Source organism: Chloroflexaceae bacterium (genome assembly GCA_025057155.1).
Lineage (GTDB): Bacteria > Chloroflexota > Chloroflexia > Chloroflexales > Chloroflexaceae > JACAEO01.
Genome location: JANWYD010000003.1, coordinates 172,246 through 229,916, shown reverse-complemented (window position 1 = coordinate 229,916; position 57,671 = coordinate 172,246). Strand labels below are relative to the sequence as shown.

Genomic DNA, 57,671 nt, shown 5'->3' with positions numbered 1-57,671 from the left:
GAGGGCATTCAGCTCTGGGCGCAGGAGTACGCGGCGTAGAGCGAGGAGGGAACAAACGGCGCGCGGCCGGTCGAGGAACTGGCTGACATGCCGCCGCACGGCGACGGCAGCTCGCCCTGGAGCATTTCTCTGAAAGGTTGACGCGAAGGCGCGAAGGCGCAGTGTGTATGCGGGTTGCTGATGCCGGTTCCGCTGGCGGCGCTAGCCAGCTACGCCCCTCGATCCTCGCGCTGCCGCTTCTGGTCGAGGCGCTGCTCGGCGGCGAGACGCTCCAGACCATAGTCGTTTTGATCGACAAAATGCATCCCGCTGGCCAGCGCCGGGTGTACGGCGCTGATCTCGCGAAACATCGCCTGAGCGATCTTGCGGTACGCCGGGTGACCCTGGCGCGCGCTGCGCAGTTCGATCAGGTGATAGGCTTCGCGCAGGTTCAGTTTGACGCGCCAGCGCACCCGAAAGGCGAAGGGCACGGCATACTGGGCCTCGTCTGGGAACTCGGCCCGCAGTACGGCGAACACCTCGGCGGCCTGCTCCAGGGCGGCGCTGTATGCGCGGGCCACGCCAATGTCCTCCAGCTCCGGCGGCACGACGTACCCGTGCTCCGTCGTAAAGCTCTGCCGTTCCTGAGTGAGCACGCGGTGGCGTTGCAGGTCGCGGTACGCGCCGATGTCGGCCAGGATGTCGAAGGTATAGTAGGGTTCCTCGAATGCGCGCCCCGGGCGGTGAAAACGGCTCTGGCGCCGGCCAGTGGCGGCCTCGATTATCGCGAGCCGTTCCGCCGCAGGCATGGCCGCAACCGCTTGCTGCACCGTTGCGAGCGGCGCATCCAGATGCGGGTACAGGATGGCCGCCACGGTCTTGATCTCGGCCTGGGGATCGTAATCAACCAGCCGCACCGCCACGTCATCCGGTGACGACGGGGGGAGGTTCAACCGCGCGGCAAGGGCGGCCACGCGCTCGCGGGTCGTGGCGAGGTACGTCGCATACTCGCGCCCGCGCTCGCTCCTGGCGCGCTTCACAAAGGCGGGGATCACCTGGTCCAGTTCGGCCTGCATCGCCTGGCCAAGCTGCCGGGCCTCGGCGAAGGGCGAAGCGGCCAGCTTGATGAGCAGGTATTCAAAGGCGCGGCCATTGCCAAACAGGCCCACGTTTGTGCGGGTGGCCATGGGCAACAGGCCGCGCAGCAGATCAAGGGATTTGGCGCGGATGGCGCTCGCATAGGCTCGCGGCGAGGTTTCAGGGTCCCGTGGAAACTGCGCCTGCAACCAGGTCTGCACCGGGTCGAGCAGGGCGCTATAGGTGCTGAACAGGTTGTCCATTGCCGCGGTGAAGCGCGTGGCATAGGGCGAAGCCATCAGCGTCGGTTCGCGCAGATAAGCGTACCCATCGGGTCCTGGCAGGTCGAAGCGAACGTAGCGGGTGGACTTCTCCAGCGGCGACAGCCCGAGGCGGCTGTCTTCCAGGAGCTTGGCGGCGATGTTGCTCACGCCCTCACAGGCAATGTGCGCGCCACCGAGTTCGGCCACTGAGTCGTCGCCATAGCCGATGAGCACCCGGTCGTAGAACGCCTCGGCCTCCCTGGCGGCGACCAGTTGCGCAGCGGCGTCTGCGCCGGCTCCGGCCACCATCGAGTCGAAGCCGGACTCCGGCGCGCTGATGAATTCGTCGAGCAGAAGGCGCCGAAGGCTTTTGGCGCTGCGACTGTAGCGCGAGAAAAGGGCCCCCTTGACCACCTCCGGCAGATTGCGCAGGCAGAAGATCGGCCGTTCGGTATTGGTCACGAACGGCTGCAACAGCGCCGTCTCCTGGGGGGTGAAGTGTTCCGTGCTATTCTCAAACATCTGGCGGCTCCCGCGACTCAGTAATACCAGGTCGGGGCATTGTACGGCATCCATGCCTCAGCCGTCCACGGGTATCCTATCAGGGCTGTTGCAAAGACGCAGGCGCCGGTTATATTATTTCGGATTTTGGATTTTGGATTTTGGATTGCCATACAGGGCATCTGAATACGACCTGGCGATGATGCGGACGCATTCTGTTCAACTGGAACCGGGATTAGTCCGCCCGGCGCGGCTCGGGGGGCCGGGCGGGCCGGCTAGCGCTCTGGCCGGCCTCGCCTGCGCTTTTCGTGCCGAGTTCGCGATCAGAGAGGACAACATTCGGCGCCGCGTAGAGCACCGGCTCGTTGAAGCACAGGGCGATGCCAGCTTCATCGAAGGCATCCTTAATCGCCCGGCGGATCTCGCGAGCCATCGCGTGATGGCGTCCGGGTTTGACTCTGGTCAGGGTGCGGATGCTCAGCGTCTGCTCACCGAACTCCTCGATCCCCTGAGTGAAGGTAGGCTCCAGAACGTCGTCAAACTGCTCGTTGATCTCGCGACCGATGGCCTCGATCAGCCTGAAGGCCCGCTTCAGATCGGCATCGTAGGTTACCGGAACGAGCACAACGGCGTAGACGTACCCCTTGGAATAATTGACGATGCTGCCGATCTGGCCGTTGCGCACCAGGTGCAACTGGCCGTCGGGGTCGCGGATGCGGGTCGTGCGCACGTCAATACTCTCGACAATGCCGCGGGCATCTCTGGTCTCGATATAATCGCCGACGAGAAAGAGGTTCTCGAAAAGGATGAAGAGGCCGGAGATCAGATCGGTGGTGACGGGCTGGGCGGCGAGGCCGACAATCAGGCTCAGGCCGCCGAGGCCGACAAGGATGGGGCCGATGTCGAAGCCCAGGATAGAGAGGATGAGTAGCGATCCGCCGAAGATGACGGCATACGTGGCCGCGTTTTTCAGCAGCGGGCCAAAGGTGAGGCGCTGTTGCCACTGCGCATCGCTCAGGTTGCCGCGCACCAGGAAGAAGAGATCAACCAGGAGTTTCAGCAACTCGATTACAACGCGGCCGAGGAAGAAGATCCCGATCACCTGCGTGGCGCGCACGCCAAAGGTGGCCAGGTTGGCAAGGGGTTCGATCTGGGTGATGGCAAGGGTTGCCGCCTGCACGTAGATGATGAACTGGAGCGCCTGGCTGGCCAGCGGCAGCAAGGTGCGCAGGAGGTCGTAAAACTGATCGAGCTGGCGCGAGCGCAGATAGGTTTCGCTCAGTGCGTCGAGGGTATTGATGATCGCGCCGAGGAGGCCGACCAGCATGCGCCCGACCTGGACGATCAGGAAGATGCGCAACGCTACGAGAAGGTTGGCGCCCACCGCTTCGGGGAACCCGACGAGGCGAGCGCCGGTGATGACGACGAGCAGCCAGGCGCCGATGTGGATCGTCTGTCTCACCAGGCGCAAGAAGAAGTCGAGGCGCTCATCGCTAATGCGAATGGACTCGTTTGTGCTGATCAGGCTGCGCGTCCGCGGCAGCAGGCGCTCGAACAGTTGGAGGCCGTAGCGCGCGAGCACGGCGAGGCCGACAGTAAGCGCCAGCCCGATCCCCAGGCGTTGCCAGAAGCCCGGAGGCAGGGCGGTGGTCAGCAACTCAACGGTGGCGATGCGGAGATCGCGGCCCTGCGCCAAAACGGTGACGCTGAAGATCACTATGGCGGCGGTGCTCAGGAGAAAGAGGGTCAACAGACCGGCGCGAACCAGACGCTGGGCCCGCCCTACATCAAGCCTCTCAAGCGCGGGGAAGCGCACCGCGAAGCGCAGCAGAACATTAACCACGAACGCCAGGCCGGCAAAAAAAAAGGCCAGTGCGAAGAAAACCCCCGCCACGATAAAGACATCGTCGAGCAGAGTGCTGAGGTCCATATCGCGTATACCCCGCTCGGGTCCAGTACTTCTCAGATAAGCTTCTCGCTCCCTCCCCCGCCGGGGGAGAGAGCGCGGCGCCTCCCCCCGGCGGGGGGAGGTTGGGAGGGGGGCTGTAATGATCCGCCTACCCCCATTGACTCCTTCAGCAGAGCGAGCGTCACCGCTGGAGCCATTAGAATACATAATCCCGCCGAGAAAGTCGGAGCCTGCCGGGGTCTTTGTCGCCCCTTGCAGGTCATTTCCACCGGTGGGGCGTCCTGCGGTGGTCCTCCTGCCTGGCGATGTGAACGCGATCAAACCTCCTGGCACTCCTATTTCCGGTACAATACCAGGGAGTGCTCCCGTCTTTCCTACACCGGCGAAACCTATGCTCGACCTCACCGTCGTTGACCATCTGTTGACCACCACCCGCGCGGTGCGCAAGCGGCTCGACCTGGAGCGACCGGTGGAACCTGAGGTTATCGAGCGCTGCCTGGAGATTGCTACCCAGGCCCCCAGCGGCTCCGACCGCCAGCGCTGGCACTTCGTGGTGATCACCGACCCGGCCCTGCGCCAGGGCCTCGCCGCGCTCTACCGCCGAGCGTTCTACGCCTACTGCAACGCGCCGCAGGGGCCGCACGGCGGGCCGTATCTCACTTCAACCTCGCTGAAAGAGTCGGCGGTGCACCTGGCCGAGCAGTTCCACCGCATCCCGGTGCAGGTGCTCTTCTGCTACGAGGGGCGCGTTGAGGATCAGGGGCCGCTGGCCCAGGCCTCCCTCTACGGCTCGATCCTGCCGGCGGTCTGGTCGTTTATGCTGGCCCTGCGCGCCCGCGGCCTCGGCTCGGTGTGGACCACGCTGCACCTGCGCTACGAGCGCGAGGCGGCGGCGCTGCTCGGGCTGCCGGAGAACCTGACCCAGGCGGCGCTGATCCCCGTCGCCTACTATACCGGCGACGATTTCCGCCCCGCAAAACGCGTCCCGGCGCGCCGGTGCACGCACTGGAACGGCTGGGGGAGACAACGGATGCGTGACGGAGGCGACACGACGGCGCAGCCAGCCGCTCCAGATGATCGCAGGGACGGAACGGGCGATACGGAGTTCCATTAAGATAAGCTTCTCGCCCCCACCCCAACCCTCCCCCGCTGCGGGAGGGAGGCCGGCGCCTCCCCCCAACGGGGGGAGGTTGGGAGGGGGGAGCGTGCCGTATTTGAAAGGCGGTATTGGGTTAGATTATGGCGCGACCCAGACGGCACACGCTCGCCGTGATCGCCGGCGAGCGCACCCAGACGCTGGATGTGCCCGATGGCGCGAATTTGCGCCAGGCGCTGCTCGCCGCCGGTCTGTCGCCGTATGCGGCGTTGACCCGCCAGCTCAATTGCGGCGGGCGCGGCCTCTGCGCGACCTGCGGCGTCTGGCTGGAGACCGGCGCGCCGCCGCCCGCGCACTGGCACGACGAACTCGCCGCCCGCTTCGGCTATCCGCGGCTTTCCTGCCAGATCACCGTGACGAGCGACCTGACCGTGCGCCTCGTGACCGACAAGCGCGTCTGGGGCCGGCGCGATCCCGCGCGGCGCTGGCGAGCGTCGGATGGGTAGCGAGGCAGGCTTCCATAGAAGATGACCAGAAGGACCGGAATTCCGCCTTTTCCGCGAGGTGCGCCATGAGCTTCTTTCGCGATTATCGCCAGCACGCCGGCGCGAACCCGGCGAAGTTCTTCAAAGCGACGCTCTTCCAGAGCGAGCGGCTGCTGCTGGGTCTGAACTGCCTCGAGCCAGGTCAGGAGCAGCACGTGCATACCCACGCCGGCCAGGACAAGTTCTACTTCGTCGTCGAGGGTACGGGCACGTTCACCGTGGGCGACGAGGTGCGCGAGGTTGGGGAGGGCTGGACCGTCTGGGCGCCGGCCGAGGCGCCGCACGGCGTGATCAACACCGGTACGCGGCGGCTGGTGCTGCTGGTCGGCATCGCTCCGGCCCCGGAGGGGTGAGCGCGATGGATGACGCTGCTACGGATCGCGCGGGCGCGCACCGTGTTCGCCCTTCCGGCGGCGAGGCGTGCAAGGGAGGCGTGGCGATCCGGATGGAGGACGCTCTCAGGTGCAGGGTTTTTTGGGCGAGCAGGGGTTTTCGGCATTCCAATGCGCTTACGGTCTTCACCCCCCCTGCTCCCCTCTCCCGCTCGGGGAGAGGGGGGAGTTGGGCGTCTCAATGCCCTGGATGGCGCATGCGATGCGAGTGTGCGCCGGAAAACCCGACACCTGAGAAGTCAGCGCCCCCTGGATCGGGCCGCGACACCCGGTGCAGCCATTCGTTATGAGCGAGCCGCGGGCGGCGTTTCCGTATCCTGGCGCACCACGCTGAATGACCGCGGGGTACGGCGGGGTTCAACTGGATCAGCGCTTCGGGCCAGAGCAGGCCGTCGTGGATGGCCTCGTCCACCTTTGCGCGAATGGCCGGATCGCGGATCTGGAAGAAGCTGCTGATGTAGGCGTTGTAGTCTTCAATCAGGCGGTCGCGGAGGTCAAAGATGTTCATGGCGCACCGACCTGCGTTCCAGGAAGCGACAACGGCGCTGGCATACGAAACGCGAGAAGCGCCAGAAAAGATGTCAGAGAATAGCTCTGAGTATACCACGCGACCGGCACAGATGCGCGACGCCTGGACGCCGACTTCAAGATTGTCATCCGGAAGGCGCGGGAGACCAAAAAAAAGGCCAGACGCCTGGTGGCGTGGCCTTTAAGCCTGGATGGGGTGCCTGATGGGTCTCGAACCCACAACCTCCTGATCCACAGTCAGGCGCTCTAACCATTGAGCTACAGGCACCACGTTGTTTGTACCACGAGTATAGCATAGCGCGAAAGCGACTGTCAAATCACTCAGTGTCCGAGGGTGCGACGAAAAGTTCTGCACGTTCCCCTTCGCCCGGCGGCTGAAGCCGCGGGCTAACGTCCTGCGAAGCCGGCCTGCGCCGGCTTCAGCAGGCTACGGAGGCAGCCTTCGCAATGCTAGCCGGAGCCTTCAGGCTCCCGGCGGGCCGGTGGGCCGCGGCACGTGCAGAACTTTACGTCACACCCGGTGTCCGAGTACGATCACCCGAGGGGGAGGGAACCGCGCTCCTCCCCCCGTTGGGGGGAGGCTGGGAGGGGGGCGGAAAGGCAGGGAAACGTCGTTCACCGACTAGTAAGTGGTCTGTAAACAAAGTCTTGTGCTACATCCCTGCCCCCTCCCTGACCCTCCCCCGCCGGAGGAGGGCGTCCGGCTCCTCCCCCCAACGGGGGGAGGCCGGGAGGGGGGCGGACACCAGGAAACTGACCCCATAGACTATTTAGCCTGAACAGGTACATGAATCACCACTATTGAACTGTGTATTACAATTACAATAACGATAGAGAGGTGCTCCCTACTCTGTGGGAGATTGCCAACTGCAGGCGCTTCAGTGCGAAGGTCTATTGGCTATGCCGGCAATGCGCTTTCCCGAAGGCTTCATCTGGGGCGTCGCTACGTCGGCCTACCAGATCGAAGGCGCGGTGAAGGAAGACGGGCGCGGTCCCAGTATCTGGGACCGGTTCAGCCACACCCCGGGCGCGACGCGCGACGGCCATACCGGCGATGTCGCCTGCGACCACTACCACCGTTACCAGGAGGACGTGGCGCTGATGGGCGAACTCGGCGTGAAGGCCTACCGCTTCAGCATTGCCTGGCCGCGCATTCTTCCTGACGGGCGCGGCGCAGTCAACCAGGCCGGGCTCGACTTCTACCGCCGCCTGGTGGACGCGCTTCTGGCGCGCGGCATTACCCCCTATGCCACGCTCTACCACTGGGATCTGCCCCTGGCGCTGGAGGAAGCAGGAGGCTGGCCGTCGCGCGACACGGCCTACGCCTTCGCCGAGTATGCCGGTATCGTCGCTACCGCCCTCGGCGATGTCGTCCGCCACTGGATCACCATCAATGAGCCGTGGTGCGTGAGCATGCTCGGCTACCAGCTCGGCGAGCACGCCCCCGGCCGTCGCGATATGCCCGCAGCCCTCGCCGCCGCCCACCACACCCTCCTCGCCCACGGTCTGGGCGTGCAGGCTATCCACGCCGCCGCCCCCGGCGCCCAGGTGAGCATCGCCCTGAACTGCGAGGCCGCCGTTCCCCTTTCGGATCACCCTGTTGATCGCGACGCGGCCCGCTTCCGCGATGGTTACTACAATCGCTGGTTCCTCGATCCGGTGTGCGGCCACGGCTACCCCGGCGATATGGTCGCCGACTACCGCGCCGCGGGCTACCTCCCCCACGGCATGCATTTTGTGCGTCCCGGCGATCTGGCCATTATCGCCACGCCCACCGATTTCTTCGCCCTGAACTACTACACCCGCGTGGTGGTGGCCGGGGGGCCTACCCCATGGGAGCACCGCCTGGTCACCCTTGAACGTCCCCGCACCGCCATGGGCTGGGAGATCTATCCCGAGGGCCTGTATAGGTTTTTGCTGCGGCTCTACAGTCATTACAATCAATCTCGCATTTTGATCAGCGAGAATGGCGTAAGCTACCTCGATCCGGTTGAAGCCGACGGGCGCGTGCGCGACGAGCGGCGCATCGCGTTCCTGCGCGAGCATCTGGAGTTCTGCTATCGCGCCATCCAGGCCGGCGTGCCGCTCATCGGCTACTTCTACTGGTCATTGCTGGATAATTTCGAGTGGTCCCTGGGCTACCACCAGCGATTTGGCCTGGTCCACGTTGATTACGCGACGCAGCGGCGCATCCCCAGGGATAGTTTTAGCTGGTACCGTGATGTCATTGCCGCCAATGGCTTTTAGCGCCACGCGCATTCCGTCGGAAGGAACAAGGTATGCCAGGCGCCCCCGCGCATCTGACCGGTGGAGGCAATAGCCTGATCAGCGCCTATAGTCGTGGAGCGATTCTTTGCTTCCGCTGCCTGTGGTCGACTCTGAGCATCGGCAGCGCTGGCTCCATCCTGAGCATCAGCGGCCGGGGCGCGCTCCGCGGTCGCCCTGTGCTTCGCGCCGGAGCAGTCCGCCGATGAGTCTGACCTGGACAGTGATCCCCGGCAACAGTGCAGCCTGGTCTACTCAGGTGGATGCGTTCTACGCCCTGCCGGCGCTGGCGTCGCAGCCCCTTGTGCCGGCCTACTTCGTCAAAACCTCGTTCGCCCGCATGGGCGGCAGCCTGGCTACGCTCCACGCCGGGTCGGACCCGGCGCCACTGGCCGTCGGGTTGCTCTTTCCGCGCGCCATCGTTGACAGGCAACCGGTCTATACGTTGCGCCTGCATGCCCTCGGCCCCCTGCCCGCCGCGGAGGAACTGCGGGCAAGCCTTGAACCCCTTCTGACGCCAGCGCGGGTAGTCATCCACCTTCCCGAAGCCGGACGGACGTTTGTCGCCACGCATACCATAAGCGGCGCGTTCGACATTGGCGCGCCGTCACAGGGGGAACTGCCCGCCATCCGCCATCTCCGCGGCGTCATCTGGGGGCTGGGCGAGGCCGAAGCCTACCCCGACGACCTGCACAGTGTGGAGTTTGCCCCGGCCACGTCGCTGGTCGCCCGCCGCAATGGGCAGGTGGTTGGCTTCCTGCTGGGGTTCTTCCGCTTCGGCCTGCCGGCCCTGGAGCGATTGGGGCTTCCCTATCGCCTCGACCTGCTGGTTGAGTCCCAGACGATGGGCGTGGCCGCGGCCTACCGGGGCGCGGGCATCGCCGCCGCGCTGAAACGCGAACAGGCCCGCCAGGCCCTCGCCCGCAACCTGGACGTGCTGCACTGGACCGCCGATCCCCTCCAGTTCCCCAACGCGGTTCTCAACTTCAGCAAGCTGCGGGCGCTTGCCGGCGAGTTTTACCGGGCCTACTATCCCTTCCAGAACGAACTGAACCGGATCAGCGCCTCGCGCCTCGGCCTGGTCTGGCTGCCTCGCTCGGCGCGCGGCCAGGCCGCCCTCAACGCAGCGCCTCGCACCGACCATCACGACCTCAGCCGCTTTCCGGGCTGCGCCATCCTCAACGAGGGTCCCCGCCCGCGCCCTTGCCCCTATGACGCCCCGCATCTGGCTCTTGAAGTCCCCGCCGACTGGACCGCCCTGCAACGCGACGATCCCCGCCTCGCCGCGGCATGGCGCGCCACCAGCGACACGCTCCTCGAAACGCACCTTGGCTTTGCCCCTGGGCGCTACCTCATCGGCGACACGGCAATCGAAAACGGGCGGCGCTATCTTATCGCGCACCGCTTCGATCCGGCGCTGCTCCTGTAAACCAGGGGGAGCCGGGCGTCCCTCTGCCTCGGATGGGGAACACGGCGCAATGATGCGCCAGCAAATACCTGCGAGGAAGGGCTGCGCCCCGGGGTCGGTGCAATGTATATGGCAATCCAAAATCCAAAATCGCATGAAGCGCCTTGCGACGGTTCGCACTGCCGTGCTATAATCCCAGAGTCTACACCGGCAAGGAGCGCACCGTGGCCGTACCTCAGCAACTGAGACGGAACGTGATCCTGGCCCTGACGCTCCTCATTCTCATTGCATGCAGCGCGCAAGGCGCCAGTCCGCCAACCACCCCGCAGCCCGCTCCCTCTCCTCCGGCGCGGGCGATCCTGATTCTGTGGCACGCCTGGTCGCCTCCCGCCGACCGCACTCTGGCCGCCGTGGTCGAACGCTTCAACCGCGGCAATCCAGGGATGCAGGTCGTGATCCAGACGCGCCAGGTTGCCAGCCTGCGCGATGACCTGGCGAGCGCCGTGGCGGAGGGCGCCGGCCCGCACATGGCGATTGTTCCCAGCCATACCCTGGGCAGCCTGGCTGAAGAAGGCGCCCTCCTGCCCCTCGATGGCCTGCTGGCGGCGCAGGACCTCGAGCGTTTGCTGCCGACGGCGGTAGGGGCCGCTCAGGTGCGCCGCCGCGAGGGCGCCGGTCTCTATGGCGTGCCGCTCACCTTCGACACCCTCGCGCTGTACTACAACAAGGCCAATTTCTTCGCCGCTCCGCCAGGCGATACGGACAGCCTGCTGCGCGTCGCCCGGGGTCTCAGCGACAATCGCAGCAATCCCCCGGTCTGGGGATTGGCCTACAACCTGAACCTCCACCGTACGATTGGCTATCTCTACGCCTTCGGCGGGCGCATCTTCGACGACCAGGGCAACCTCGTGCTCGGCCTTGATGGCCGCGCGGGAACCGAAGCCTGGCTGGAGTGGCTGCTCGTCTTGCGCGAAGACAGCGGCGTGCTGGCAAGTCTGGATGGCATTACCGTGGACAACGCGGTGCTGAGCCAGCGCGCCCTGATGACCATTGACTGGGCGCATGCGCTGGGTCGCTACAGCGCCCTCTGGCCCGGCAATCTGGGGGTCGCTCCGCTGCCGCGCCTTTCCGAAACCAGCCGCCCGCCCCGACCCTATGTGCAGAGCGACACTTTGGTACTCAATGCCCGCCTCGGGGATGGACCTGAGCGCGCCGCGGCCGTCGCCTTCACACGCCATCTCATCAGCGAGAGCGTGCAGCGTGACCTGCTGCGCGCCGGGCGCCAACCTGCGCTGATGAGCCTCGACCTCAACGCGACCGATCTCGTTCTTCCTTCCGAACTGCGGGAAGCGGCGCGCGTCTTCCGCGCCCAGGCCGAGGCCGGCTTGCCAATGCCCAACACCCGCGCCGCCACCGAAACGCTCTGGCCCGTCCTGAGCGACATGCAAAGCGGCGTGCTGCGGCGACTGCTCACACCGGCTCAGGCGGTGGAGAATGCCGACAACGCCCTCCGCGCCCGGCTCGATCAACCCTGAAACGCAGTGTTGTGTCGGCAGAGGCGCGCAGCCCCCGCAATGGCTCTCATATGCCGACCGCCCCGCCCCTCCGGCAGGGGCGGGGGCAAACCCGGCTACCCCCTACCCCGCCAGCCCCCCGGAGCCACGGGAGCAACCCGGCGGCGCCAGTACTGATCGCCGTAATAGACCAGTGATATACTCACAGTAGTGACTAGTCATTACACTTCAACGCCTGACCAGGGGCCTCCTGGCCCATTGGCACCGAGCAAACTAGTTGCCGCTGGTACGGAGTTGTAGTACAATAGGCGCTGATGGCCGTCGCGTTGCGGCCTTGAACCAGACCGGCAAGTCCCGGCGCACTCTTGCCCCTGCCCCACAACTGGCTGACGGCCCAAGGAGGATATGCATGGCAAGCAGAACCGAAGAAATGGTGCGGCATCTGAAAGCCCTGTCCATGAATACGCCTGACATCGAGGCGTCGGCCGTCGTGAGTGTTGATGGCCTCATCATGGCTTCGGCGCTGCCCGCCGATGTGGAGGAGGATCGGGTTTCGGCGATGAGCGCCGCAATGCTCTCGCTCGGAGAACGTATCGCCTCCGAGTTGCGACGTGGTCAGCTTGATCAGGTCTTTGTCCGTGGCGAGGACGGGTATGTGATCCTGATGGCTATCGGTGAGGAGGCCGTACTTACCGCGCTGGCCCAGAGCCGCGCCAAGCTTGGCCTCGTCTTTCTTGATATGCGCCGTACAGCTAACGAACTGATCAACCTGGTGTGATCAGGCGGTGGGGCGCGGCAGACACCGGGGTCCGAGGCACAGGCCTTGGGCCCATTTCTGTGCCCGGCGGCCCGCCGGCGAACCCGCCCAATACCTCGCTCTTCGCCGTCCAGGAAGTTGCGCAAAGGATTGCACGCTCACAGAAGGCATCAGTGTTGTGCGGCTGCGCCGCGCACAGACCGTTCACGTCGCCAGTGTCCTCAGCCTGGCGCTTACCGGGAGGCTGCAGTGGCAGGTCACTATAATCGAGAACAGATCCGCGCCGCCCTTGCCGAGACCGATCCGGCCTACAGCTACTATCTCGATCTGGAAACAGGGGCGGTTGTACGTGTGCCGGACACCGACGATTCACCCGAAGCAGCCGCATTGCGCGACCAGGTGATGGAGGGGTATGGCGGTCGCTACCGCTACATTCCCGGCGGCAACCCTGCCCCCAGCGACAGCGATGTGCAGAACTGGCTGGAAGCTGAGGGGCTGATATGAGTATGGGGAAGCCAGGATTCCCCGCAATTCGCCATTTGATAGGAATTACTTTTCATAGGGCTTGCCGGCGGCCGCCGGGCCGACGGCGCGACCGATCAGGCCGGCCAGTACAACCATCGTGGCTACGTAGGGCAGGATCTGTAAAAACTGCACCGGCACCGGCGCACCGCCAATCTCAACCTTGAGGATCTGCAAACGGGTCTGCAGAGCCTCAAAATAGCCAAAGAGCATCGCCCCTCCAAAGGCCCCGAATGGCATCCATTTGCCGAAGATCATCGCCGCCAGGGCAATGAAGCCCTTGCCGGCGGTCATTCCATCGTCGAAGTTGCCCACTGTCTCCAGCGAGAACCAGGCGCCTCCAAGACCGGCGATCATTCCGCTGATCAGCACATCGGTGTAGCGCACCCGGTATACATTGATGCCCACCGTGTCGGCCGCCCGCGGATTCTCGCCGACCGCGCGCGTCCGCAGACCCCAGCGAGTAAAGAAGAGCACCAGGTGGGTCAATACCACCAGCACGACCATGGCATAGAAGATCGGCTTGCCGTTGAACAGGGCCGGGCCGAGGACGGGAATATCGCTCAGCAACGGAATGGGCACCTGCGGGAGCGTCACCCGTCCGCCGCCGGAATCAACGATGAACTGCCGTCGCAGGTAGCCGGTCACGCCGATGGCCAGAATGTTGATCACCGTGCCGCTGATAATCTGGTCGGTTTTGAACTGAATGGCGAGCAGGGCATGGATCAGCCCCATCAACCCGCCGACGAGCACTGCCGCCAGCACCCCGATCCAGATGTTCCCGGTGAATGCAAACACGGCGAACCCGAATGCGGCTCCGCTGAGCATCATGCCCTCAATGGCGATGTTAATCACCCCGCTGCGTTCGGCCCAGATGCCGGCCATGGCCCCCAGGGCAATCGGCGTGCCCAGTCGCAACGTCTCGCTGATCATGGTCATCACGTTGGTCTGTTTCCCGGCGGCCGCCCAGATCAGTACAGCCGGAAAGATCAGCACAGCCGAGGTCCACAGCAACCAGACGGCCAGACGCGCTGCCGCTGGCACGAACGCCAGTGCGCCGCTGGCGAAAAAGACGCTGCCGATAAGGGTGAGCGAGAGGGCGGTCGGCGCCTCGACCACCGGGCCGGGCACGCCAAAGGCCAGTTTTGAGACGGTTGGGTCGGCTTCGCCGATCCCGGCGATGTTGGTGAGGATCAGGAGCAGGCCAAGGGCGATGAAAAAGCCGGCGATCACATGGCGTCGGGTAAGCCCGCGGCGGCGCGCTGCCATACGCTGCCTTCCTTCCCTTACGATAGCGGCCGCTGTATGATACCATATCCGGTCCTGCCGCTGAAAAACGCCCCGTAGCGCAACCCTCCGGGTTGCGCTACACTGGCAGGAATACAGAAACCACGCAGCCAGACCGGTTCTGGTATACTGGCGCGCCAGGGCGTCCGCAGTCGCCGCGCCGCCTGATCCAGAAGCGTCGTTCCAGCGGACAAAGCGAGGTATGAGCGATTTCCACCCCGACGTGCAGCCCACCCTGCCTCACCTGCCGCCCCCAACAGTTGCGCCGACCCTGGTGCAACTGGTGGAGAGTCTGCTCTTCATCGCCAGCGAACCGGTTAGCGTCTCGCAACTGGCGCGCACCCTCGAAGCGCCTGCCGACGCGGTGGAAGCAGCCCTGGAGCAACTGGCCCTCCAGTGTCGCGAGCGGGGGGTGCGGGTGCAGCGGCATGGCGAACTGGCTCAACTCGTGAGCGCCCCGGAGGCAGCGCGCGTGGTCGGGCGCTTTCTCGGCGTCCAGGCCAGCGGGCGCCTCTCCAGCGCCGCGCTGGAGGTGCTGGCCATCATCGCCTACCGCCAGCCGGTCACCCGGGCCCAGATCGAGGCTATTCGCGGCGTTGATAGCAGCGGCGCGCTGCGCGCTCTGCTCGCCCGCGACCTGATCTGCGAAGCCGGGCGTCTCGAAAGCGTCGGGCGGCCGATCCTCTACGCTACCACCCCGGCTTTCCTGCAGCAATTTGGCCTGACCAGCCTGGCGGATCTGCCGCCGCTCGATCTGCCGCCAGCCACCGATGAGAATGGCGGTCCGGCCACTTCCTCCGAGGCATAGCGGCGAGGGCGCGCTCCGCTGAGACGCCGCGGGGACTGCTCCCTCCCGCATCCCCTCGTCCCCAACCATTATTTTCCCCTGAACGCACCGGACGCTCCATGAGAAGCGCAACAACTCAGGCGCTAACAACGCCTGAATATGGCAGGTAAACTGCCCACATCCACCCACACGTTCTCCACAACCAGCGCCCGGTTATCCACAATCGCGGTGAAACCGCCGACGCCGCGCCTGGCGCCGCTCCGGACGGCCCGAATGCGGCGCGCGTCCCTGAAAACGAATGACACATCGCCGAGTTATCCACATGGTTGGCAAAAGGTTGTCTACATAAAGCGCCGAATAGCGCGCCAGAATAGAAAGAAACGCCGCTATACCAGCGCGCATAACTATAAGGAGGAATTATAGAATTGCACGTTATGTTGCTTGAAAAATTGGAGAGTTTGGAGTATGATCTCGTCCACATCCAGCGCATACCACCAGCGGTCCCCACGACCTGTCCGCTGAACGGTCCGGCCCGTATCTCAGAGTCACTATGGAACGGTGCGCGGCTCGCCGCGTGTCGTGGGTTCCTGTGGCCAGTGCCAGGGAGGCGCATGTGAACTTAAACCAGATCTGGCAAGCAGCACTGGGCACGATACAATTGCAGACCTCGCGCCAGGAGTTTGACACCTGGCTGCGCGGAACGAGCCTGCTGGCCCTCGATGGGGGCTTAGCCACAGTTGGCACAATATCGCCTTTCCACAAGGAGGGGCTGGAGACGCGCTTTCTGGCGCCAGTGCGACGTTCCCTCGGCGATGTGGTTGGCTACCCGGTGCAGGTGCGCGTAGTGATTGCCAGTAGCGGGCAGCAGACTGCTCTCGGCGAAAGCCCCGCCGTGCCTGCCGCCCTCTCCGCAAGCGATGAAGACCGCTACGACGGCGGCGAGCGGGCGGTGCAATTGGAGCTCTCCAGCGCCATGCGTTCGGGGATGCTCAACCCGAAGTACACCTTCTCGCGCTTTATCGTCGGGTCCAGCAACCGCCTGGCCCACGCCGCCTGTCTGGCCGTCGCCGATAAGCCGGGCCAGGCCTATAATCCGCTCTTCCTCTATGGCGGCGTGGGCCTGGGGAAAACGCACCTGCTCCATGCGATCGGCAATTATGTGCTCGACCGCGACCCAGAAATTAATGTGCTCTATGTTTCCTCGGAGAAGTTTACCAATGATTTGATCAATGCCATCCGCCGCCAGCAGACCGACGAGTTCCGGATGCGCTACCGGAACATAGATGTGCTGCTGATCGATGACATCCAGTTCATCGCCGGCAAAGAGTCCACCCAGGAGGAGTTCTTCCACACCTTCAACGCCCTTCACTCCGCGGCCAAGCATATCGTGATCAGCTCCGATAAGCCGCCCAAGGCGATCCTGACCCTGGAAGAACGCCTCCGCTCGCGCTTCGAATGGGGGCTGATCGCTGATATTCAGCCGCCGGACCTGGAGACGCGCACCGCCATCCTGCGCGCTAAGGGCGATCAGATGAACGTCTTTGTGCCCGATGAGGTGATTGACTTCCTGGCCCACAAGGTGCAGAGCAATATCCGTGAGCTTGAGGGCAGTTTGAACCGCGTGGCGGCCTACGCTGCCATGCACAGTCTGCCCATCAGTGTCGAGGTGGCAACCCAGGCCCTCGCCGATCTGCTCGGCAGTACGCGCCGGCGCCGCATCACCGCCGACTCGATTATCCAGGCCGTAAGCGAACACTACGGCATTGACGTGCGCGCGCTGACCGGCCGCGGCCGCTCGCGCAATGTCGTGGTGCCGCGCCACGTGGCGATGTACCTGCTTCGCGAGGAGACGGAGGCGAGCCTGGTGGATATCGGCAATATGCTCGGCGGCCGCGACCATACCACGGTAATGTATGCCTGCGAAAAGGTCGCCGAGGAGATAAACACCGATAACCGGCTCCGCAGCGAGGTGCTGAGCATCCGCGAAAAACTGCACTCCCAGGCGGGTTGACCTGCGTCTGGCCAGTCGCCGCGATTGGCCGGCGCGCCCTTCCCCCGCCAGTTCCGCCGCGTAAAGCGCATTCGCCGCGTGATGCCCTTGTGACGGCTGGCCGCGCCCGCCCCCGTCAGCGCCTCTCTCCACGCGCGTCGCTTTACGATCCATGGCCCCGCCCGCAGCCTTGCGGCTCGCGGCGGGGCCGGTGGTTTTTGCGTTGCTTGCACCTTTTCGCACAACCAGAATGGTGGTATCCTGACATGAGACCGGGGAACGGTGTTCCCCCCAGACTCGTGCCGGACAGGAGATAAACAAGCGGGGCAATCCCTGCCCCGCTTCCTCCCGAATGGCTGATCCTGAACAGGCACCCGCGCTCCAGACTGGAAAGTAGCTGGCCCTTCCCGTGCAGACGCTGTTTCCCGCGCTCCTGCTGCGCACCTCCCTCCGCTCGATGCTCCGCCATCCGTGGCAGATCGGCCTGTGCATTCTCGGCGTGGGCCTGGGCGTCGCCGTGGTAGTCGCCATTGACCTGGCTACTGCCAGCGCCCGTCGGGCCTTCGATCTCAGCACCCAGAGCGTGACCGGACGGGCCACCCACCAGATTGTGGGCGGTCCCCGCGGTCTGGAGGAGTCGCTCTACCGCCAGATCCGCGTCGAACTGGGCGTCCGCGCCGCCGCGCCGGTGGTCGAGGGGTACGCCCAGGCCCTGCCGTTGAACCAGACCCTCCAGATCCTCGGCGTAGATGTGTTCGCCGAAGGACCTTTTCGCCCTTACCTCACCGGCCCTGACAGCGGCGGCGAGGTTGATCTGGCCGCGCTGCTCGCTGAACCGGGGACGGCGCTCCTGGCCGAGTCCACCGCCCGGCGCGCCGGGCTGGCGCCTGGCGATATGCTGCCGTTGCAGGTGGGCGCCCGCGCCGACGGGGTGCGCCTGGTCGGCCTCCTGCGCCCCGCCGATGAGGCCAGCCGGCGCGCCCTGGAGGGCCTGCTCATCACCGATATCGCCACTGCCCAGGAACTCCTTGAGATGGTTGGGCGTCTGAGCCGGATCGATCTGATCCTGCCGGCGACGGGCGAAGACACGGACCCGACCGCGCAGGCCATTCGCGCCATCCTGCCTCCCGGCGCCGAACTGGCCCCCGCCGCCGCTCGTTCTGGCACCCTGGAGCAGATGACCCGCGCCTTTGAACTCAATCTGACCGCCCTCAGCCTGCTGGCGCTGATCGTGGGGATGTTCCTGATCTATAACACCATGACCTTCAGCGTCGTGCAGCGGCGCGGCCTGCTCGGCGCCCTGCGCTGCGTCGGCGTCACGCGGGGCCAGATCGCCGCCATGGTGCTGGCCGAGGCCGCGCTGATCAGCCTGGTCGGCTCGCTGCTCGGCCTGGCCCTGGGCGCGCTCCTGGGCCAGGGGCTGGTGCGGCTGGTGACCCGCACGATTAACGATCTGTACTTCGTGGTGACGGTGCGCGACCTGAGTCTGGCGCCGTCGGTGCTGCTCAAGGGCCTGCTGCTGGGCATTGGCGCCACCCTGGTCTCGGCGGCCGTGCCGGCCCTCGAAGCCACCCTGACCCCGCCGCGCACCGTGCTGCGCCGCTCCAGCGTCGAGGATCGCGCCCGCCGCCTGACGCCGCGCCTGGCCCTCGCCGGGGCCGGGGTGATCGCCGCAGGTCTCCTGCTCCTGCTGGTCCCCGCCGCGTCCCGCGGCAACGGCGCCACCCTGTCGCTGACTCTGGCCTTCGGCGCGCTCTTCGCCGTGGTGCTCGGCGCGGCGCTCGTCAGCCCGGCCCTTACCATCGCCTTGATGAGCCTGGCGCGGCCCCTGCTCGGCGCCGCCTTCGGCCTCCTCGGGCGCATGGCCGCCCGCGACGTCGTCGCCGCCCTCTCGCGCACCGCCGTGGCCGTGGCCGCCCTGATGGTCGCCGTCAGCGTCTCGATCGGCGTCGGGATCATGGTCGGCAGCTTTCGCCAGACGGTCGTGGACTGGCTCGATCAGAGCCTGATCGCCGATGTGTACATCTCGGCGCCCACCACTGCCGCCAACCGGGTGGACAGCACCTTGCCCCCCGACCTGGTCGAGGCCCTGAGCGCCGTCGAGGGCGTGCAGGCGCTAACCCGCTTCCGCAGCGTGCAGGTAGAAACCCCGATTGGCCCGACCATCCTGGTAGCCGTTGACGCGCCGGCGGCGCGCGGGCGCGCCGCGCTGCGCTTTCGCGAGGGCGGCGGCGAGGCCACCTGGTCTGCCTGGGAGGCCGGCGCCGTGCTGATCTCCGAGCCGCTCGCCTACCGTACCGGCCTCGGCGTGGGTGACACCCTGACCCTGCGCACCGACCGCGGCCCACGGACCTTCTCCATCGCCGGAGTGTACTACGACTACTCTTCCGATCGCGGCATCATTCGTATGCCTTATGCCGCCTACCGCGCCGCCTGGGACGATCCGGCCATTTCCTCGCTGGCCATCTACGCCGCTCCCGGCGTCGAGGTTGATGACCTGGTGCAGCGACTGCGCGCCGTCGCCGCCGAACACGGCGAACTGATCGTCAATGCCAACCGGGCGCTGCGCGAAGGCACCCTGGCCGTCTTCGACCGCACCTTTGCCATCACCGCCGTGCTCCAGATGCTCGCCACCATCGTGGCCTTTATCGGCATCCTCAGCGCCTTGATGGCCCTGCAACTGGAGCGGGCGCGCGAACTGGCCATGCTCCGCGCCACCGGCCTGACCCCTGGCCAGCTCTGGAGCGTGGTGCTGACCCAGACCAGCCTGATGGGACTGACGGCCGGCCTGCTGGCGATTCCGCTCGGGCTGGCCCTGGCCCTGGTGCTGGTGTACGTCATCAACCGCCGCTCTTTCGGCTGGACCCTCAATCTCAGTCTCGACCCGATGCTTTTCGCCCAGGCCCTGCTCGTGGCCTGCATCGCCGCCCTGCTTGCCGGCGTCTATCCGGCATTCAAGATGAGCCGTACCAGCCCGGCTCTGGCGCTGCGTGAAGAGTAACCCTGGCCATACGCGATAAGCGGCAGGCCGCCCCTCTCCCGACGAACCAACCCGGTGTAATTCCGTTTATAATGAGAAGACGCCTCTGCAAACCGGGCGATGCGCAGGAGGGTTCGACCAGGCTATGCTCTCCGACAAACCCTCGCGCACACCCGTGCGGATACGGAGCAGACACCTATGCCTGACAAACTCTCCTGGAAAGCGCTGTCAGGAGCGGCGCTCATCATCGTTCTCGCGCTGAGCGCCTGCGGCCAGGGGGCAACTTCAGCCACCCCGACCGCGCCACCAGCCGCCGAGCGCATTCCGGTGCTGGCCGCCTCGGAACTGGCCGTCGGTCCAAACCGGCTTCCCTTCGGCGTGCTCCAGAGCGGCACGCCGGTCAATGACCCTGCCCTGAGCCTGGGGCTACGTTTCTTCTTTCTCGATGGCCCTGAACCGACACGGGTGCAGCGCGAAACGACCGCCACCTACCATGGCGAGGGGTTGCCGTTCGGCCTCTACGTCGGCTACGCCACCTTCGACCGGCCCGGCGCCTGGGGCGTAGAAATCAGCGTGCCGCAGGCCGGCGGCGAACCCGGCGTGACCCGTCTGCGCCTCGATGTGCTCGAACGTCCCGCCGCACCCGCGGTTGGCGCCCGCGCCATCCCCAGCCGCAACCTCACCGCGCGTGACGTGCCTGATCTGAGCCGCCTCACATCGGACGCCGCCCCCGACCCGGACTTTTACCAGTTGACGGTGGCCGAAGCCATGACCGCCGGCAAGCCCTTTGTGGTCACCTTCTCCACCCCCGGCTATTGCCAGACCGCCGTGTGCGCGCCGAATATGCAGGTCCTCAAGCGTCTCAAGCCGGCGTTCCAGGATCGCGTCACCTTCATTCACATCGAGGTGTATCCCTACCCCTTTGGCGAGTCGTTCCAGGCCCAGCGCTACGTCCCCCAGATGGCCGAATGGGGCCTGCGCACCGAGCCATGGACCTTCCTGGTGGACGCGAAGGGGTTCATCCAGGCGCGCTACGAGGGCGGCATCACCTTCGCCGAACTGGAACCGGCGCTGGAGCAACTGGCTGCCGGACAGCCGGTAACCCTCCCCGGACTGTAGGAACAGGCGCCGGCGCCCGGAGCTGCTATGCGCGGTAATACCGCTCACGTACAGTATGGGCGATACACGCTTGCAGGAGGCCCGGCAACGGTCTGCACAACGACCATCAGGCACGACAGAATGCCGGATAAGCTGGTTAGCGTTTGGGGGGCGGCGCCGGGCGCCCTCTCCCGGCGAGGAAGGATCAGGGAGAGGGCGGGCGTAACGAAGTTTTTTCGGTAAACGCCCACCCCCTCCCTGACCCTCCCCTGCTGGGGGAGGGCGCCTGCCTCCCTCCCCCCGTAGGGGGGGCTGGGAGGGGGGCGGAAATGCCGGGAAACTTCCTTTACAAACTCCTGAGCCCCCAGACTTTCCTGTGCAGAGCTTTCTGCCTGAGAGGAAGAAGGACCCGATGGACGCAATCGAAAGCGCCGCAGCTACGTCACAAAGGCTGATCGATCTGCGCAGCGACACGGTCACCCTGCCGACCCCGGCCATGCGCGAGGCCATGGCGCGGGCCGAGGTCGGCGACGATGTCTACGGCGAGGATCCCACTGTGAACCGCCTGGAGACCCTCGCGGCGGAGCTGGCGGGCAAGGAGGCGGCGATCTTTGTGCCCAGCGGCACCATGGGCAATCTGATCGCCCTGCTGGCCCACGGGCGTCGCGGGACGCGGGTGATCTGCGGTGACGAGTGCCATATCTACCACTACGAGGCCGGCGGCGCCTCGGCCCTGGGCGGCCTGGTCTACCATACGCTGCCAACCGCTGCCGACGGCACGCTGCCGCTGGAGCGCATCCGCGCGGCGCTGGCCCCGCCCCGCGACGAGCACGAGGCCCCGCCTGGCGTCCTCTGCCTGGAGACGACCCATAACCGCTGCGGCGGTACGGTGCTGCCCCTGGCCTACCTGGAAGCCGCCCACGCCATCGCGCGCGAGGCCGGCGTGCCGCTGCACCTCGACGGCGCGCGGATCTTCAACGCCGCCGTGGCCCTCGGCGTCGAGGCGCGCGCCATTGCCCGGCACGCCGATACCGTACTCTTCTGCCTCTCCAAGGGACTGGCCGCCCCCGTCGGTTCGCTGGTCGCCGGCCCGCGCCCGCTCATTGCGCAGATGCGCCGGCTGCGCAAACTTGTCGGCGGCGGCATGCGCCAGGCCGGCGTCGTCGCCGCGGCGGGCATCGTCGCCCTCACCGAGATGACCGCGCGGCTGGCCGATGACCACGCTACCGCCCGCGCCCTGGCCGAGGGTCTCGCCGCCCTTCCCGGTCTGCGGGTGGATCTGGAACGGGTGCAGAGCAATATTGTGCGCTTCGAGTTGACCACCAGCCATCCGGGGCCTGCTGACTTCCTGGCCGGTCTGCGGCAGCGAGGAGTGCTGATGGGCCGGCTTGAAGGAAACGTGCTGCGCGCGGTGACGCACTATGGCATATCGCCCGGAGATGTGCGCCAGGCTATCGCTGCCGCCAGCGAGGCCCTCCAAAGTTGAACGCCGATCATGATGAACTCCGAGCATCCGCCAGCCCCGACCACGCTGCTCCAGGCCTGGAACGCCCTGCTGGAACAGACCAGCGAGGCGATCGTGTTGCTCGACGCCCAGGGTGTGATTATCGGCGCCAGTGTGCTGGCGCGCCTGCTGCTCAACCGCGGCGCAGAGGTGCTCGGCGTTCCGTTTCACGTCTTCGTGGAATGCGCGAGGGACAACCCGCTGGCCGACTCCTACTGCCTCGAAGGACGCTCCGTGCGGGTGCGTCGCACTCCCCTCAGCGATGCCGACCAGCGCCCCCTTGGCCAGTTGCTGGTGCTCACGCCCTTGCCGCTGGCAACGCTCCCCGCCGACGAGCATTTTGACGCGCGCGAACGGCAACTTCGCGACGTGACGCTCACCATCAGCAGCGCGCTGGATATTAACACCATACTTGACCGGGTGGTGCAACTATCAATCGAACTGCTCGGCGCCGATGCTGGCGCGCTGTCCTTGTATGACGCCGAGCGTGATTGCATCTGGACCGGACACGCCATCGGGATCTCCGGTTTGACCGACTCAGGACCCCTGTTGCGCGGCACCGGGGCGGTATGGGAGCTTCTGGACAGCGGCAAGCCGCTGCTGATCAACGACTACAAGAACCATCCACGGGCCATTCCGTTACTTGTTGAGCGCAACGTGCATGCCGTTGTAGCTGTGCCGATCTGCACCGTCCACAAGATGCTGGGCGCTCTGGGGGTCTACTATCTCCAACCGGGACGCCAGTTCACCCGGCGCGACCAGCAACTGCTCGAGACCGTGGCCCGTCAGACCGCGGTGGCGCTGGAGAACGCCCGTCTCTACCAGACCGCCCTTGAGGAGGCCGAGCGGCGATCACTGCTCTACCGGGCCAGCCTGGAGTTCGGCCAGGAGCTTGAACTCGATGCCCTCTGCCAGGCGATCCACCGCGCCGCGGGGCGCCTGATGCCATGCGACACCTGCGTGATTGGACTGCTCGACGCGGAGCGCCAGGAGATCGAGTATGTTTACAAGGTGGACGCCGTCGGGATCTGGCCGCGCGAGCGCCTGCCGCTCCAGCGAGGATTGATCGGCTTTATTGTCCGCACCGGGATTTCGTTGCGCATCACCGGCTGTGATCCCGAAATCGAGAAGTGGTTCGACGCCGAACCGTTCGGCGAGGGCGAACAACCAACCGGGTCGCTCCTGGCGGTGGCGCTCAACGTCGGCGGCCAGCCCATTGGCGCGCTCTCGGTTCAGGCTGAAGCCAGCGACGCCTACCGCAGCGCCGATCTCGATGTGCTGGAAACGCTGGCGGCTACGGCGGCGATTGCCATCCAGAATGCGCGTCTCTTCCACCAGGTGCAACAACTGGCCACGCTGGACTCGCTCACCGGCGTGTCTAATCGCCGCCACTTCTTCGAACTGGCCCGGCGTGAAGTGGAGCGGGCGGAACGCTATCACCGCCCGCTTAGCTTATTGATGATTGACGTTGATTATTTCAAGCAGTTCAACGACACCTACGGGCATGTCGCAGGCGATCAGGCGCTACAGATCATCGCCGCGCGCATGCGCGACAACCTGCGCCAGAACGATATTATCGGGCGCTTCGGGGGAGAGGAGTTCATCGTCCTGCTGCCTGAAACGGGGAACGATTCGGCGCTCCAGGTGGCCGAGCGTCTGCGTGGCGCCATTGACGCACGGCCTATCGCAACCGATGTGGCCGAAGTATCAATGAGCGTGAGCATTGGCGTCGCAAGCTGCGGATGCGGCGTGCCACCGATGTCTCTTGAGCAGTTGCTCAAATGCGCCGACGATGCCCTCTACGTCGCCAAGCACCGCGGCCGCAACCAGATCCAGGTCGCCCCGCTCCATGCCTGAGGCAAAGGCGCACACACCGGCTTGAGCATCAGGCTTTCACACCCCTACAGCTCCACACCTCCACACCTCCGCACCTCCAAAGAGCGATTGAGCAACTGCCAGGCTGGAACGCTCGAGCTGAACCTTGACTTATAACCGGTAGATCACCTCGCCCGCAGCATTAACCAGCATATACCCCCTGCGGGTGAGCAACAGCCGGTGCTCGCCGGGCTGCCCCAGGTCCACTTCGCGGGCGACGAGCACCTCGCCATCGGCGAGGGTGAGCCGCAGCAGGGGCGCGGCGTTGCCACCGGCAGGTTGCGGTTGGGCACGGGCTGCGCGGGGCGACGCGCGGGCGGTCATAAACCCTTGCAGGGCGACGATTGCCAGAACGAGCAACACGCTAAGGATGCCAGCGACCGCCGGGGGCGTCACAGCGAACAGCAGGATCATGGTGGCGGCGATAACCGCCAGGGCCAGCCCTCCCATCACCAGGGGCTGGCGGCTCGACAAGGCATGGAGGGTACTCATAGGTCTTCTCCCGGCGGCCGCTGGAGGCGGTTACGCCACTCAGGCCAACGGAACCGTCCCCGTTAGCGCTTCCAGTGTACCAGCCGGGTGTTGTGGGGACGCTAGCGGAGCATTAGTGAAGTGTAAGAGGGGCGTGGCGACTCCCAACCCTCTGGTATACGCCCTGTCTTCACCTCTACTGCTCGAGCACGTAGGCGATACCCTGTTGCAGCGTTGGTTTGGTGATCATCTCGCGCATATCGGCGCCAATGTGCACGAGGGTCTGGGCAATCTCCGGGCTGATGCCCGTCAGCACCACCCGCGCGCCGAGCAGGCGAGCGGACTGCGCCGAGCGGATCAGCGCCCCGGCCACCTGCGTGTCCACCACCTTCACTCCGGTAATGTCGAGGATGGCGAAACGGGCACGGTGATCAGCGATGCCTTCGAGCAGCGCTTCCATAATCTGTTGCGCGCGCAACGTATCAATCGTGCCGATCAGCGGCATCGCCACCACGCCGTCGGCGATAGGCATCAGCGGCGTGCTCAGCTCGCGCAGCGTCGCCTGCTGAGCCTCGATGATCTGCTCCTGCATCGCCTGCCGTTCGCGTTCGGCGCGCCGCTGCTTCGTTACGTCACGCGATAGCACCAGCACATCGTCGTCACTCTGCACCATGCGCGCTTCAAAATCACGCAACTCATCGTTGATGACAACCTGATACTCGTAGGTCTGCATCGTATGGGTGCGTTTGAGCGCTTCGATGTGGGTCATGACCTGTTCAGCCAGATGCGGCGGCAGGACATCGGCGACCTTCCGGTTGAGAAACGCTTCGGGCGGCAGCAGCAGGTCGCCGCTGTTATCTGCTTTGAAATCGAGAAAAACGCCATCGGCAGTGAGTACGAACAACAGATCGGGAATGGCGTTGAGCAGCGCGCGGTTGCGCTGCTCACTGGCGCGCAGACTCTCCTCTGCTTCAAGTTGTCTGGTAATGTCGCGATTGATTGATGCATAGCCGATCAGGTTGCCCTCACCGTCGCGCAGCGCCAGCGCTGAGGCCTGCACCGTGACCGTCGCACCGTCGCTGCGCAGATAGCGTATTGTTTCGCACGGGGTCTCGCCCCGAATCACCTGTTCGGCGATGGCGCTCAATATCGGTAGATCATCGGGATGGGTAATCGCCGGCACTGTCATGCCGGCCAGGCCGGGGTAGCCCAGCATCGCAGCGAAGGCGGGATTGGCGTAGGTCAATACCAGATCGTTGTCGGCGATGCCGATGCCGTCAGGGGCGTTCTCCACCAGCAACTTGAAGATGCGCAGTTCATTTTCCTGCCGCTTTGCCCGGGTAACGTCCTCCAGTTGCGCAACTCGCTCCCGCAAACGCTCGTAGTCGGCCATCAGTGCTGTCGGGTCGGAGGGAAAATGTGTGCTCATACCGGCGCCTATGTTGTTATGGTTATGCTGTCGTTGAGTTGAGAGCATTATGCACGAGAGGACGAGTCGGCACGAGTATAGCAGAGGGCCGTAACAGCAAATAACCGAACGGATAAAAGGAGGAGGCTACGGCTGGCGCAAAGACCCGAGGCCAGCTCCGCGCACTACCGCAGGAGACAGCTTTGCATAGGCCCCGGAAGCGGGTCCAGAAAAGGGCAATCCTCCCGATCCGCAGAGCAAGTGGGGGGATGGGGAACGTCAGGTTCCCCATCCCCCGCCTGCGGGACTTATTAGTCTGTAAAGTAAGTTTCCTGGCCTTTCCACCCCCCTCCCGGCCTCCCCCCGTTGGGGGCGGAGGCGGACGCCCTCCCCCGGCGGGGGAGGATTGGGGAGGGGATGGGCATTTAGCGAAAGACTTTGTTTACAGACTACTTATATCATTTTGAATTGTAGATTTTGGATTGCCATCTATAAGGCTTGCCGTCCATTATCCTCTTCTGCGGCGCAGCGCGCTCCAAACCCGCGTGCGGCGCCCGGGCTCACCCCAGCAGGTCGCGGTACTCGGGGTTGCGGCGAATAAAGGCGTCCACGTACCAGCAGAGGGGGACCACGATGAGACCGGACTCGCGGGCGTAGTCGAGGGCCGCACGCACGACCTTCGCGGCGACGCCCTGACCGCGCAGGGCTGGCGGCACCTCGGTATGGGTGAACAGGATGCGCCGGCCATCGAGCCGGTACTCGGCGACGGAGAGTTGACCCTCGACCAGCGCCTCGAAGCGTTGCGCCGCAGGGTTGTGGCGTACTTTGACTTGATCAAGATCAATTGGCATACCGACCTTCGGTTAATTGCTGCTCAGATACAACCTTCCCGGCCCCCGTCGGGCCAGAGCGCGCGCCTGGAGACGTTCCGCGCGGCGTCTCCGCCTGCCGGCCCGGGTTCAGACGGCGCCGACCTGCCGGGCGAGGGCGATATACTCGTCCATCTCCTGGTGGAAGGCGACAACGATCCGCTCCGGGTCGGGCACGAGGCCCGCATCGGCGAGAACGCCGATTTGCACCTCTCCATTGTAACTCAGGATGCTGATCCCCAGACCCAGCCGGGCTGTCGGCACCCAGAACATGACGCGGCGGATCAACTGCCCGGCCAGGGAGTACGGCTCGCGCGGCCCCGGCACGTTCGTAATCACCACAGTCGCCTTGGCGGCGAAGATGTCCACGCCGAAACGCTCGACCTCCACGGGGGCCGCGCCCATCGCCTCCATCAACCCAAAAGCTATGACGGCTTCGGGTGAACGCTTGATGGCGCTGGTCTCGGCATGGATGCGCCTGACACGTTCCACCGTGTCGGTCACGCCGAGCGGCAAGGAGACGAAGACCAGCCCGAAGTGGTTGCCGCCATCGGGGTGCGCGCCGGGCGGCAACAGGTTCACCGGCACGACCGCGCGGATGGTCAGATCGGTCACGTCCACTCCGCGCCCGCGCAGATACCGGCTCAGGGCGCCGCTGACGGCGGCAAGCAACACATCGTTGATGGTCGCGCCAGTGACCCGCCCGGCTGCTTTCACGTCGGCCAGAGGCACCGGCCCGGTCCAGGCGGCGCGTTTGGCGACGCTGAGCGGCCCCTTCAACGGGGTCTGCGGGTCAGGCCCCATCAGCATCAATTTGCCGGCCGCGCCCGCGCTGCTCAGGCCCATCTGCAGCAACTGGTCGGGATGGGTGATCAACTCCCAGCCCTCGTGGAGGGCGTGATCGGCTGCGCGGGCCATATCGCTGATCAGCGCCAGGGGCGAGCGCGAGGCGTGATGGTTGTGTCGCGGCTCCGCGGCGGCCTTCGCCGCCCCCTCATCAGTCAGGCCAAGGAGCATGTGGCTCAAGGTGATGCCATCGGCCAGGCAATGGTGCAGGCGCATAATCAGGGCGCATCCCGGGCCGCAGCGATCAACCAGGTACATCTGCCAGAGCGGGCGAGAGCGGTCGAGGGTGGCGCTGAGCAAGTCGCTGACGAGATCGCGCAGGTCGGCCTGAGTGCCGTCGCCGGGGAGGGCGATATGGTGCAGATGGGCGCTCAGTTCAAAATCAGGGGCCAGTTCCCAGTAGGGGCGACCGTCGCCTCGCGGCTCGACCATGCGCTGGCGGAAGCGCTCGAAGACCAGCAGCCGGTCGCGGACGATTGCGCGCAGGTCGTCGAAGGCGATCGGCTGATCGAAGCCCCAGAGGGTCGTGATCACCATCGGGTTGACTGGCTCGTCAATATGGAGCCAGTACGCATCAATGTTGGAGAATGGCGTTCGCGCAGAACGGTCGCTCATCGGGTCACCTCCTCATAGGCGGCGGCTGTGGGGGTGGCGCGCGCAGCGCGGCGACGCAGCCCGATCCCCGCCAGGGCGACGCCAACCGCGGCCCAGACCCAGCGCATCCGCCCGGAGCGCCGCGCGCGCACGCCCTTGGATGCGGCGGGGATGCGGGCCAGCCGCTCGGCGGCCTCGGCGCGGGTGCGGGCGAACAGGGCGGGATCGGCCCGCAACCTGTCGGCAAGGGCGCGTTTGGCCAGCACATCCTCATCGGTCACATAGGCCCCGAGGGAGCGCAGGCCGGCCAGTTGCAACCCGTGCTTCTTGAAGAGACGGTAGATCTCTTTGACCCGCTCCATGGTGATGTTGCGGCCGATCGTGTAATCCTCGAAGCGCCCGTCCATCGCCAGCAGGGCGGTCTCCGCCAGACAGGCGTAGACCGTGCCCGGCGGCAGGCCGATGTTGTAACTGATGGAAACCTCGCCTGGCAACAGCACCTCGCCGCTTTCGATGACCAGCACATCCGGGCGCAGGGCGGCCTCAGCCTCGCTAATGTCGGGCGGACGGGCGACGTCGCAGATCACCGCCCCGGGCTTGCAGCGGGTGATATCGAGCACGCGCTGGCCAAAGGCCGAGGTGGCGGTGACGATCAGGTCGCATTCGCCGGCGAGTTCATCAGAGCGAGTGGCGATCACCACCCGCGCCCCTGGCGTCTCCGCCTCGATGGTGCGCTTCAGGGCGATCAGTTTTTCCGGCTCGATTGACACCAGCACCACATCGCGGATGGCCTGGGCCAGGAGACGCGAGCACACCGAGCCAATGGACCCGGTTGCGCCAATAACCATGGCCCGGCCCTGAGTCAGGTCGGTAGCCCCCATTTTGCGGACGGCCTGTTTGGCCGCCTCGAGCGTGGCGGCCACTGTCAGGCTGTTGCCGCTGGTAATGGCGATATCGGCCTCGTGGGCCACGGTGGCGCCGGCGTCGCCCACCACGCTGGTGAAGGCGCCCAGCCCCATGATCCGCGCGCCCATACGCTCGGCCATGCGCGCGGCCTGGTTCAGGCGCGCGTAGGTGAAACGTTCTCCGTGGCGCATCATCTGGCGCGGCGTGGCGCCCAGCGAGATCAGGTAGCCTTCGACCCGCTGGCCGGTGGCCGCCGAGCGCACCCCGCTCACCTTGCCGACGTAGATCGGCGGGAAGTAGGCCGCCACGGCCTCGACCAGATCATCGGGCAGATAGCGCGTCCAGCCGAACCAGGGATGCGCATGGATAAACCCGACGTTCAGCGGGTGGATCACAAAGGCGAACTTGTTGATCCCGGCGTCTTCAGGCTGCAAGTAGGTGATCGCCGGCGACCAGTCAATCTCGGCCAGCAGATCGAGGTAGGTGTCCTCGGTGAGCGGCGCCTCGGGGTTGGCGCGCAGCGCCGCCAGCAAGGCTTCGACCGTCGCCGCCGACCAGTGTCGCAGGCCATCCACAGGGATCAGCCCGTCAAGCAAGGAGACTACAATCGAAGCGCCCCGCGCCTGCAGATCGGCGCGATCCTCCGCGCTGGCCCACTCGACGACGATCGTCTTGCGACGGAGCGAGGCGGGCGCGTAGCGCCGGATAGCCCCGATCTCCCCGGCCAGCAGATCGGCCCAGGCAAAGGGCGCAGCCGGGCGCGGGTTGCGCGGCGTGCCGGGACGCGGGACGACCCGGTGGAAGGGGGCCGTCTTGAGCCACTCCAGCGTCGGCGCGGCCACCCGCGGCAGGGTGGCGGGGCTGCCAACTCCCGGCAGGTCGGGCATGCCGAAAAAGACCACCGGATCGGCGTAGCGGACCGTGCAGCCCCGGCGCGACAGGGCGTGGGCCAGGCCATCATGGTTCAGACCGGGCACCATCAGCACCCGCTTCCGGCTGAAGATGCCCGGCTGGGCGCGATCGGCGAGGATGACGCCCCATCGCTCCAGCATCGGGCGCACGCCGCTGCCATCCACCACCGGCGTCTGTCGAGCCGTGGCGGCCAGGGCGCTCCCCAGGGCATGGGGCTGCCGGGCCGGGCCGAGTTGCAGGTTGGCCGGCATGTTCTCCAACGCAATCGCGCTCACCTGTCCATCATGTTCAGCAATCAGCCGCCGGGCAAGCTCCAGATCGCCGCCGCAGCCGATCCGGCGCACCTGCACGGGCGTGCCGAGCATCTCGATGGTCGCGGTCTCATCGCCGCTATCGTCATGAATAACGAGCACGTGCTTCACAAGAGAATCCTTCCCGCTGGCTTGTCCTGGGATCGGCCTTTACTCTAGCACTGCCGGGAGATAGTTTCTGGTAATAAACGTCACACGCCAGTAGTAAGCTATTAACCATTCATCTCCTCACCCTCGGAGGAGGGCGGGGAAACCCGATTTCCCCGGGCCTCCGCCTGCCAGAAAGGGCTGGAGGCGCTGCCCTCTCAGGACGGAGCGGAGGCCCTGGATATGCGGATAGACGTTTAGCGCACCACCTGGCTGGCCACCGCCAGAAAGTGGCAGATGCTTCCCGCCAGCACAAACAGGTGCCAGATCGCGTGCCCGTAGACAATCCGCTCGTGGTAAAAAAAGTATGTGCCTCCCGTGTAGGCGATGCCGCCAGCAGCGAGCAGAATAACTGCAGGAAGCGGCAGAGCCTGGAGCATCGGTCCGGCAGCGAGGATGATCAACCAGCCCATCGCGATGTAGATCAGGGTGGAGATCAACCGGAAGCGCGTGGCGAAGATCAGCTTGAAGACGACCCCGGCGACGGCCAGGCTCCAGATCACCGTGAAGAGCGGCCAGCCTACGGTGGCGCGCAGAGTTACCAGCGTAAACGGCGTATAGGTGCCGGCGATCAGCACGAAGATCGCGCAGTGGTCAATAATCTCGTAGCGTCGCTTCCACCGATGATCCTGCTCCCAGTGGAAGAGCGTGGAGGCGGTGTATAACAGCGCCAGGGCAATGCTGAAAACCGTCGCGCCGACAATGCGCCAGGGATCGCCGCTCCCCGCCGCCATGCCCACCAGGGTGGCTCCCGCAATCACGCTTGCCACCGCCCCGACCCCATGGGTGATCGTGTTGGCGTTCTCTTCCGGGTTCATCGGGTCGAAGCTCAGCATCGGTTCCTCCTTCCTTATCCTGCGCTCCATGCTTGCAAGCCGCGCTCGCAGCCCTGTAAGTTGTTCCGGAGAAGGTCAGGCCCTCCCTGTGAACCTTCCTGTCGCGGCTGAAGCTGGCTGGCGCGGCAGCCTTCCCACGGGGGCCTCGAAACCTGGCGCAACATATAACGGCGCATGCCTGCCCGCCGCATGGGCAAGCGTGGCCATGCGCCGCCCTTTCAACGGTGCATGCCTGCGTTTATGTGTTCCAACAACTGGGATTGATCGCAGATGTGGCGGGAATTATAACGAATTACCGGCCCCAGGGAAGCCCCCCGATCAGGCAGTTTTGCCTACCCGGTATTGCTGGACCCGTAGCGCTTCACTGCGCCCGAGGCGTCGGGCCGACAGACTGGCGCTTTCAGGTTCATCCGAGGATCAAGCGGATCACCAGTCGATCGCGGAGAAAGAGCGCCCGGCGCGCCGCGTAATAGATCCGCCGGTAGAGCCGGCTGCGCCGCACGGGGTCATAGTCCACCAGCACAACGAGCCGTTCCGGGTCGCCGGTCCAGAGCAGGTTGTGCGAGCGGAGCAGCGTGCGCTGAACTAGAAAGCTCCACAGCCGCTGAGGCAGACGCCAGAGCGAGCGATTGCGCCGGCGCTCCTCCGGGCCGCGGCTGGCGCGCCCGTACAGGTCCGGCATCGCGCCGGTGCGCCAGTAGGCTCGTTGCGCCCGGGCGATGATGTCGCGCAGGGCCCGCGCCAGCGCCTGCCGCTCCGGGCGCGACAGCGCTCCGTAGTTGAGGTGGGCCAGGGGACGCGCATGGGCTAGATAGGGCTGCACGACCAGCGTCTGCACGCGCCCCTGGCTGTCGCGGGCGAGCAGAAAGTAGCTGGGGATGCTGTAGCGCGGACCAAGACAGGCGGCGAAGGCTTCGGCCGCAGCGCGCAACTCGCGGGCATGGGCCAGGGCTTTGAGGAAACTGCCGCCCGAGTCGGCTTTCAGTTTCACTGCCAGGCGCCCCGAGTCGCTTCGGTAGACTTCGGTTTCATTTCCGCCCGCCACCCGTTCCAGCACATGGTCGGCATCGAGCGGCGCAAAGACGGCATCGGTGTAGGTTGGCATCACGCAGTCCTTTAGAAGAGGTTGCGGGGAGGCGACTCCCTCCCCGCACAGGGCATAGTATACCAGTTTATCCCTCTCCCGGCCTTGCTCGATTACGGGTAGGCGCCCGACGTCCTGAACTCCCGCCGGAGGAAGATGCGGACGAGAGCAGGTGAATATCTGACTAATACCCGCGCGAATGACATCTCACTGCCGGCTGGAAAACCAGGGAAGAAACGTTCGGTACGGCGCTTCGCTGGAGCTGAGACGCACGGTGAAACGTACCCGCGGCCGCGCCGGATCGTTCGTCCGCACCTCGACGACGCCACTGGCCGGCCATGCGCCTGATGGCGAGATCCAGCGCACCTGCACCGGCACGGCTCCCACCATCCCCGGAGTAAGGCTGCCACCTGTCGCTTCAGCCTGCAACCAGGTCGAAGGCGACGTCTGTGGACGCAGTTCTATGGTTAGCCCGTCGTCGAGGTCCAGCTCGCCGCCACAGCCGAGCGTCTGCGCCTGGCGGTAGTTATATTGCACACCGTAGCTCGCCGACTCAGCCGCCGGCAGTCGGCCTACCTGCCGGTACCGCAGGCTGATGCGCCCGTCAGGCATTAGCAAGACCTGGAAGCTCAGGCGCCTCGTCGGTTCGCTATAGAGCGGCACGTTCACCCAACTGACCAGGAAGCCCTCGGCCAGGCGCGCATAGCTCACTGCCGCGCCATCGCGCGACGGGTCGAGGTCCACCCGCAGGGGCGCAATCGCCGCGGCGGCGGTTTCCGGCAAAGGCAGGCAGGCGCGCGTAAACGGCGTTTCCCCAGTAAGGGGTTGCAGGCTGAGGAATCCGTTCGCGCCGATGGTGACCGCTTCGTAGATGCCATCGCGGTACGGGAAGGCGAAGCCGATCGGCACCGCCGCGCTCACCCCGTCATCGGCGAGGCGGAGTTGCACCGCGTCCGGCGGCGGCGCCGTCCACGCTGGCGGCGGTCCATCGGGTTCATCGCTGCGCCAGACCCCGTAGGCTTCGTCGGGGATTCTGACGGTGTACGTCAGGGTGCGGGTGCCTTCGTTGCGCAAGGTGAATGTCTCCAGCGCGGTTTCGGCAAACCCCAGGGCGACGCCGCGCGGGGTCGTCTCAGCCGCCAGACGCGGCACATCGCGGTCGAGGCGGAAGTCGAGGGTTATCTGCGCGCCGGGTCTGGGCGTTACCTGCTGACTGAGGCGCGTGTAATCGCGCGCTGTGGCCTGCAAGGTATAGGGCGCGGTCGCAGGCGGCAGTACGAGGCGATAGCGCCCCTCGGCATCGGTGCTCGCGCTGGCGCCGCCGACAACCGTCACTGTTGCCTGCAAGGGGTATCCATCATCACTGCGTGTGACCTGCCCTGTGATGGTGGCATGGCTGGCGTCGGGAGGCACCTCGAGGGTCACGGGAATCATTAGCGGGGCGCGGTTCAGGTCGGGCCCGTGAACAAGCACCCGCGCCTGATAGCGGCCGGGGCCCGGCACGCGCCTGGCGTCAATGCGCAGTTCCACAGCGACCGCCTCGCCCGCGCCGAGGGGGGCCAGCGGTCCGGCGGGCAACTCCAGCCAGGGAACATCAACCCGTGCCTGGACCATGGCGGCATAGACATCGAGACGGCCGTAACCGTAGATGTTATTGGGGACGTTCACTGGCTGGCAGGCGGCGTAGCCCGTCCCCATGTAACGCGCGTCGTCGGTGCGCGGCGACGCCGAGGCGGTGAGAATGGCGTAGGTCGTGTCGTAATCGCCAATCAGATCCGGGCGCGCCGACCAGAGCAGCGCCACCGCTCCGGCGACGTGGGGCGTGGCCATCGAGGTGCCACTGCTGGAGCCGTAGAGCCGGCCTGGATCGGCGATGGTCGAGTAGATCCCGCTGCCCGGCGCGGTCAGATCGGGCTTGACGCGCCCGTCAGCCGTCGGTCCGATACTGCTGAAACCGGTAAGGCCGCCGGTGGCGTCAACTGCACCGACGGCCGTGACATTGGCATAATCGCCGGGCGACTGCACCGTGCCACAGGTCTGGTTGCCGCTATTGCCTGCGGCGAAGACCGGATAGATGCCTGCCGCCCGCCACGCCGCCACGTAGCCGGCATACCAGTTAGCGTTCTGCCCGGCGGTCCATGAGTTATTTACCACGTGCGGCCGCAACTCCGGGCGCGGGTTGGCGCCGGCCAGGTCGGTCGGGGCGAGCAGCCACTCGGCGGCGCGGATCAGGTCCACTTCGCTGCACTCGCGGGCCGCACAGGCGCGCACCGCCATCCAGCGCGCGCGCGGGGCCATGCCCACAGCGGGCTGGGCGGGCGAGAGGCTCCGGGCCACCATCAGGCCCATCGTGTGCGTGCCGTGGTCGCCCGAGTCCACCGGTACGGATGAGTTGCCGAACAGGTCGTACCAGTTGTAATTGTGATCCACGCCAGCGCCGGTTGAACCCCGGTACTGTTCAATCAGGGCAGGATGGTCGTAGCGCACGCCGCTGTCAATATTTGCCACGGTGATCCCCTCGCCGCGCACGCCAAACTCGCTCCATACCCGATTGGCGCGCACCTGGTTAAGGTGCCAGCAGGCGCCATCACTGCCGGCATTACACGGGACGCCACCGGTCTGGGCGGAAGCGCGGGCAGGCTGGCTCTCCAGGGTCACCAGGCGGTTGGCGCGCACCGCGGCCACATCGGCGCGGGCGGCGATGGCGGCCACGTCGTCGGCGCTGCCGCGGACGGCGAGGGCGTTCACGATCCACAGGGGGCGGTAGGCGAGGCCACGAGCGTCGAGCAGGGCGCGCAGGGCGCGTTGCGAGCGCTCGGCGTGATCGCGCAGGGTCTGGTAGACATATGCGCCGCGGGCAGCCCAGTCAGTGATAGCATAGGCGGCGGAGAGATCGGCCTGGTCGGCCAGGACAACCAGGAACTCGGTCCGGCCATCGGGGGCGGCAGCCTGCTCGCGGGCGATCTGCGGATCAACCCGCGCGTCCTGCGCGGGCAGGGCCGCGCGGGTCTCGGAAACCAGACCGGCGGGCCGGGCGGGTGCGGGGAGGGCCTCGTACAGCCGGGGCGCCACAGGCGCGGCGCTTTCATTGCGCAGGAAGAGTTGCAGACTGGCCGTTGACCCCAGCGCAACTGTCGCCGCCAGGGTCTCAGGAGCGCCGCTGAGGACCGGCCCGCCGGATTGGGCGATGGCAGGCGGGGCAATCGCGGGGAGCGCCGGCAGCAAGGCCACGAGGAGGAGCGCAAGGAATGGCAGGCGGAGCGATCTGACCATTAGCGGGTATGAGGTACGCTAGAGGAAGCAAGGCTCAAAAAAGCGAGGCTTCTCACTTACGCTGCCCGCCGCGATGCAGAGGCGCGAAGACGCGCAGGCGCGACATCACAAAACTACCGGCGCTTGCGTCTTCGCGCCTTTGCATCAATCCAGAACCACGCTACGCTGCGCGCCCGATGCAGCGTTCTTCGAGGCGTGTCAGCAAACGGTCGAGTTCGGCGAGCGTCAGCGCGAGACCGGCGGGGGCGGTATGCAGAGAGCCATTCGAGACCAGCGCAGCCTTCACAGCGTGGAAATCATCACCGGCGGCGCGCAGATTCTGCAGATCGTGGTTGAGCCGCTCATTACTAATCTTGATCCCGTGGCGCTTCATCATATCGCGGTAGTAGTAGTAGTGCTGATTGAGATGTGAAGCAACCGTCTCAAACCCGTGGCGAGCGAGGGTCATGCGCGTCTTATAGCGCATCGTATTATCATTGAACATCACGTGATCGCGGCGATTCGGCTCGATCAGAATGATATCTACATCAGGATGGCGGCGGCGCACCTGTTTCAGATGGTAGTGCAAACCGGCATGGATAAAGGTGCGGAAGACCTGATTGCCAATCCGGGTCATACCCTCATCGCTAAACGATCGACCCTCGAAATGGTCGCGATTATCAAAGGGAACAAGGGGATTAACGCAAACGATCAACTCGGCGCCGCACTCAATAGCCACGTCGAGGCTGGCGGTGCCGCGGATGCCGCCGTCAATGTAATCCCGGTCGCCAATGCGCACAGGGCGATAGAAGAGCGGCAGAGCCGCCGAGGCGCAGACGGCCATCGAGATCGGCACCTCGTGGAGCGGCGGATGGCCGAAGACGGCCCGTTCACCGGTGTCAAGATCAGTGGCGATAATCGCCAGTTCCCGGCGCAGGTCGGCGAAGCGGTTCGAGCGTCCGGGCAACGAGAGGGCGGCGCGGATGTAGCCTTCGAGGGCCAGCGAGTCGTAGATCCCGGTCGGCAAGCCGGCCGCCAGGGCCTCAACCAGATCCAGCAGGGAAATCGCCCCACCCTCGGCGATCACCCGCCGGGCCATCTCCACGAATGCCGCAGGCAGGCGGCGGATCCGGGCTAGCAGATCAGGCACATTGAGCGAGTAGAGATGATGCGGCTCCAGTTGCTCAATGCCCAGCATGGGGCTCTCAAGAACTGAGAGCAGGGTGCGGGGAGAGATATTGTTCGCGAGGCAGGCGCTGATCAAGCTGCCGGCGCTCGTGCCGACATAGATGTCAAACTCATTGACCGAGAGTTGTTCAAGCAACTGGTCTATCGCGCAGAGGGCGCCGATCTCATAGGCTGCACCGGCAATCCCCCCTCCAGCGAGTACAAGCGCCGTCTTGCTACGTTGCATAACGCCTCATCGCCCAGGTATAGCAACCCGATCTTCCATCAAGCTCATCATCGCGATCGAAACTCTGCCAGCGGCGGGCCACCCGTATTCGAACCGGCGCTTACTGCTGACGCTTTTCACGGAGCAACTCGTCGATGGCCCGGGTCAGGGCGTCAACCTGAGCGTGGAGTTGAGCGACGTCATTGCGCGAGGGCACTTCAGCGACCGGCTCGGCGCCCTTCTGGTCAGCGCCCTGGCTGAACTCTTTGCGCAACAGGAGCTGGCAGAGCCGCTCTCCCTCATCGGCGGTCAGTTCGCCCGCCTCTACCAGGCAGGTAATGCGGCGTTCAATCTCTGACGCCACCAGATCGTCGCCGCCGAAGGAGGCGAACAGGGCCCGCCGCACGCCGGCGAGCGTGTCGCCGCCAATCTGGATCAGACCCGTCAGCATATGGGTCGGCAACTGGAGACCGGACCGTCCGCGCGTATGCAGGACCACCTGGGCGAGGATGCTGGCGGTTATATCCTCGCCCGTCTCATTATCGAGCACCTGGACCGCCTCACCCTGCTGCACCAGTTTCGCAATCCCATCGAGGGTGATGTACTGCTTCTTATTGGTATGGTACAGCTTGCGGTTGGCGTACTTCTTTATGATGTGCATAGGCCTTGGTGTCTCGGCAGTGCGGTATAAGTATTATAACACGCTCCGCTGGCGTCGTGCCTGCCTGAAGACCGACGCGCCGGTCACAGAGGCAAACCCCCGCGCCCGGCGCGTCTTCATCGCCCGCAACCTGCGCTACGGGCTAGCCTTCAGCCTTCACCTCGGCGTTTTTTCGAGAAGACCCCTTGGCCGATTGCTCCTGCACCAGGCGCAGTTCCTCAACCCTCGCGGCCAGTTCGGCGATCTTGGCGCTCAGTTCGTCAATATCGCGCTTTGAGGGGATGTTGAGCCGATTCAGGAACTGCTCCAGATTATTTTCCACCTGCACCGACAGGCTGCTCACCTGGCTCTCAGCCTGCGCGACCCGCGACTGGCCCACGTTGCGGAACTTCGCCATCGTCTCATCAAGCAGGCGCTGCGCGTCCTTCTGGGCGATTTCGCCACGCTCGACCAGCCGGTTCAGGAACGCCTCGATCTCGTCGCGGGTGAGCGCGACCGCGCCGACGCCAGCCAGCAGCAGCTTGCGCATGATGTCGAGCACCATGATGGGCTGCTCAGCAGGCGGCGCTGGTTCTTCGATCTGCCGGACGTTGACCTCGATTTCCTCGGCAGATGACATAGTGGTCCTCCTCACGTCTATGTGCTGTACCCTACCGCGGTGCTCGAATGATACCACAGCATTCACTACCACGGCAGTGTATAACGCGCTGCGTTATCCCTGCTGAGTATAACACGCTGCGTCACCTGTGTCAATCACACTACCCAAACTGGGTGCGACGAAAAGTTCTGCACGTTCCCCTTCGCCCGGCGGCTGAAGCCGCGGGCTAACGTCCTGCGAAGCCGGCCTGCGCCGGCTTCAGCAGGCTACGGAGGCAGCCTTCGCAATGCTAGCCGGAGCCTTCAGGCTCCCGGCGGGTCGGTGGGCCGCGGCACGTGTAGAACTTTACGTCACACCCACCCAAACTCGCGCGCGCCTACATCCTCGCGATAGATGCGTCCGGGGAAGCGAATACGCTCAGCGTTGAGCAGAGCGCGCCCCCGCGCTCCCGCGAGGGTGGCTCCGAGGGCCACCACCGTGACCACGTGCCCGCCGGTGAGCGTAATGCCGCTGGCAGGAGCGGGGCCGCGCAACAGCGCGGCCAGTCCGCTCCGGCTCTCCGGCGCGTACCGCAGACCGCCGGGATTGTGAGTCTGGCCATGAAAGACCAGCACGCCCTCCTCGACCTCGTTCAGCCCCTCGATGGCGGCCCCCAGCGGATAATGATGCGGGTACCCCTGGGGGACCAGCGCCAGCGCCACACTGGCCTCATCGCGCCAGACCAGCGGCGGTTCGCGGTCGAGCCGGCGCGCAATCGCCGCTTCGATTAACGGCAGCAGGTCGCTCTCCAGGCGCGGCAGCACCGCCTGCGCCTCCATGTCGCGGAGGCTGCAGCGCAGGCCCGTCACCCGGGGGCCGTGCCCGGTAATTACGCAGTCTATGCCGAGAAACCCCCAGTAGGGCAACCTCTCCTGGCGCAACCCGGCAATGATCGGCAGCGCGATGTGCTGGTGCAGATAGGTCCCCAGTTTCTGGGCGTAGACCGAGTTCCCCGCGACGGCGCCCATCCCCGGCGCCGCCGGGCTGTCCGGTTCAGGGCCAAGCTGCTCGTAGAGGCGCACCGGCAACAATGGCAGGGCCGTGGTTCCATCGGTAATGACCGAGAAGCCCACCAGCGGCCCGGCGGCATACTCTTCAATCACCACGCCGCGCGCATCGCCAGCCATTGTAGTGAAGGCGGCCCGCAGGGCTTCCAGGGCCGCGTACCGGTCGCTGTGAACCGTCTCGCCGCCGTCCGGATCATCGGTTTTGATCACCACTGGCAGCGGCTGGCTGGCCAGGTACTTCTCGGCCGTGGCAAGATCCTCGCAGACCCGGCCGCGCGGCAGGGGCAAGCTGTGGCGCTCCAGAAAGGCCCGCGCGAAGCAGCGGCTGCTCTCGATCAGCGTCGTGCGCTGCGCCGGGCCGCACACGCCGATGTGCATCGCGACGACCTCATCCACCAGCCCGGCGCGCAGGGGGCCGCTGTCCGCGGGCACGATCAGATCCACCTGTTCGGCGAAGGCCCAGCGGGCCACTTCGACCACATTGGCCGGGTCGAGATCGACCCGGGCCGCCAACTGCACTGCCCCGCCATTGCCCGGGGCCACCAGCACCTCGGCGGTCGCGTGGTTGAAGAGTTTCCAGACCAGAGCGTGGGTCCGGCCATCTGCGCCCAGCACCAGGATTTTCATAGACCTCATAAGCGGCTGCGCCGCGCGGCGCCGGGCTCGCCAGCGATCGCGCGAGCAGGCGAAACACTTCCAGGCCCCGCGCGCAACCCCGCGGGTTGCGCTCCTGCGTAGGGTGTGGGAGACAAGGGACGGGCGGAACCCCGAGTTCACTTCGAGCGGACAGCGCGGCCACGGGCGGCGGCGACCAGGTTCCCCAGCAGCGCCGCGTTGGTCACCGGCCCGGCGCCCCCCGGCACCGGGGTGAGCATCCCGGCCACCTCGACTACGCCAGCGAAGTCCACATCCCCGACCAGGCTCCCGTCCTCACGCACGTTGGTGCCAAAATCAACCACCACGGCGCCGGGACGGATCATCTCCGCAGTGATTAACCCCGGACGCCCCACGGCCACGCAGACAATTTCGCACTCCCGCAGCACGGCGCCAAGATCGACCGTGCGCGAGTGGCACAGGGTCACCGTGGCGTCAGCCATGGTGAGCAGGTGGGCCATCGGGCGCCCGACGATGGCGCTCCGGCCCACCACAGCGGCCCGCCGGCCGCGCAACTCCACGCCATAGTGTTGCAGCAGCGCCATGCCGCCGGCGGGGGTGTTGGGCACCATCGCCGGACGCCCCTGAGCCAGCAACCCGGCGTTGATGGGATGCACGCCGTCAATGTCTTTGCGATAGTCGAGGGCCATGACAGCGGCATAGGTGTCGAGGTGGGGCGGCAGAGGCAATTGCAGCAGAATCCCATCCACTGACGGATCGGCATTCAGCATGTCAATCGTTGCCAGGAGGGCCTCCAGGGACGCGTCAGCGGGCAGGAGTTCAAGACGAAAGGCGGCCCCCGCGCCTTCGCACAGGCGCCCGATGCTCCGCACATAGCGACTGGAGGCCAGATCGCCCTCCACCTGGATCACTGCCAGGCACGGAGCGCGACCAAGCTGTTCGGTGAGGGTGACGATCTCGGCGCGGGCGGCGGCGCGCAGTTGTTGGGCCAGGCCCTTGCCTTCGAGCAGCGTTGCAGTCATGCCACAGTTCCAGGCAAACCGGCGCGGGCGCCGGCGCATCTTTGAGCTGCCCAGCCGCGCCACGCTCGATCCAAAATCTCGAATGAGTTACTGAGTAATGCGACTCCGCACAATCGCAATGATCCCCTCGGTCTCCTCGCTGAGGCCAATGGTCAGATCTTCCACCTGCGCGCGGGTTTCGCGCACGAAGAGCTGATCCTCCAGCCCGCTCAGGTTGATCTCGATGTTGAGAATGGCGCTCTGCACCGCCGCGCGGGCCAGCACCGCCGCCACGCCGACATCGCTCACCACCAGCCGGCTCACCTTGGGCGCCAGAGTGGTGCAGAGGGGGAGAATACTGGCCGCGGCCTGGGCGATGCGCAGCGGCACCTCGGTGGCCTGGCGGGTGACCTGCTGAATGGCGGCCTGACGGGTGGCCGCGTCAGCCTCGGTGGTGCGAGGCAACTTATAGGCAGCCGACAGTCGTCCGAACACTTCGATATCCTTTGCCGCCAGTTGCTGAAACTCCTGCCGCAGCGCCTCGGAACGGGCGTGCACGCCGCGCACCTCATCTTCGATCGCTGCAAACTGCTTTTTGCCGACGGTGAGCGCGCAGACCATGCTCACCAGTCCCGCCGCCATCGCCCCTGCGAGCGCCGCTGCGCTGCCGCCGCCTGGCGCTGGCGCGTTCGAGGCCAGCGCGTCGAGAAACGCGCCGATTGGCTGGGCATCAAGTGATTCCGCCATGGCTTGTGGCTCCTTCCGTCGCGTCGAATGGGAGACGCAATGCCCTATAGCCTATGGCTCGCGTCTCCCGCGCCAGCTATCGTTTCTACACGCCGGGCGACCGCGGCAGCGCCACGGCCCCCTTCCGGCTGTTATTATACCAGCGTGATCGATCCCGCAGAGCAAAGGCGCCTCATGAGCGTCACAAAACGTTCTACCGTCTCCGTTTACCTCCACGCTTGACATATCCCGAAAGCTCGTGCTACACTTCACAAAACGTACAGCCTGACCCCCGGAGGCGCCTGTGGATCGCCTGGACGTGCCACCCGATGTTGTCATCCGGCGGTTGCCGCTCTATGCCCGTAGCCTGCGCTACCTGCTTGAAGAAGGAGTGCATTCGGTTTCATCGCAGGAACTGGGCGAGCGTATCAATGTCACCGCCGCCCAGATTCGCAAGGATCTCTCGTACTTCGGCGAGTTCGGGAAACAAGGCATCGGCTATGATGTCGAGAAACTGCTGAACCACATCGAGCGCATCCTCGGGTTGAACCAGCGCTGGCCGCTGGTCCTGGTCGGCGTTGGCTACCTCGGGCAGGCCATCGCCCGCTACGAGGGCTTTCACAAGCAGGGGTTGCAGATCGTCGGCCTGTTCGACACCGACCCCGCCAAGATCGGCCAGCGGGTCAACGACCTGACCATCCTGCCTTTGGACCAGCTTGCCCGCGTCATCCGCGAACATCATGTGCGCCTGGCGATCATTGCCGTCCCGGCGGCCCAGGCCCAGCACGTCGCCGACCTGCTCATCGAGGCCGGCGTTCGCGCTATTTTGAATTACGCCCCCATTGTGCTGCAGACCCCCGATGATGTCTGGGTGCGCTACATCGATCCGGTCGCCGTGCTGCACAGTCTGACCTACTATCTCGCTCGCGAGTCGAGCGATTGATGCGGGCGTCGGTCAGGGCTGATGCCAGGTCGTTCGGGGCTTGCTCCGAACGACCTTGTTGTCTCGAAGCCGCCCCCGCTGCAACGCTGGCGGCAATCGTCGCTGCGGCCCTGGCGACCCCGGCCTGGCTTGACAATCTGGTCGTAACAGGTTATGTTTTGCGAGGACGACACCTTCCTTCTCATGCTTCTTCTCGTCTCCAGTGACGGCATAAATTAAAGCGACACGCCGCTCACGTCACGGCTACGAGTTCGCTGCCTCAGGACAGAGACTGCATGAAGCGACCAATTCTCGCCGGGCGTCGCCAGATCCCGCTCGCGCTGCTCGTTCTCGCTTATGCGTTGACCATGCTGCCGCCGACCTGGTCTCGCCCGCCGCACGCTATCCGTTTCGCCGACACGCAGCTCACATCGGCGCCCCTCCCCCTATCTGACAGTATCACACCCCGGCAAGCCTTTGCCACCCTCCAGGCCCGCACCGAGGCCCCGCTCCTGGCGACCTTCGACCCGCTGACCGGGGTGGCCCGCTTCGTACAGCCGGCACGCGCCGACGACCGGCTGCCATATGTTCCCACCGCCGCCGAGGCTGGCAAACCCGAGGCCATCGCGCGCGGCTTTCTCGACCAGAATCGCGCCCTCTTCGGCCTGCGCAGCGCCAGCGAGGAACTGCGCCTGTTGCGTTACGAACCCGATGCGCAGCTTGGCTTCACCCATCTGCGCTTCGATCAGGTGTACCAGGGGTTGCCCGTCTTCGGCCGCCAACTGGTCGTGCATCTTGATCCCGACCAGCGTATCGTCGCCGTGAACGGGCAGTTCCATCCGCAGATCGCGATCGCTGCCAGCCCCGCCGTCACCCCGGAGGCGGCCCTGTCCGTCGCGCTGCTCGACCTGCGCGGCAAACAGCTCGACCCTGACGAACAGGCGGAGATTGAGATCCATCCCGTTCCCGCCAGAACCCGCCTGGTGGTCTACGTGGACGAACGAGGCAGGGCCGCGCTGGCCTGGCAACTCACCATCCTCACCACGACCCCCCTGGGCCAGTGGACCTACTTCGTCAACGCCCGGCGGCCGCTGGTCATCCACGCCTTCGACACGATCATGCACACCAGGCGCCGGCGCACCTTCACCGCCCAGAATACCACCCGCGTGCCGGGTCGGCTGATCATTGACGAAGGCGAGCGCTCGCGCGACCCGGTGGCCCAGGCGGCCCACGACGGCGCCGGCATCGTCTACGACTACTACTTCAAGACCTTTCAGCGCAACTCGATTGACGGGCGGGGCATGCCCCTCGTCTCTACCGTCAACTTCGGCAGCGATCCTCAGGATGCCGAGAACGCCGCCTGGGTGGGCGAGTACAACCAGATGATCTATGGCGATGGCGGTCGCATCTTCAAACCGCTGCCATTCGGGCTGGACGTCATCGCCCACGAGTTCACCCACGGCGTCACCCAGTATACCGCCGACCTGATCTACGAAGGGCAGTCGGGCGCGTTGAATGAGTCCTACTCTGACGTCTTCGCAGTAATGATTGACCGCGACGACTGGCTGATCGGCGAAGACGTCATCAAATCGCCGCCCTATCCGCGGCGCTATCTGCGCAGCATGCAGGACCCCAACGCCGAGGGCGCCTACGACCCGCGCGATCCGTTGCAGGGTATCGGCCAGCCGGCTACAATGGCCGAGTACGCCAATCTCCCCAACACGCGCCGCGCCGACAATGGCGGCGTGCACATTAACAGCGGCATACCCAACCATGCCCATTACCTGCTGGCGCAGGCCATCGGTCGCGAGAAGACCGAACAGATCGCCTATCGCGCGTTAACGCAGTACCTTACTCCAGTCGCTAATTTCGTGGACGCGGTTAACGCCAGCGCCCGCGCCGCCGCCGATCTGTACGGCCAGGGCGCCGAGGTGCAGGCTGTGCGCGAGGCTTTTGCGCGGGTGGGCATCACCGACCAGGCGACGCCAGGCGGCCCGGTGATCTCCGACACGACCGATGTGCCCTCGGGCGGCCCCGCCCCGGAACGGCCCGCCCCGGCCCTGCCTGCCGGCTGTAGCGATATCGTGGTCGCCGGCGGTTTCGAACAACGCGATCCGTGGGTCGAGGTCGTGCGCGGCGACGCGCCGATCATCGACACCCAACTGCCGCGCAGCGGGCGCTACAGCGCCTGGCTCGGCGGGCAGGATCAGGAGACCCTCCAGTACCTCTACCAGGATATACGCATGCCCGCCAACGCCACCCGCGTGGAACTGCGCTATGCCCGCCTGGTCCACGAAGAAACCACCGGCCTCTTCGGCGCCTTCGCCCCTGACGCCCGTTTCACCGCCCTGTTCGCCACCCTCCAGGGCGATCCGATCCTGGTGGTCGAGGAGATCTCCTCGCGTGGCGGAGACGACGTCTGGCGCGAACGGAGCTTCGACGTTTCGCGTCTGGCCGGTCGCAGTGTCCGCCTGGTCTTCGCCTCGGAGAACCCTCGTGGCAACGTCTCGAGCATTTTCGTTGACGACGTGGCGCTGATCGCCTGCACCACCGGCGAGGGACCGGCCGCGCCGCCGACCAGCAACGCCGATCTGGTCTACATCCAGGGGCAAATCACCGATGCCAGCACCCGCCGGGGAGTCGAAGGCGTGCAGTTTATCGTCATGCGTCCGGGGATCACTGCCAGCCAGGCCGCCGCCGATGACACGATCTCGCCCAATGAAGTGCTGACCCTCGGCGTTACCGACCGGCAAGGGGTTTACCGGACCCAGCAGGCCGTGCCCCGCGGCCAGACCTACAGCGTCATCGTCTTTGGCGCCGGCTACCGGCCCATCATCGCCGACCAGGAGGTGTCCATCCCTGCCGATGCCGCCAACCCTTACCGGGTGGATGCGGAACTGCGCCGGGGAAGATAGAGGGGCGGGAGGGCGACGCCCTCCCAGAAATATACTGATCTGACCATGATGTAGTCTGTGAACAAGGTTTCCCGGCATTTCCGCCCCCCGGCCTCCCCCTGTTGGGGGGAGGAGTTGGGCGCCCTCCCCCGGCGGAGGAGGATCGGGGAGTTCTCAGGCGCAGGGTTTTCCGGCGCATCCTCGTGTCGCTTGCGCCATCCGGGGCGTTGGGACGCCCAACTCCCCCCTCTCCCGCACGCGGGAGAGGGGGGCTGGGGGGGTGAGGATCGTAAGCGCATTGGAATGCCGAAAACCCCTGCTCGCTCGACCAACCCTATACCTGAGAGGGGTCGGGGAGAGGGTGAAGTTAGCGAAGAACTTCGTGCACAGCCCCATAGGAGGGTGTGCGAGGGCGCAGCCCTCCAGGAAAAGCAATGCCAGAGAAAAAGAACAACCCGATTGAATGCTGCATCTGCCACGCGCCGCTGACCCCGCCGTACCAGACCCTCGGCGGGCGCGCCTACTGCGCGCGTTGCTTCGAGAAGGTCAATCGGCCCCGCCTCGGCTTCTGGCGAGCGACCGCCTTGCAGATCGGCGGGATGGCCGCGCTGGCGGCCGTGGTGGCTTATCTCGCCGACCGGATCGGCCCCTTGAGCGGCCCGGCCCTGCTGGTGGCCGGCGTGCTGCTGGCGATCATCCCGTCGCTCCTCTGGCTGGTCTTTTTCTACCAGCAGGACCGCCTGGAGCCGGAGCCGAAACAGCGCGTTGCGGCGGTCTTTCTCCTCGCGGCGCTGCTTGCCGACGTATTCGCCCGGCGCATCATCTATGACTGGTTCCGGGTAAGCGAGTGGGCGCCGCGCACCACGCTGACCTCGCTGCTAGCCTCGATCCTGATCATCGGCGCCACCTACCAGGCCATTGTCTACGTCGCCGTGCGCCTGCTGGTTTACGACACCCCCGAATTCGACGAACGGGTGGACGGGATCATCTACGGCACTATGGCCGGCCTGGGCATCGCTATGGTCAGCAACCTGTCCTTCGTGCTGGCCAACGACGGCGTGGCCCTCGGCCCCGGGGTGATCGCCACAGTGACGACAGCGCTGGCCGCAGCGTCGTTTGGCGGTCTCCAGGGCTGGTTCATGGCCGAGGCCAGGTTCGAGCACAAGCCGGTCTGGTGGGTGCCCCTGGGCTACGTTCTGGCGACGGCGCTCAACGGCGTGTTTAGCTGGTTGATCAGCGAGGTCAGCGCGGCGGGCCTCCAGGTGGCTCCCTGGCGCTCGCTGCTCATGGGTCTGATCGTCGCTCTGGGGGCCTTTCTGACCCTGGCGGCGCTCATGCGCCGCAGCACCGCAGCAACCCTGCGCCGGGCCAGGCGGTAGATTGGAGAAGCGAATGAGCGACCTGGCGCGCAACGAGCCGATCTACACCCTGCGCATGCGGCCCAAGGACATCGGCGTGGCCCTGGCGGCGCTGCTCTTCCTCCTTGGCGGCTGGCTGCTGATGACCAGCGTCATTACTCGCACCCGCGCCTTCCAGGACGAGGCGACGCCGCTGCGCTTCGAGTATCCGGCCGACTGGATCGCCGTCGAGTCGCTCCAGGACGTCGTGCTGCGCGTGGTTGACCCGGCCACACCCTCGGCGGTCAAAACATCCATGACGGTCGAGAGCCGCCCCCTCGACCCGGCCAATCCGCCCACCTTGCAGACCCTGCTCGACCGGCGGGTGGAGCAACGGCAGGCGCTCACCGGTTACCATTTCCTCAACGAGGCTGAGACCGAGGTCGGCGGGGCGCGGGCGATTGTGACCGAGTTTGCCTACGTCGTGCAGCCGATTGACGAGCCGCGGCGCGCCTCGTTGCCGGTGGTGGTGCGCGCCCGCGAGTACATCATCGTTACTGCTGATCAGTCATATTATGTCACCTTCAGCGCGCCGGATCAGGTCTTCGACCGACAGAGCTGGCGCTTTGAGCGGGTGATCGCAAGCATGGTGGTGCAATGAGCGACGAGACTGAGGAACCAGCCGTCCCTGCCGAGAGCATCAAACTGGGCGGCGCGCTGGCAGGGGGCCATGACACGCGCCTGAGCGAGTCGCAGACGTCCGAAGGCGCCGGGGCGGGGGCCGACGACCGGCTGCGGCTACCTCGCAACGGCCTGATCGCCTATCGCAAGAGCGGCGGTCTGCGCTTCACCTCGCGGGGCATTATCGTCTACCGCAACGGCCGGGTGCTGCCGCTGGAGGGCGCGCAGGGAAACCCGCGACGCCTGTCAGCAGCGGAAGTGGCCCGGCTGGAGCGCCTGATCCTGCGCAGCGAACTGACCCGCGCGCCGCGGGACCAGCGCAGCGCCACGCGCGACGGCTACGGCTATGAGATAGTGACCCGCATCGGCAACCGGGAATGGGCCGTCGAATTGAGCGATCCCGTCCCCACGGCCCAGGCGCGCCTGGTGCGGGCGCTAAACGCATTATTGCCGGCGCCGGCGTGAGGGAGGAGAAACCACCTTTCTCCACCCCTTCCAGATGAGTCACCCCCAATCCACAATCCAAAATCCAAAACCTAGTGCCTGGTGATCTCCCGGCTGATCACCAGGCGCTGGATCTCGCTGGTGCCCTCGTAGATCTCCGTAATCTTGGCATCACGGAAGTAGCGCTCCACGGGGTACTCCTTGGAGTAGCCATTGGAGCCGTGAAGCTGGATGGCCTTGGTAGCCGTCCACATCGCCGTTTCCGAGGCGAAGAGCTTGGCCATCGAAGCGTCCTTCACGAAGTCAAGGCCCTGATCCTTGCGCCAGGCGGCCTCGTAGGTGAGCAGGCGGGCGGCCTTGATGCGAGTGGCCATATCGGCGAGGGTGAAGCCGACGGCCTGGAACTCGTGGATGGGGCGGCCAAACTGCTCGCGGATGCGGGTGTAGTTGAGCGCGGCCTCGTAGGCCCCCTGAGCGATGCCCACGGCCTGGGCGGCGATCCCGATGCGCCCGGCGTTGAGAATGGTCATGGCGATCTTGAAACCCTGGCCCTCCTCCCCCAGACGGCGCCAGGCCGGCAGCCGGTAGTTGTCGTAGGCCATCTGGCAGCTATGGGCGCTGCGGATGCCTAGCTTGTTCTCCACTTTGACGATGCTGCAACCAGGAGCGTGGGTGTCAACCAGGAAGGCGGTGATCCCCCGGTGGCCCTTGCTCGGGTCGGTCATCGCCATCAGAATGATCGTATCGGCGTGATCACCGTTGGTGACCCAGTTTTTCACCCCGTTGATCACATACGAATCGCCATCGCGCACGGCAGTGGTTTTCTGCGCAGCGGCATCGGAGCCGGCGCCAGGCTCGGAGAGCGAAAAGGCGCCCAGCATGCGCCCCGAGGCCAGGGGAACCAGCAACTCGCGCTTCTGCTCCTCGGTGCCGAACTTCTCCAGACCGTAGCACACCAGCGAGTTATTGACCGAGGCGATCACGCCCAGGGAGGCGTCAACCCGGCTCAGTTCCTCGATCACGATCGCGTAGGAGACGTAGTCAAGACCGGCGCCGCCGTACTCCTCCGAGACGGCCACGCCAAGCAGCCCCAACTCGCCCATCTTCTTGACCAGGTCGGTTGGCCAGATCGCCTCCTCATCGCGCTGCGCGACCGTCGGCGCGGCCTCTTTTTCAACGAACTGCCGCACCGTGTCGCGCAGCATCTGCTGGTTGTCAGTGAGCTGGAAGTGCATGGTTCCCTCCTCTACGCCATCGTAGGCCGCACGTATCATACAGGCCCTAACCATTCTACGTTGAAGGCTCACACTGAGCAAATCCGGCTACGGGCGGTGGGGTTCGCTTCGACCGAACACGTTCGCACTGCAGCGCGCGCGAAGGGACGCAAACGGCTTCAAAAGGCCCATCCGCTGTGAGCTCTGCCAGTATGCTGAACCCTGTCTACGGCCCACGGGCGGGCGCCTGTTCAGGCTGCCACCGAGCGCGTAGCGGATGGGCGTCCGGAAACCCGGCGCGTCTCCGCCCTGCCCCGCCGATTTTTGTACGAAATATACAAATTAAAAGCCTTCAATCTTGTTGATTTCATACAAAACATCCGCTATACTAGGGATGCACAGCGGCGGTACCACCGCCCCCCGGCATCGGCGACGGGGCCGACAACGGGAGTCATAGAAGAAGCGCCATACCCTGAGGAGGAACTACAATGCGCAACGGCAATCTCGAAAACATCACGGTTGAGCAGGTCATTCAGCAGATCCCCGAGGCTCGCAGCTTCCTGCGCGAGGCGCGTATTGATAGGACCAGCATGCTCACGCTGCGCGAGGCAGCCGCCGCCGTTTCGGTGGAGAGCGACGAACTGCTGGCTCAGATCGAGGATCGCCTGCGCCGCGCCGCCCGCCGCGCCCCGGCCCGCGTCGCGGAGGCCGAGGGCGAACTGGCGCTCGCCTGACGGCGCATAATGCCGGGCTACGTCTGCCGCGCCTTCCCGAAGCTCGTCTGAACTCCGGTCCGATTTCCGCTTCTGACCCCTGCCGATATGGCAGGGGTCAGCGCATTTCCTCTCCACCGGGCAGGAGCGGGAGACATCGGGTTGTACCTGTTCCTGACCGAATCCCTGTTGAACACTGCGCATGCGCATCATCGCCGGGTCTCATCGGTGGGCCATATCTCGCCATCTAACATCCACAATCCGCAATCTGCAATCGCAGTTCCCCCGCCCTCTTGACAAGGGACCGGCGGCATGCTATTTTAGGCAAGGCTAAATCTAAAGTCGCTCGTCCAAAGAACTTTTTTGAGTGGGGACAGCATGGGCGCCTGTCTGCGAGGACTGGTGTGGCTGAGCATCCTGGCGCTGGTGGCGCCGATCCTCAGCGCCTGCACCGGCGCCCGGGTCGTTGCCGAGGAGGGAGGGCGGAAACTGCGCGTCGTCGCCACCACCGGGCAGATCGGTGATGCCGTGCGCGCCATCGCCGCCGATGCGGTCGAACTCCGCGTGCTCCTCGGTCCGGGCATTGACCCGCACACCTACGTGGCCACCGAGAGCGACATCCGCGCCTTCCAGCGCGCCGAGGCGATTTTCTACAACGGCCTGCATCTGGAGGCGCAACTGGAGCGGTTCTTGCGCCAGCTCGGCCAGCGGGGCGCCGCCACGGTGGTGGCGGTTGCCGAAACGCTCCCCGCCGACAGGCTCCTGGCCTGGGAAGGTGAAACGGGCAAGACTTATGATCCCCATGTCTGGCACGACGTCCAGCTCTGGCGGGATGCCGTCCAGGCCATCCGCGACGCATTGATCGCCGCCGACCCCGCGAATGCCGAACGCTACAATGCAAATGCGGCTGCATATGTGGCGCAACTCGACGAACTCGACGCCTATATCCGCAGCCAGGTTGCGCGCATCCCGCCCGAGCGGCGCATCCTCGTCACCGCGCACGATGCCTTCGGCTATTTTGGGCGGGCCTATGGCTTCGAGGTTGAGGCGATCCAGGGCATCAGCACCGCCACCGAAGCCAGCACTGCCGATATTCAGGCCCTGACCAGCCTGGTTCTGGAGCGTAACGTGCCGGCGATCTTCGTGGAAACCACGATTGCCCCGCGCACTATCGAGGCCGTGCGCGCAGCCGTGCGCGCCGCGGGCCGCGAAGTGCTCCTGGGAGGCGAACTCTACTCCGACGCCCTTGGCGCCCCGGATACGCCCGCCGGGACGTACCTCGGCATGATGCGCCACAACATTGATACCATCGTCGCCGCGCTGGGCGGGCAGGGCGCGCAGCGCCCTGCCCCAACCGGTCTTTCCGGGAGATCTGTACGCTTCTCAGCTCTTCTCGGCGCTGAAATACAATCAGAACAAGGAGTTCCAGATGCCGCCTGCCCTCGAAATCACCGATCTGACCGTCGCGTATCGTGATCGGCCTGTGCTCTGGGATGTCGATCTGCTCGTGCCCGCTGGCGTGCTGATGGCCATCGTCGGCCCGAACGGCGCCGGCAAAACCACGCTGATCAAGGCGGCCCTGGGGCTGGTGCGCCCCGCCGCCGGGCAGACGTTGATCTTCGGGCGGCCCTACGCCGAGCAGCGGCGCCTGGTGGCCTATGTGCCCCAGCGCGGCAGTGTGGACTGGGATTTTCCCACCACTGTGCTCGATGTGGTGATGATGGGCCGCTACGGCAGCCTGGGCTGGTTCCGCCGCCCCGGCGCCCGCGAGCGCGAGCAGGCCCTCGCCGCCCTCGACAAGGTGCGCATGGCCGAGTTCGCCCACCGCCAGATCAGCCAGCTCTCCGGCGGCCAGCAGCAGCGCGTCTTCCTGGCCCGCGCCCTGGTGCAGGACGCGCAGATCTACATGATGGACGAGCCGTTCCAGGGCGTTGACGCCGTGACCGAACGGGCCATCATCGCCCTGCTGCGCGACCTGCGCTCCCGCGGGCGCACGGTTATCGTCGTGCATCACGATCTGCAAACCGTGCCGGAGTATTTCGACTGGGTCACGCTGATCAATGTGCGACGCATCGCCAGCGGCCCGGTGCAGGAGGTTTTCACCGAGGCCAACCTGCGAGCCACCTATGGCGGGCGAATCGCCTTCCCCGGGCCGGTGGGCGCAAACCGGCTCTCCGAGGTCACGGGACAATCCCTCTCTACGGCAACGGATTAAGATCATTTTGGATTTTGGATTTTGGATTTTGGATTGCGGTCTCTTTGGGGAGACTGAAAGGTCCGCCCTGTTCGGCAAGGGTATGGAACTCCTGACGGCTCTCTTCACCGACTACACCCTGCGCACCGTCGCCCTGGGCGCGGCGTTGCTGGGCGTGGTAAGCGGCGTGCTTGGCTGCTTCGCCGTGCTGCGCCGCCAGGCCCTCCTGGGTGACGCAATGTCGCACGCGGCCCTGCCCGGCATCGCCCTGGCGTTCTGGCTCACCGGCCAGCGCGACTCGCTGGTGCTGCTTATTGGCGCGACGGTTGCCGCCTGGGTGGCCGCGCTGCTGATCCTGGGCATCACGCGGGCCAGCCGGATCAAGGAAGATAGCGCCCTGGCGATGACCCTGGCGGTCTTCTTCGGGTTAGGGCTGGTGCTGTTGTCGGCGCTGCAGAAACACCCCAACGCGGCCCAGGCCGGGCTGAAGACCTTTCTGTTCGGGCAGGCGGCTGCTCTGGTGGAAGAGGATCTGCGGGTGATGGCCCTGCTGGGCGTCCCGGCGCTGCTGTGCGTGGCCCTGCTCTGGAAGCAGTTCAAGCTGCTCAGCTTTGACCCGGAGTACGCCGCCAGCCTGGGGATGCCGACCGGCTTCCTGAGCGTCTTGCTGACCACCCTGATGGTGCTGGCCATCGCCATTGGCCTGCAGGCGGTGGGAGTGGTGCTGATGAGCGCCATGCTGGTGGCGCCGGCGGCGGCGGCCCGCCAGTGGACCAATCGCCTCAGCGCGATGGTGCTGCTCGCGGCGGCTTTCGGCGCCGGGGCGGGAGTGGTCGGAGCGGTGATCAGCGCCACTGCGCGCGGCATCTCAACCGGCCCCGCAGTGGTTCTCTGCCTGACGGCGATCACCCTGGTCTCGCTGCTCATGGCCCCGGAACGGGGCCTGCTATGGTCAGCCTGGCGGCGCCGGCAACTGATCGCGCCGGTGGAATAGGAGCAGCGCACCGAGAGGGTCAGGGGCGCGGAGAAACCCGGTTTCACCGCCTTCCAACCACTCCGGGGCGTGACGCCCGGAGAGGCCGGGCGCAATCCGAAGGTTGGGCCATCAATAGCCTGGTTCATCAGTATGTCTCCGGAACTTGAAGTGCAGCTCATCGCCGTTATCGTGGCCACGGCCTGCGCCCTGCCGGGGGCGTTTCTGGTGCTGCGGCGCATGGCGATGTTGAGCGACGCGATCAGCCACACGGTGCTGCTGGGCATCGTGCTGGCCTACTTCATCAGCGGCACGCTCGGCTCCCCGCTGCTGTTTGTTGGCGCGGCAGCGATGGGGGTGATCACCGTCGCCCTGGTTGAACTGGTGGGCGGCAGCGGCCTGGTGCGCGAAGACGCGGCGATCGGCATCGTCTTTCCGGCCCTGTTCAGCATCGCGGTGATCCTTATCTCGCGCTACGCCGGGAACGTCCACCTCGATGTGGACAGCGTTCTGCTGGGCGAACTGATCTTCGCGCCGTTCGACCGGGTGATGTTGTGGGGACTGGATGTACCGCGCGCGCTGCTGATCGGGACAAGCACCCTGGCGATCAACCTGGCGCTGATCGGTCTGTTCTACAAGGAATTGAAGCTAACCAGCTTTGACCCCGGCCTGGCGGCGGCGCTGGGCTTCGCGCCCACGCTGGTCCACTACGGGCTGATGACTATGGTCTCGGTGACGGCAGTGGGAGCGTTCGACGCCGTGGGGTCAATCCTGGTCATCGCTTTGATGGTCGCCCCCCCCGCGGCCGCCTACCTGCTCACCGACCGGCTGCCGGTGATGCTGCTGCTGAGCGTGTTGATCGGCGCAGCGAGCGCCATCGCAGGCTACCGGGTCGCCCACTGGCTGGATGTCTCGGTAGGGGGAGCGATGGCGACGATGACCGGGGTGGCCTTCGGGCTGGCCCTGCTGTTCGCCCCCGGACGCGGGCTGGTAGCGGGCGCAGCGCGGCGCCAACGACAGCGGTGGGAATTCGCGCAGCAGATGCTCACGTTGCACCTGTTGAACCATGAGGGCGCCGCCGAGGCCAGCGAGGAGTGCAGCCTGCGCCATCTGAGCAGCGACCTGCGCTGGCGCGCTGATTTCGCCGAGGAGGTGGTGCGCCGCGCCGAGCGCGGCGGCCTGGTGCGCCGCGCGGGACCGGCGCTTACCCTCACCGAGCGCGGTCGCCAGATGGCGCGCGAGGCGAGTCTGCGATGAGCCTCAGGGCCGATGCCGATATCTCCGGGGCAAGCCCCCGACCCGCTGCCAGACAGACGTCGTATCAATCCCGCGATAAGCCCGCCAGCGCCTGGCCTTCGTGCTATACTGCTCTACCTGGCCTGCGGAGTACGCGACGTGCTGGTCGTAGACCCGCGCACCGGTCTGGTCTACCACGACGCGCCAGACCGGCCCCGTCGCACCCTCGCCGCTCCGATCACGATTGACCTGGCCTGCGGATGTCGCCTGACTATCTGACATAAACCTGACAGGGAACCGCAACTGGCATCGCTGTCCTTCCCCCTCTTCCAGGCCAGCCCCGCCGGGTTCGCGCAGCGGGTGGAACTGGTCCAGAACATCCGGACGGGCATCGGGTCACCAGTTAGCATTCCTGGTCGTCGCCCTCACCATCTGTCCGGCGCGAACGACGTCATTCCGGCAGCGCGCCGGTGACAGGCGCCGCGCTTCCCGGCGACAGCCATGGCCGGACGAGCTGATCGCCCGCCTGCGCTGCGAGCGCAACGCCCGGCCCGTCCTGACGATTTTCTCACCCATCATCAATTGACGCCGTAATACGGCTGGGGTATACTCGCCGGTGGCGTCCTGGCGTGGGGCGCATGTTTATTTGCCTACACACGGAGCATAGCGCATGGCAGCACCGGAGACCGAATCGCGATCCTTTTCGCCGCTGCGCCTATTTTTTACTGGTTTCGCGATGGGCATCGCCGACCTGATCCCCGGCGTGTCGGGCGGCACAATGGCGTTTATCCTGGGCATTTATGAGCGCCTGCTGGCGGCAATCAAGGCGTTCAACCTGAAGCTGCTGCGGCTGATCGGGCAGTTCCGCTGGCGCGAGGCGCTGGCCCAGATTCCCTGGGGCTTTCTTATCCCCCTGGGGCTGGGGATCGGCGTAGCGGTGCTCTCGATGGCGCGTCTTATGCGCTACCTGCTCGAGAACCAGCCGGTGTACCTTTTTTCATTCTTCTTCGGCCTGATTCTGGCCTCGATCATCGCCGTGGGCGCAACGGTGCGCTGGCGCCCCTCGTCGGCAGCGGCGCTGCTGATCGGCTCGGTGGGGGCCTATTTCCTCGTGGGCCTGGTGCCACTGACTATGCCCCACGACCCGATCACGCTCTTCTTCAGCGGCGCTGTGGCGATTATGGCGATGATTCTGCCCGGGATCTCCGGTTCGTTTATCCTGCTGATCCTGGGCCAGTACGCCTACGTGCTCGACGCGGTCTCCGATCTGAACCTGCTGGCGATCATCCCGGTGGCCCTGGGCGCCGTGGTGGGGCTGCTGGGCTTCGTGCGGCTGCTGAGCTGGCTGCTTCGGGATTACCATAATGTCACCGTGGCGGTGCTGATGGGCTTCATGGTCGGCTCGCTGCGCAAGATCTGGCCCTGGAAAGAAGTGCTGGAAACCACCCTCGACCGCCATGGCGAGGTAATCCCGCTGCGTGAGCGCAACGTGCTCCCCGATGTCGCAACGCCGGAGTTCTGGCTGGCCCTGGCGATTGCCCTGGCGGGCTTTGTGCTGCTGAGCGTGATTGACCATCTACAGACTGGCAGCAATCCCATCTTGAGCTGGACGGGCCGGGGCCGGCGCGTGACGAGCCCGGTGGTGCGCGACGAGGGCGCGGCGGGGGAGCCGGGTTCGGCCGCGTCCTCGTGACCGGTCCGTGGAGGCGTGGAGGTGTGGAGGTGTAAAGCTGTAAAATGATCCGAGAACATCTCCACACCTCCACATCTCCACAAGAGGTGAGCCGTATGCCCCCGGCGCACGCGACCACCTGCCCTCAATGCGGCGAGGACCTTCCGCCGGGCGCGCCGCGCTTCTGTATTCACTGTGGCGCGCAACTGCTCCCCCACGCCCCCGATCCTGATCCGCTGGCGCCTCTCCTGCCGGCCACCACCGGCGCCACGGTAAAGCTGGCCAATGCCGGTGTGCCGCAGGAAGTGATCGGCGGCACGGTGCGGCTGCCGGTCTCAGGAGCGACGCCGCCCGGGCTGTGGGAGCGCGACGAGCCGCCTGGCCCCGCCGATGTGGTGGCCATCTACCCGCCGCTGCGGGCCGTGCGCGGCGGCTGGAGCGGGCTGGTCGGGCGAGGCTGGGAGGCCGTCGGTCGCACTGGCACGGGCAACGACGTAACCTATCACTTCCGCGCGCCGGTGCGCTGGTTTCCCGCGCCGGGGCGCGGCGGCGGTTACACCCTGCTGGTGGAGGTGGTCGCCGACTCAAGCGCGATGTACGGGCGCCAGCGGCGCGGCTTTCGCTTCGGGCTGCGCCGTGATGGGCCGATGCGCGTAGCCTATGCCGCCTGGTTCGACGCCCACGGCGTCCCCCTGCCCGAGCAGCCGTTGCCGCAGATCCAGATCATGGCCCCGCCGCGGATTCCCCGCGTGTCCGACCTTGACGACACGCCCCTGGAGCTCGATGCGCGCTCGGCGGCCGAATGGGCCGCCGGGTCGCAGGCGCGTGGCGCCTATCGTCTCTACCGCGACACGCTGATGCAGGAGCATACCCCCGTCGGACGGGGGATCACCCTGGCGCCGTTGCGCGAGGGGCGCGAAGGCGGACGACCGTGGTGGCATCGCTTGCTGCCTGGTGTCGCGCCCCAACGCTTCCGCGTGCGCCTGGAACGCCCCTTCATCTGTGACCTGGAAGAGTGGCCCCTGCGCCTGGAAGCCATTCGCGCCGAGGCGCGCGGTCTGGGCCTTGACCTCGACCCGGCGCAGGCTGCCGAATGGTGGCTGGACCGTCACGGATATGATGGGGTCGTGTTTACCGGAGCCCATAAACGGTACCACGTGTCGCAGGTGGTGATCGTCTTCCGCCGCGGCCAGTTGGCGCGGATTGTGGATTGAGCCGTCCCGGCGGGCGGCCGTCGTCAGGTAGAGCCGTCCCGGCGGGACGGCTCTACGCCGGGTTATAATAAAGGCATGAACCGTTTAATCGTCATCGTGCTTATCGCCGCGACCCTGGCGGCCTGTGGCCGGCAACCCGCCGCCACCGCGCCGGCCGTGCCACCGCCGGGCGGCGTGGTGATCGCCACCGAGAGCCGGTTGCTTGACCGGGGCCACGGCGCTCC

Annotated in this window: 48 protein-coding genes, 1 tRNA gene and 1 pseudogene (2 of these 50 only partly in view); 29 read left to right on the top strand and 21 right to left on the bottom strand. The window is 65.8% G+C overall.

Annotation, left to right across the window (positions count from 1 at the left end):
• A protein-coding gene (locus NZU74_03630; GenBank protein ID MCS6880400.1) for a hypothetical protein crosses the window boundary here: on the top strand, positions 1–39 show its final stretch. It extends 249 nt beyond the left edge of the window; only the last 39 of its 288 coding nucleotides appear in the window; its start codon lies off the left edge, out of view; the stop codon is at positions 37–39.
• Positions 40–209: 170 nt separating this feature from the next.
• Here the strand turns inward: NZU74_03630 and NZU74_03625 are convergent, their stop codons facing one another.
• Both NZU74_03625 and NZU74_03620 read right to left on the bottom strand, forming a co-directional pair.
• Positions 210–1,841 (bottom strand): FAD-dependent thymidylate synthase, encoded by a 1,632-nt coding sequence (locus NZU74_03625; GenBank protein MCS6880399.1) that lies wholly within the window; start codon positions 1,839–1,841, stop codon positions 210–212.
• A gap of 214 nt (positions 1,842–2,055) precedes the next feature.
• A complete protein-coding gene (locus tag NZU74_03620) occupies positions 2,056–3,750 on the bottom strand; it encodes a mechanosensitive ion channel family protein (GenBank protein ID MCS6880398.1) in 1,695 nt (564 codons plus the stop codon).
• Between the two features lie 370 nt (positions 3,751–4,120).
• On the opposite strand from NZU74_03620, the gene NZU74_03615 reads away from it, so the two are divergent.
• The 3 genes from NZU74_03615 (at position 4,121) to NZU74_03605 (ending at position 5,723) form a co-directional block, all read left to right on the top strand.
• Positions 4,121–4,843 (top strand): nitroreductase family protein, encoded by a 723-nt coding sequence (locus NZU74_03615; GenBank protein ID MCS6880397.1) that lies wholly within the window; start codon positions 4,121–4,123, stop codon positions 4,841–4,843.
• Between the two features lie 125 nt (positions 4,844–4,968).
• Entirely contained in the window at positions 4,969–5,331 is a 363-nt protein-coding gene (locus NZU74_03610) for a (2Fe-2S)-binding protein (GenBank protein MCS6880396.1), read from the top strand.
• 65 nt (positions 5,332–5,396) lie between these two features.
• On the top strand, positions 5,397–5,723 hold the full coding sequence (locus tag NZU74_03605) for a cupin domain-containing protein (protein MCS6880395.1): 327 nt from the start codon (positions 5,397–5,399) through the stop codon (positions 5,721–5,723).
• A gap of 217 nt (positions 5,724–5,940) precedes the next feature.
• Here the strand turns inward: NZU74_03605 and NZU74_03600 are convergent, their stop codons facing one another.
• The gene (locus NZU74_03600) at positions 5,941–6,270 is read right to left on the bottom strand and encodes a hypothetical protein (protein ID MCS6880394.1); all 330 of its coding nucleotides are present in this window, start codon (positions 6,268–6,270) and stop codon (positions 5,941–5,943) included.
• 212 nt (positions 6,271–6,482) lie between these two features.
• Positions 6,483–6,558: transfer RNA gene (locus NZU74_03595), tRNA-His, on the bottom strand.
• Positions 6,559–7,190: 632 nt separating this feature from the next.
• On the opposite strand from NZU74_03595, the gene NZU74_03590 reads away from it, so the two are divergent.
• The 5 genes from NZU74_03590 (at position 7,191) to NZU74_03570 (ending at position 12,738) form a co-directional block, all read left to right on the top strand.
• Positions 7,191–8,537: a GH1 family beta-glucosidase gene (locus tag NZU74_03590; GenBank protein ID MCS6880393.1), complete on the top strand. Its 1,347-nt coding sequence runs from the start codon at positions 7,191–7,193 to the stop codon at positions 8,535–8,537.
• Between the two features lie 223 nt (positions 8,538–8,760).
• On the top strand, positions 8,761–9,984 hold the full coding sequence (locus NZU74_03585; protein MCS6880392.1) for a GNAT family N-acetyltransferase: 1,224 nt from the start codon (positions 8,761–8,763) through the stop codon (positions 9,982–9,984).
• Positions 9,985–10,127: 143 nt separating this feature from the next.
• The gene (locus tag NZU74_03580) at positions 10,128–11,498 is read left to right on the top strand and encodes an extracellular solute-binding protein (GenBank protein MCS6880391.1); all 1,371 of its coding nucleotides are present in this window, start codon (positions 10,128–10,130) and stop codon (positions 11,496–11,498) included.
• Positions 11,499–11,886: 388 nt separating this feature from the next.
• Complete coding sequence (locus NZU74_03575; GenBank protein ID MCS6880390.1) at positions 11,887–12,255, top strand: roadblock/LC7 domain-containing protein; 369 nt, start codon at positions 11,887–11,889, stop codon at positions 12,253–12,255.
• A 228-nt stretch (positions 12,256–12,483) separates the two neighbouring features.
• Positions 12,484–12,738: a hypothetical protein gene (locus NZU74_03570; protein MCS6880389.1), complete on the top strand. Its 255-nt coding sequence runs from the start codon at positions 12,484–12,486 to the stop codon at positions 12,736–12,738.
• Positions 12,739–12,783: 45 nt separating this feature from the next.
• Here NZU74_03570 and NZU74_03565 read toward each other — a convergent pair whose 3' ends face one another.
• Complete coding sequence (locus NZU74_03565; protein ID MCS6880388.1) at positions 12,784–14,025, bottom strand: ABC transporter permease; 1,242 nt, start codon at positions 14,023–14,025, stop codon at positions 12,784–12,786.
• A gap of 220 nt (positions 14,026–14,245) precedes the next feature.
• Here NZU74_03565 and scpB point away from each other — a divergent pair, with 220 nt between their 5' ends.
• From scpB to NZU74_03535, 6 genes are all read left to right on the top strand, one after another.
• Complete coding sequence (scpB, locus tag NZU74_03560; GenBank protein ID MCS6880387.1) at positions 14,246–14,851, top strand: SMC-Scp complex subunit ScpB; 606 nt, start codon at positions 14,246–14,248, stop codon at positions 14,849–14,851.
• A 592-nt stretch (positions 14,852–15,443) separates the two neighbouring features.
• On the top strand, positions 15,444–16,841 hold the full coding sequence (gene dnaA / locus NZU74_03555; protein ID MCS6880386.1) for a chromosomal replication initiator protein DnaA: 1,398 nt from the start codon (positions 15,444–15,446) through the stop codon (positions 16,839–16,841).
• A gap of 388 nt (positions 16,842–17,229) precedes the next feature.
• Complete coding sequence (locus tag NZU74_03550; protein MCS6880385.1) at positions 17,230–19,821, top strand: ABC transporter permease; 2,592 nt, start codon at positions 17,230–17,232, stop codon at positions 19,819–19,821.
• Positions 19,822–19,998: 177 nt separating this feature from the next.
• On the top strand, positions 19,999–20,919 hold the full coding sequence (locus NZU74_03545) for a thioredoxin fold domain-containing protein (protein MCS6880384.1): 921 nt from the start codon (positions 19,999–20,001) through the stop codon (positions 20,917–20,919).
• A gap of 391 nt (positions 20,920–21,310) precedes the next feature.
• The gene (gene ltaE / locus NZU74_03540; GenBank protein MCS6880383.1) at positions 21,311–22,384 is read left to right on the top strand and encodes a low-specificity L-threonine aldolase; all 1,074 of its coding nucleotides are present in this window, start codon (positions 21,311–21,313) and stop codon (positions 22,382–22,384) included.
• A 9-nt stretch (positions 22,385–22,393) separates the two neighbouring features.
• Complete coding sequence (locus tag NZU74_03535) at positions 22,394–24,259, top strand: diguanylate cyclase (protein MCS6880382.1); 1,866 nt, start codon at positions 22,394–22,396, stop codon at positions 24,257–24,259.
• Between the two features lie 129 nt (positions 24,260–24,388).
• Here NZU74_03535 and NZU74_03530 read toward each other — a convergent pair whose 3' ends face one another.
• The 15 genes and pseudogenes from NZU74_03530 to NZU74_03460 all read right to left on the bottom strand — a co-directional run bounded on the left by NZU74_03530 (position 24,389) and on the right by NZU74_03460 (position 41,974).
• Positions 24,389–24,769: a hypothetical protein gene (locus NZU74_03530; protein ID MCS6880381.1), complete on the bottom strand. Its 381-nt coding sequence runs from the start codon at positions 24,767–24,769 to the stop codon at positions 24,389–24,391.
• Between the two features lie 175 nt (positions 24,770–24,944).
• A complete protein-coding gene (locus tag NZU74_03525; GenBank protein MCS6880380.1) occupies positions 24,945–26,177 on the bottom strand; it encodes a PAS domain-containing protein in 1,233 nt (410 codons plus the stop codon).
• Between the two features lie 539 nt (positions 26,178–26,716).
• Positions 26,717–27,007, bottom strand: a complete 291-nt coding sequence (locus tag NZU74_03520) for an N-acetyltransferase (GenBank protein ID MCS6880379.1) — start codon at positions 27,005–27,007, stop codon at positions 26,717–26,719.
• 108 nt (positions 27,008–27,115) lie between these two features.
• Positions 27,116–28,486, bottom strand: coding sequence for a wax ester/triacylglycerol synthase family O-acyltransferase (locus NZU74_03515; protein MCS6880378.1), 1,371 nt, complete (start codon positions 28,484–28,486; stop codon positions 27,116–27,118).
• Positions 28,483–30,705, bottom strand: a complete 2,223-nt coding sequence (locus NZU74_03510; protein ID MCS6880377.1) for a serine carboxypeptidase — start codon at positions 30,703–30,705, stop codon at positions 28,483–28,485. Before NZU74_03510 ends, NZU74_03515 begins: the two co-directional genes overlap by 4 nt.
• Positions 30,706–30,938: 233 nt before the next feature.
• Positions 30,939–31,577: a hemolysin III family protein gene (locus tag NZU74_03505; protein ID MCS6880376.1), complete on the bottom strand. Its 639-nt coding sequence runs from the start codon at positions 31,575–31,577 to the stop codon at positions 30,939–30,941.
• Positions 31,578–31,983: 406 nt separating this feature from the next.
• Positions 31,984–32,682: a hypothetical protein gene (locus NZU74_03500; protein ID MCS6880375.1), complete on the bottom strand. Its 699-nt coding sequence runs from the start codon at positions 32,680–32,682 to the stop codon at positions 31,984–31,986.
• 186 nt (positions 32,683–32,868) lie between these two features.
• Entirely contained in the window at positions 32,869–34,095 is a 1,227-nt protein-coding gene (locus NZU74_03495) for a carboxypeptidase-like regulatory domain-containing protein (protein MCS6880374.1), read from the bottom strand.
• Positions 34,096–34,308: 213 nt separating this feature from the next.
• Positions 34,309–35,934: pseudogene (locus tag NZU74_03490) on the bottom strand (S8 family serine peptidase).
• Between the two features lie 160 nt (positions 35,935–36,094).
• Complete coding sequence (locus tag NZU74_03485) at positions 36,095–37,327, bottom strand: patatin-like phospholipase family protein (GenBank protein MCS6880373.1); 1,233 nt, start codon at positions 37,325–37,327, stop codon at positions 36,095–36,097.
• Positions 37,328–37,427: 100 nt separating this feature from the next.
• Complete coding sequence (locus NZU74_03480; GenBank protein ID MCS6880372.1) at positions 37,428–37,967, bottom strand: pesticidal protein Cry15Aa; 540 nt, start codon at positions 37,965–37,967, stop codon at positions 37,428–37,430.
• A 142-nt stretch (positions 37,968–38,109) separates the two neighbouring features.
• Positions 38,110–38,586 carry a phasin family protein gene (locus NZU74_03475; protein ID MCS6880371.1) on the bottom strand — a complete coding sequence of 159 codons (477 nt, stop codon included), beginning with the start codon at positions 38,584–38,586 and terminating at the stop codon, positions 38,110–38,112.
• Positions 38,587–38,915: 329 nt separating this feature from the next.
• Positions 38,916–40,238, bottom strand: a complete 1,323-nt coding sequence (locus NZU74_03470; protein ID MCS6880370.1) for a phosphoribosylamine--glycine ligase — start codon at positions 40,236–40,238, stop codon at positions 38,916–38,918.
• 146 nt (positions 40,239–40,384) lie between these two features.
• A complete protein-coding gene (locus NZU74_03465) occupies positions 40,385–41,248 on the bottom strand; it encodes a bifunctional 5,10-methylenetetrahydrofolate dehydrogenase/5,10-methenyltetrahydrofolate cyclohydrolase (GenBank protein MCS6880369.1) in 864 nt (287 codons plus the stop codon).
• A gap of 87 nt (positions 41,249–41,335) precedes the next feature.
• Positions 41,336–41,974, bottom strand: a complete 639-nt coding sequence (locus NZU74_03460) for a cyclodeaminase/cyclohydrolase family protein (GenBank protein MCS6880368.1) — start codon at positions 41,972–41,974, stop codon at positions 41,336–41,338.
• 283 nt (positions 41,975–42,257) lie between these two features.
• Here NZU74_03460 and NZU74_03455 point away from each other — a divergent pair, with 283 nt between their 5' ends.
• From NZU74_03455 to NZU74_03435, 5 genes are all read left to right on the top strand, one after another.
• The gene (locus NZU74_03455) at positions 42,258–42,896 is read left to right on the top strand and encodes a redox-sensing transcriptional repressor Rex (protein MCS6880367.1); all 639 of its coding nucleotides are present in this window, start codon (positions 42,258–42,260) and stop codon (positions 42,894–42,896) included.
• Between the two features lie 275 nt (positions 42,897–43,171).
• The gene (locus NZU74_03450) at positions 43,172–45,790 is read left to right on the top strand and encodes a M4 family metallopeptidase (protein MCS6880366.1); all 2,619 of its coding nucleotides are present in this window, start codon (positions 43,172–43,174) and stop codon (positions 45,788–45,790) included.
• A 413-nt stretch (positions 45,791–46,203) separates the two neighbouring features.
• Positions 46,204–47,148, top strand: a complete 945-nt coding sequence (locus tag NZU74_03445; GenBank protein ID MCS6880365.1) for a PrsW family glutamic-type intramembrane protease — start codon at positions 46,204–46,206, stop codon at positions 47,146–47,148.
• 13 nt (positions 47,149–47,161) lie between these two features.
• Positions 47,162–47,767 carry a hypothetical protein gene (locus NZU74_03440; GenBank protein ID MCS6880364.1) on the top strand — a complete coding sequence of 202 codons (606 nt, stop codon included), beginning with the start codon at positions 47,162–47,164 and terminating at the stop codon, positions 47,765–47,767.
• Positions 47,764–48,252, top strand: coding sequence for a hypothetical protein (locus NZU74_03435; protein ID MCS6880363.1), 489 nt, complete (start codon positions 47,764–47,766; stop codon positions 48,250–48,252). Before NZU74_03440 ends, NZU74_03435 begins: the two co-directional genes overlap by 4 nt.
• Positions 48,253–48,323: 71 nt before the next feature.
• Here the strand turns inward: NZU74_03435 and NZU74_03430 are convergent, their stop codons facing one another.
• Complete coding sequence (locus NZU74_03430; GenBank protein ID MCS6880362.1) at positions 48,324–49,466, bottom strand: acyl-CoA dehydrogenase; 1,143 nt, start codon at positions 49,464–49,466, stop codon at positions 48,324–48,326.
• Between the two features lie 467 nt (positions 49,467–49,933).
• Between NZU74_03430 and NZU74_03425 the strand changes: the two genes are divergently transcribed.
• The 9 genes from NZU74_03425 to NZU74_03385 all read left to right on the top strand — a co-directional run.
• The gene (locus NZU74_03425; protein MCS6880361.1) at positions 49,934–50,179 is read left to right on the top strand and encodes a hypothetical protein; all 246 of its coding nucleotides are present in this window, start codon (positions 49,934–49,936) and stop codon (positions 50,177–50,179) included.
• Positions 50,180–50,521: 342 nt separating this feature from the next.
• Positions 50,522–51,634 carry a zinc ABC transporter substrate-binding protein gene (locus NZU74_03420; protein MCS6880360.1) on the top strand — a complete coding sequence of 371 codons (1,113 nt, stop codon included), beginning with the start codon at positions 50,522–50,524 and terminating at the stop codon, positions 51,632–51,634.
• On the top strand, positions 51,588–52,373 hold the full coding sequence (locus NZU74_03415; protein MCS6880359.1) for a metal ABC transporter ATP-binding protein: 786 nt from the start codon (positions 51,588–51,590) through the stop codon (positions 52,371–52,373). Before NZU74_03420 ends, NZU74_03415 begins: the two co-directional genes overlap by 47 nt.
• 82 nt (positions 52,374–52,455) lie before the next feature.
• Entirely contained in the window at positions 52,456–53,346 is an 891-nt protein-coding gene (locus NZU74_03410; GenBank protein MCS6880358.1) for a metal ABC transporter permease, read from the top strand.
• Between the two features lie 132 nt (positions 53,347–53,478).
• A complete protein-coding gene (locus tag NZU74_03405; protein ID MCS6880357.1) occupies positions 53,479–54,582 on the top strand; it encodes a metal ABC transporter permease in 1,104 nt (367 codons plus the stop codon).
• Positions 54,583–54,594: 12 nt separating this feature from the next.
• Positions 54,595–54,840 carry a hypothetical protein gene (locus tag NZU74_03400; protein MCS6880356.1) on the top strand — a complete coding sequence of 82 codons (246 nt, stop codon included), beginning with the start codon at positions 54,595–54,597 and terminating at the stop codon, positions 54,838–54,840.
• Positions 54,841–55,231: 391 nt separating this feature from the next.
• Positions 55,232–56,254, top strand: a complete 1,023-nt coding sequence (locus NZU74_03395) for a DUF368 domain-containing protein (GenBank protein ID MCS6880355.1) — start codon at positions 55,232–55,234, stop codon at positions 56,252–56,254.
• Between the two features lie 95 nt (positions 56,255–56,349).
• Positions 56,350–57,447 carry a zinc ribbon domain-containing protein gene (locus NZU74_03390; GenBank protein ID MCS6880354.1) on the top strand — a complete coding sequence of 366 codons (1,098 nt, stop codon included), beginning with the start codon at positions 56,350–56,352 and terminating at the stop codon, positions 57,445–57,447.
• A 75-nt stretch (positions 57,448–57,522) separates the two neighbouring features.
• Positions 57,523–57,671, top strand: partial view of a TlpA family protein disulfide reductase gene (locus NZU74_03385; protein MCS6880353.1) — the 5' portion only. 412 nt of this gene lie beyond the right edge of the window; the window shows 149 of its 561 coding nt (coding positions 1–149); the start codon lies at positions 57,523–57,525; the stop codon falls past the right edge of the window.

Bases quoted from the DNA above. Each gene is read 5' to 3' on its own strand.
- NZU74_03515 (MCS6880378.1), bottom strand. From the start codon at position 28,486: ATGAGCGACCGTTCTGCGCGAACGCCATTCTCCAACATTGATGCGTAC.
- NZU74_03620 (MCS6880398.1), bottom strand. From the start codon at position 3,750: ATGGACCTCAGCACTCTGCTCGACGATGTCTTTATCGTGGCGGGGGTT.
- NZU74_03390 (MCS6880354.1), top strand. From the start codon at position 56,350: ATGCCCCCGGCGCACGCGACCACCTGCCCTCAATGCGGCGAGGACCTT.
- NZU74_03605 (MCS6880395.1), top strand. From the start codon at position 5,397: ATGAGCTTCTTTCGCGATTATCGCCAGCACGCCGGCGCGAACCCGGCG.
- NZU74_03450 (MCS6880366.1), top strand. From the start codon at position 43,172: ATGAAGCGACCAATTCTCGCCGGGCGTCGCCAGATCCCGCTCGCGCTG.
- NZU74_03535 (MCS6880382.1), top strand. From the start codon at position 22,394: ATGATGAACTCCGAGCATCCGCCAGCCCCGACCACGCTGCTCCAGGCC.
- NZU74_03485 (MCS6880373.1), bottom strand. From the start codon at position 37,327: ATGCAACGTAGCAAGACGGCGCTTGTACTCGCTGGAGGGGGGATTGCC.
- NZU74_03425 (MCS6880361.1), top strand. From the start codon at position 49,934: ATGCGCAACGGCAATCTCGAAAACATCACGGTTGAGCAGGTCATTCAG.
- NZU74_03625 (MCS6880399.1), bottom strand. From the start codon at position 1,841: ATGTTTGAGAATAGCACGGAACACTTCACCCCCCAGGAGACGGCGCTG.
- NZU74_03405 (MCS6880357.1), top strand. From the start codon at position 53,479: ATGTCTCCGGAACTTGAAGTGCAGCTCATCGCCGTTATCGTGGCCACG.
- NZU74_03445 (MCS6880365.1), top strand. From the start codon at position 46,204: ATGCCAGAGAAAAAGAACAACCCGATTGAATGCTGCATCTGCCACGCG.
- NZU74_03600 (MCS6880394.1), bottom strand. From the start codon at position 6,270: ATGAACATCTTTGACCTCCGCGACCGCCTGATTGAAGACTACAACGCC.
- NZU74_03415 (MCS6880359.1), top strand. From the start codon at position 51,588: ATGCCGCCTGCCCTCGAAATCACCGATCTGACCGTCGCGTATCGTGAT.
- NZU74_03470 (MCS6880370.1), bottom strand. From the start codon at position 40,238: ATGAAAATCCTGGTGCTGGGCGCAGATGGCCGGACCCACGCTCTGGTC.
- NZU74_03545 (MCS6880384.1), top strand. From the start codon at position 19,999: ATGCCTGACAAACTCTCCTGGAAAGCGCTGTCAGGAGCGGCGCTCATC.
- scpB (MCS6880387.1), top strand. From the start codon at position 14,246: ATGAGCGATTTCCACCCCGACGTGCAGCCCACCCTGCCTCACCTGCCG.
- NZU74_03430 (MCS6880362.1), bottom strand. From the start codon at position 49,466: ATGCACTTCCAGCTCACTGACAACCAGCAGATGCTGCGCGACACGGTG.
- NZU74_03500 (MCS6880375.1), bottom strand. From the start codon at position 32,682: ATGCCAACCTACACCGATGCCGTCTTTGCGCCGCTCGATGCCGACCAT.
- NZU74_03460 (MCS6880368.1), bottom strand. From the start codon at position 41,974: ATGGCGGAATCACTTGATGCCCAGCCAATCGGCGCGTTTCTCGACGCG.
- NZU74_03440 (MCS6880364.1), top strand. From the start codon at position 47,162: ATGAGCGACCTGGCGCGCAACGAGCCGATCTACACCCTGCGCATGCGG.
- NZU74_03575 (MCS6880390.1), top strand. From the start codon at position 11,887: ATGGCAAGCAGAACCGAAGAAATGGTGCGGCATCTGAAAGCCCTGTCC.
- NZU74_03410 (MCS6880358.1), top strand. From the start codon at position 52,456: ATGGAACTCCTGACGGCTCTCTTCACCGACTACACCCTGCGCACCGTC.
- NZU74_03495 (MCS6880374.1), bottom strand. From the start codon at position 34,095: ATGATTCCCGTGACCCTCGAGGTGCCTCCCGACGCCAGCCATGCCACC.
- NZU74_03565 (MCS6880388.1), bottom strand. From the start codon at position 14,025: ATGGCAGCGCGCCGCCGCGGGCTTACCCGACGCCATGTGATCGCCGGC.
- NZU74_03400 (MCS6880356.1), top strand. From the start codon at position 54,595: ATGCCGATATCTCCGGGGCAAGCCCCCGACCCGCTGCCAGACAGACGT.
- NZU74_03615 (MCS6880397.1), top strand. From the start codon at position 4,121: ATGCTCGACCTCACCGTCGTTGACCATCTGTTGACCACCACCCGCGCG.
- NZU74_03395 (MCS6880355.1), top strand. From the start codon at position 55,232: ATGGCAGCACCGGAGACCGAATCGCGATCCTTTTCGCCGCTGCGCCTA.
- NZU74_03610 (MCS6880396.1), top strand. From the start codon at position 4,969: ATGGCGCGACCCAGACGGCACACGCTCGCCGTGATCGCCGGCGAGCGC.
- NZU74_03520 (MCS6880379.1), bottom strand. From the start codon at position 27,007: ATGCCAATTGATCTTGATCAAGTCAAAGTACGCCACAACCCTGCGGCG.
- NZU74_03525 (MCS6880380.1), bottom strand. From the start codon at position 26,177: ATGAGCACACATTTTCCCTCCGACCCGACAGCACTGATGGCCGACTAC.
- ltaE (MCS6880383.1), top strand. From the start codon at position 21,311: ATGGACGCAATCGAAAGCGCCGCAGCTACGTCACAAAGGCTGATCGAT.
- NZU74_03530 (MCS6880381.1), bottom strand. From the start codon at position 24,769: ATGAGTACCCTCCATGCCTTGTCGAGCCGCCAGCCCCTGGTGATGGGA.
- NZU74_03465 (MCS6880369.1), bottom strand. From the start codon at position 41,248: ATGACTGCAACGCTGCTCGAAGGCAAGGGCCTGGCCCAACAACTGCGC.
- NZU74_03585 (MCS6880392.1), top strand. From the start codon at position 8,761: ATGAGTCTGACCTGGACAGTGATCCCCGGCAACAGTGCAGCCTGGTCT.
- NZU74_03505 (MCS6880376.1), bottom strand. From the start codon at position 31,577: ATGCTGAGCTTCGACCCGATGAACCCGGAAGAGAACGCCAACACGATC.
- NZU74_03590 (MCS6880393.1), top strand. From the start codon at position 7,191: ATGCCGGCAATGCGCTTTCCCGAAGGCTTCATCTGGGGCGTCGCTACG.
- NZU74_03475 (MCS6880371.1), bottom strand. From the start codon at position 38,586: ATGTCATCTGCCGAGGAAATCGAGGTCAACGTCCGGCAGATCGAAGAA.
- NZU74_03480 (MCS6880372.1), bottom strand. From the start codon at position 37,967: ATGCACATCATAAAGAAGTACGCCAACCGCAAGCTGTACCATACCAAT.
- NZU74_03435 (MCS6880363.1), top strand. From the start codon at position 47,764: ATGAGCGACGAGACTGAGGAACCAGCCGTCCCTGCCGAGAGCATCAAA.